This is a genomic window from Curtobacterium sp. VKM Ac-1393, from assembly GCF_015350995.1.
Lineage (GTDB): Bacteria > Actinomycetota > Actinomycetes > Actinomycetales > Microbacteriaceae > Curtobacterium.
This window is the reverse complement of record NZ_JADKRW010000002.1, coordinates 568,587-624,690: the sequence shown is the minus strand read 5'-3', so window position 1 is coordinate 624,690 and position 56,104 is coordinate 568,587. Positions and strand designations below refer to the sequence as shown.

General features: G+C 71.9%; 51 protein-coding genes and 1 tRNA gene (2 of these 52 only partly in view). 19 read left to right on the top strand and 33 right to left on the bottom strand.

Annotated elements, in window-relative coordinates; genetic code table 11:
- Both ITJ59_RS06775 and ITJ59_RS06770 read right to left on the bottom strand, forming a co-directional pair.
- Positions 1-383, bottom strand: partial view of a histidine phosphatase family protein gene (locus ITJ59_RS06775; protein ID WP_194650321.1) — the 5' portion only. Its footprint begins 220 nt before the window's first position; only the first 383 of its 603 coding nucleotides appear in the window; it begins with the start codon at positions 381-383; its stop codon lies beyond the left edge, outside the window.
- Positions 384-391: 8 nt separating this feature from the next.
- Complete coding sequence (locus tag ITJ59_RS06770; protein ID WP_194650320.1) at positions 392-1,726, bottom strand: M16 family metallopeptidase; 1,335 nt, start codon at positions 1,724-1,726, stop codon at positions 392-394.
- 246 nt (positions 1,727-1,972) lie between these two features.
- On the opposite strand from ITJ59_RS06770, the gene ITJ59_RS06765 reads away from it, so the two are divergent.
- Positions 1,973-2,620 (top strand): TetR/AcrR family transcriptional regulator, encoded by a 648-nt coding sequence (locus ITJ59_RS06765; RefSeq protein ID WP_194650319.1) that lies wholly within the window; start codon positions 1,973-1,975, stop codon positions 2,618-2,620.
- 197 nt (positions 2,621-2,817) lie between these two features.
- On the top strand, positions 2,818-3,345 hold the full coding sequence (locus ITJ59_RS06760; protein WP_194650318.1) for a YbhB/YbcL family Raf kinase inhibitor-like protein: 528 nt from the start codon (positions 2,818-2,820) through the stop codon (positions 3,343-3,345).
- A gap of 76 nt (positions 3,346-3,421) precedes the next feature.
- On the opposite strand, the gene ITJ59_RS06755 is transcribed toward ITJ59_RS06760, so the two are convergent.
- Positions 3,422-5,689, bottom strand: coding sequence for a polyribonucleotide nucleotidyltransferase (locus ITJ59_RS06755; RefSeq protein ID WP_194650317.1), 2,268 nt, complete (start codon positions 5,687-5,689; stop codon positions 3,422-3,424).
- Between the two features lie 282 nt (positions 5,690-5,971).
- On the opposite strand from ITJ59_RS06755, the gene ITJ59_RS06750 reads away from it, so the two are divergent.
- Entirely contained in the window at positions 5,972-7,180 is a 1,209-nt protein-coding gene (locus ITJ59_RS06750) for a coiled-coil domain-containing protein (protein WP_194650316.1), read from the top strand.
- Positions 7,181-7,190: 10 nt separating this feature from the next.
- On the opposite strand, the gene ITJ59_RS06745 is transcribed toward ITJ59_RS06750, so the two are convergent.
- From ITJ59_RS06745 to ITJ59_RS06715, 8 genes are all read right to left on the bottom strand, one after another.
- Entirely contained in the window at positions 7,191-7,433 is a 243-nt protein-coding gene (locus tag ITJ59_RS06745) for a ferredoxin (protein ID WP_194650315.1), read from the bottom strand.
- A complete protein-coding gene (locus tag ITJ59_RS06740) occupies positions 7,430-8,695 on the bottom strand; it encodes an NADH-ubiquinone oxidoreductase-F iron-sulfur binding region domain-containing protein (RefSeq protein ID WP_194650314.1) in 1,266 nt (421 codons plus the stop codon). Before ITJ59_RS06740 ends, ITJ59_RS06745 begins: the two co-directional genes overlap by 4 nt.
- Entirely contained in the window at positions 8,692-9,297 is a 606-nt protein-coding gene (locus ITJ59_RS06735; protein WP_194650313.1) for a ferric reductase-like transmembrane domain-containing protein, read from the bottom strand. The genes ITJ59_RS06740 and ITJ59_RS06735 overlap by 4 nt, the downstream gene beginning before the upstream one ends.
- On the bottom strand, positions 9,297-10,274 hold the full coding sequence (locus ITJ59_RS06730) for an FAD:protein FMN transferase (RefSeq protein ID WP_323749427.1): 978 nt from the start codon (positions 10,272-10,274) through the stop codon (positions 9,297-9,299). Before ITJ59_RS06730 ends, ITJ59_RS06735 begins: the two co-directional genes overlap by 1 nt.
- Positions 10,271-10,618, bottom strand: a complete 348-nt coding sequence (locus ITJ59_RS19050; RefSeq protein WP_228511112.1) for a hypothetical protein — start codon at positions 10,616-10,618, stop codon at positions 10,271-10,273. The genes ITJ59_RS06730 and ITJ59_RS19050 overlap by 4 nt, the downstream gene beginning before the upstream one ends.
- A 289-nt stretch (positions 10,619-10,907) precedes the next feature.
- Positions 10,908-11,543, bottom strand: a complete 636-nt coding sequence (locus ITJ59_RS06725; RefSeq protein WP_194650311.1) for a CE1759 family FMN reductase — start codon at positions 11,541-11,543, stop codon at positions 10,908-10,910.
- 139 nt (positions 11,544-11,682) lie between these two features.
- A complete protein-coding gene (rpsO, locus tag ITJ59_RS06720; RefSeq protein ID WP_071257618.1) occupies positions 11,683-11,952 on the bottom strand; it encodes a 30S ribosomal protein S15 in 270 nt (89 codons plus the stop codon).
- 102 nt (positions 11,953-12,054) lie between these two features.
- Positions 12,055-12,501: a VanZ family protein gene (locus ITJ59_RS06715; protein WP_194650310.1), complete on the bottom strand. Its 447-nt coding sequence runs from the start codon at positions 12,499-12,501 to the stop codon at positions 12,055-12,057.
- Positions 12,502-12,644: 143 nt separating this feature from the next.
- Between ITJ59_RS06715 and ITJ59_RS06710 the strand changes: the two genes are divergently transcribed.
- Genes ITJ59_RS06710 through ITJ59_RS06700 form a run of 3 tightly spaced genes read left to right on the top strand, consistent with a single transcriptional unit; the run spans position 12,645 to position 15,143 of the window.
- Entirely contained in the window at positions 12,645-13,706 is a 1,062-nt protein-coding gene (locus tag ITJ59_RS06710; RefSeq protein ID WP_194650309.1) for a glycoside hydrolase family 6 protein, read from the top strand.
- A 41-nt stretch (positions 13,707-13,747) separates the two neighbouring features.
- Positions 13,748-14,827 (top strand): M4 family metallopeptidase, encoded by a 1,080-nt coding sequence (locus tag ITJ59_RS06705; RefSeq protein WP_194650308.1) that lies wholly within the window; start codon positions 13,748-13,750, stop codon positions 14,825-14,827.
- Between the two features lie 37 nt (positions 14,828-14,864).
- Positions 14,865-15,143: a protealysin inhibitor emfourin gene (locus tag ITJ59_RS06700; RefSeq protein WP_194650307.1), complete on the top strand. Its 279-nt coding sequence runs from the start codon at positions 14,865-14,867 to the stop codon at positions 15,141-15,143.
- A 66-nt stretch (positions 15,144-15,209) separates the two neighbouring features.
- On the opposite strand, the gene ITJ59_RS06695 is transcribed toward ITJ59_RS06700, so the two are convergent.
- The 3 genes from ITJ59_RS06695 to ITJ59_RS06685 all read right to left on the bottom strand — a co-directional run bounded on the left by ITJ59_RS06695 (position 15,210) and on the right by ITJ59_RS06685 (position 18,759).
- Positions 15,210-17,453: a HelD family protein gene (locus ITJ59_RS06695; RefSeq protein ID WP_194650306.1), complete on the bottom strand. Its 2,244-nt coding sequence runs from the start codon at positions 17,451-17,453 to the stop codon at positions 15,210-15,212.
- Between the two features lie 98 nt (positions 17,454-17,551).
- Positions 17,552-18,388 carry an aldo/keto reductase gene (locus ITJ59_RS06690; RefSeq protein WP_194650305.1) on the bottom strand — a complete coding sequence of 279 codons (837 nt, stop codon included), beginning with the start codon at positions 18,386-18,388 and terminating at the stop codon, positions 17,552-17,554.
- A complete protein-coding gene (locus ITJ59_RS06685) occupies positions 18,388-18,759 on the bottom strand; it encodes an FKBP-type peptidyl-prolyl cis-trans isomerase (RefSeq protein WP_194650304.1) in 372 nt (123 codons plus the stop codon). The genes ITJ59_RS06690 and ITJ59_RS06685 overlap by 1 nt, the downstream gene beginning before the upstream one ends.
- Positions 18,760-18,828: 69 nt before the next feature.
- Between ITJ59_RS06685 and ITJ59_RS06680 the strand changes: the two genes are divergently transcribed.
- Entirely contained in the window at positions 18,829-20,148 is a 1,320-nt protein-coding gene (locus ITJ59_RS06680) for an MFS transporter (protein ID WP_194650303.1), read from the top strand.
- A 238-nt stretch (positions 20,149-20,386) separates the two neighbouring features.
- On the top strand, positions 20,387-21,472 hold the full coding sequence (locus ITJ59_RS06675) for a YihY/virulence factor BrkB family protein (RefSeq protein WP_194650302.1): 1,086 nt from the start codon (positions 20,387-20,389) through the stop codon (positions 21,470-21,472).
- 48 nt (positions 21,473-21,520) lie between these two features.
- Here the strand turns inward: ITJ59_RS06675 and ITJ59_RS06670 are convergent, their stop codons facing one another.
- The 3 genes from ITJ59_RS06670 to ITJ59_RS06660 form a co-directional block, all read right to left on the bottom strand.
- A complete protein-coding gene (locus ITJ59_RS06670; protein ID WP_194650301.1) occupies positions 21,521-23,011 on the bottom strand; it encodes an aspartate ammonia-lyase in 1,491 nt (496 codons plus the stop codon).
- Between the two features lie 286 nt (positions 23,012-23,297).
- Complete coding sequence (locus ITJ59_RS06665; RefSeq protein WP_194650300.1) at positions 23,298-23,594, bottom strand: hypothetical protein; 297 nt, start codon at positions 23,592-23,594, stop codon at positions 23,298-23,300.
- Between the two features lie 55 nt (positions 23,595-23,649).
- Positions 23,650-24,906 carry an inorganic phosphate transporter gene (locus ITJ59_RS06660; RefSeq protein WP_194650299.1) on the bottom strand — a complete coding sequence of 419 codons (1,257 nt, stop codon included), beginning with the start codon at positions 24,904-24,906 and terminating at the stop codon, positions 23,650-23,652.
- Positions 24,907-25,022: 116 nt separating this feature from the next.
- Here ITJ59_RS06660 and ITJ59_RS06655 point away from each other — a divergent pair, with 116 nt between their 5' ends.
- From ITJ59_RS06655 to ITJ59_RS06645, 3 genes are read left to right on the top strand one after another with little or no spacing between them, the layout of a single operon-like run.
- Positions 25,023-26,711: a cation:proton antiporter gene (locus ITJ59_RS06655; protein ID WP_194650298.1), complete on the top strand. Its 1,689-nt coding sequence runs from the start codon at positions 25,023-25,025 to the stop codon at positions 26,709-26,711.
- Between the two features lie 52 nt (positions 26,712-26,763).
- The gene (locus ITJ59_RS06650; RefSeq protein ID WP_194650297.1) at positions 26,764-28,332 is read left to right on the top strand and encodes an ABC transporter permease; all 1,569 of its coding nucleotides are present in this window, start codon (positions 26,764-26,766) and stop codon (positions 28,330-28,332) included.
- A 28-nt stretch (positions 28,333-28,360) separates the two neighbouring features.
- Entirely contained in the window at positions 28,361-28,648 is a 288-nt protein-coding gene (locus ITJ59_RS06645) for a hypothetical protein (RefSeq protein ID WP_111084562.1), read from the top strand.
- Between the two features lie 22 nt (positions 28,649-28,670).
- On the opposite strand, the gene ITJ59_RS06640 is transcribed toward ITJ59_RS06645, so the two are convergent.
- Positions 28,671-29,186: an 8-oxo-dGTP diphosphatase gene (locus tag ITJ59_RS06640; RefSeq protein WP_194650296.1), complete on the bottom strand. Its 516-nt coding sequence runs from the start codon at positions 29,184-29,186 to the stop codon at positions 28,671-28,673.
- Positions 29,187-29,250: 64 nt separating this feature from the next.
- Between ITJ59_RS06640 and ITJ59_RS06635 the strand changes: the two genes are divergently transcribed.
- Together ITJ59_RS06635 and ITJ59_RS06630 are read left to right on the top strand one after the other, a co-directional pair.
- Positions 29,251-29,601: a tryptophan synthase subunit alpha gene (locus ITJ59_RS06635; protein WP_194650295.1), complete on the top strand. Its 351-nt coding sequence runs from the start codon at positions 29,251-29,253 to the stop codon at positions 29,599-29,601.
- 46 nt (positions 29,602-29,647) lie between these two features.
- Positions 29,648-30,538, top strand: a complete 891-nt coding sequence (locus ITJ59_RS06630) for an aminodeoxychorismate lyase (protein WP_194650294.1) — start codon at positions 29,648-29,650, stop codon at positions 30,536-30,538.
- Between the two features lie 304 nt (positions 30,539-30,842).
- Here ITJ59_RS06630 and ITJ59_RS06625 read toward each other — a convergent pair whose 3' ends face one another.
- On the bottom strand, positions 30,843-32,042 hold the full coding sequence (locus tag ITJ59_RS06625) for an amidohydrolase (protein WP_194650293.1): 1,200 nt from the start codon (positions 32,040-32,042) through the stop codon (positions 30,843-30,845).
- A gap of 74 nt (positions 32,043-32,116) precedes the next feature.
- On the opposite strand from ITJ59_RS06625, the gene ITJ59_RS06620 reads away from it, so the two are divergent.
- Positions 32,117-33,403: a Fic family protein gene (locus ITJ59_RS06620; protein WP_194650292.1), complete on the top strand. Its 1,287-nt coding sequence runs from the start codon at positions 32,117-32,119 to the stop codon at positions 33,401-33,403.
- A 40-nt stretch (positions 33,404-33,443) separates the two neighbouring features.
- Entirely contained in the window at positions 33,444-35,597 is a 2,154-nt protein-coding gene (locus ITJ59_RS06615; RefSeq protein ID WP_194650291.1) for a S9 family peptidase, read from the top strand.
- An 88-nt stretch (positions 35,598-35,685) separates the two neighbouring features.
- Here the strand turns inward: ITJ59_RS06615 and ITJ59_RS06610 are convergent, their stop codons facing one another.
- The 3 genes from ITJ59_RS06610 to ITJ59_RS06600 are packed head-to-tail and all read right to left on the bottom strand — an operon-like array spanning position 35,686 to position 38,350.
- A complete protein-coding gene (locus ITJ59_RS06610; protein WP_194650290.1) occupies positions 35,686-37,215 on the bottom strand; it encodes a CYTH domain-containing protein in 1,530 nt (509 codons plus the stop codon).
- On the bottom strand, positions 37,212-38,024 hold the full coding sequence (locus ITJ59_RS19575; protein ID WP_194650289.1) for a hypothetical protein: 813 nt from the start codon (positions 38,022-38,024) through the stop codon (positions 37,212-37,214). The genes ITJ59_RS06610 and ITJ59_RS19575 overlap by 4 nt, the downstream gene beginning before the upstream one ends.
- On the bottom strand, positions 38,021-38,350 hold the full coding sequence (locus tag ITJ59_RS06600) for a PadR family transcriptional regulator (protein ID WP_194650288.1): 330 nt from the start codon (positions 38,348-38,350) through the stop codon (positions 38,021-38,023). Before ITJ59_RS06600 ends, ITJ59_RS19575 begins: the two co-directional genes overlap by 4 nt.
- A gap of 68 nt (positions 38,351-38,418) precedes the next feature.
- Between ITJ59_RS06600 and ITJ59_RS06595 the strand changes: the two genes are divergently transcribed.
- Entirely contained in the window at positions 38,419-38,691 is a 273-nt protein-coding gene (locus ITJ59_RS06595) for a mycoredoxin (protein ID WP_194650287.1), read from the top strand.
- A 108-nt stretch (positions 38,692-38,799) separates the two neighbouring features.
- Here ITJ59_RS06595 and ITJ59_RS06590 read toward each other — a convergent pair whose 3' ends face one another.
- Positions 38,800-40,926: a DEAD/DEAH box helicase gene (locus tag ITJ59_RS06590; RefSeq protein ID WP_194650286.1), complete on the bottom strand. Its 2,127-nt coding sequence runs from the start codon at positions 40,924-40,926 to the stop codon at positions 38,800-38,802.
- Positions 40,927-41,426: 500 nt separating this feature from the next.
- Entirely contained in the window at positions 41,427-42,671 is a 1,245-nt protein-coding gene (locus ITJ59_RS06585) for a phosphotransferase (RefSeq protein ID WP_194650285.1), read from the bottom strand.
- A gap of 80 nt (positions 42,672-42,751) precedes the next feature.
- Here ITJ59_RS06585 and ITJ59_RS06580 point away from each other — a divergent pair, with 80 nt between their 5' ends.
- Positions 42,752-43,852 (top strand): FUSC family protein, encoded by a 1,101-nt coding sequence (locus ITJ59_RS06580; RefSeq protein WP_194650284.1) that lies wholly within the window; start codon positions 42,752-42,754, stop codon positions 43,850-43,852.
- 22 nt (positions 43,853-43,874) lie between these two features.
- Here ITJ59_RS06580 and ITJ59_RS06575 read toward each other — a convergent pair whose 3' ends face one another.
- Complete coding sequence (locus tag ITJ59_RS06575) at positions 43,875-44,228, bottom strand: hypothetical protein (protein ID WP_194650283.1); 354 nt, start codon at positions 44,226-44,228, stop codon at positions 43,875-43,877.
- A gap of 214 nt (positions 44,229-44,442) precedes the next feature.
- Here ITJ59_RS06575 and ITJ59_RS06570 point away from each other — a divergent pair, with 214 nt between their 5' ends.
- Complete coding sequence (locus ITJ59_RS06570) at positions 44,443-45,120, top strand: response regulator transcription factor (RefSeq protein ID WP_194650282.1); 678 nt, start codon at positions 44,443-44,445, stop codon at positions 45,118-45,120.
- Complete coding sequence (locus tag ITJ59_RS06565; protein ID WP_194650281.1) at positions 45,117-46,628, top strand: sensor histidine kinase; 1,512 nt, start codon at positions 45,117-45,119, stop codon at positions 46,626-46,628. Before ITJ59_RS06570 ends, ITJ59_RS06565 begins: the two co-directional genes overlap by 4 nt.
- Before the next feature lie 69 nt (positions 46,629-46,697).
- Here the strand turns inward: ITJ59_RS06565 and ITJ59_RS06560 are convergent, their stop codons facing one another.
- From ITJ59_RS06560 to ITJ59_RS06525, 8 genes are all read right to left on the bottom strand, one after another.
- Positions 46,698-50,123 carry an error-prone DNA polymerase gene (locus ITJ59_RS06560; protein WP_194650280.1) on the bottom strand — a complete coding sequence of 1,142 codons (3,426 nt, stop codon included), beginning with the start codon at positions 50,121-50,123 and terminating at the stop codon, positions 46,698-46,700.
- A gap of 22 nt (positions 50,124-50,145) precedes the next feature.
- On the bottom strand, positions 50,146-51,774 hold the full coding sequence (locus ITJ59_RS06555; protein WP_194650279.1) for a DNA polymerase Y family protein: 1,629 nt from the start codon (positions 51,772-51,774) through the stop codon (positions 50,146-50,148).
- Positions 51,771-52,622 (bottom strand): hypothetical protein, encoded by an 852-nt coding sequence (locus ITJ59_RS06550; RefSeq protein ID WP_194650278.1) that lies wholly within the window; start codon positions 52,620-52,622, stop codon positions 51,771-51,773. Before ITJ59_RS06550 ends, ITJ59_RS06555 begins: the two co-directional genes overlap by 4 nt.
- 66 nt (positions 52,623-52,688) lie before the next feature.
- Positions 52,689-54,230: an anthranilate synthase component I family protein gene (locus ITJ59_RS06545; protein ID WP_194650277.1), complete on the bottom strand. Its 1,542-nt coding sequence runs from the start codon at positions 54,228-54,230 to the stop codon at positions 52,689-52,691.
- Entirely contained in the window at positions 54,209-55,132 is a 924-nt protein-coding gene (locus tag ITJ59_RS06540) for an aldose 1-epimerase family protein (RefSeq protein WP_194650276.1), read from the bottom strand. The genes ITJ59_RS06545 and ITJ59_RS06540 overlap by 22 nt, the downstream gene beginning before the upstream one ends.
- A gap of 78 nt (positions 55,133-55,210) precedes the next feature.
- Positions 55,211-55,286, bottom strand: a tRNA-Ala gene (locus tag ITJ59_RS06535).
- Between the two features lie 120 nt (positions 55,287-55,406).
- The gene (gene rsfS, locus ITJ59_RS06530) at positions 55,407-55,784 is read right to left on the bottom strand and encodes a ribosome silencing factor (RefSeq protein ID WP_194650275.1); all 378 of its coding nucleotides are present in this window, start codon (positions 55,782-55,784) and stop codon (positions 55,407-55,409) included.
- 131 nt (positions 55,785-55,915) lie between these two features.
- Positions 55,916-56,104, bottom strand: the final stretch of a protein-coding gene (locus tag ITJ59_RS06525; protein ID WP_194650274.1) for a hypothetical protein. It continues 1,257 nt past the right edge of the window; 189 of the gene's 1,446 nt are visible here — the last part of the coding sequence; its start codon lies beyond the right edge, outside the window; it ends in the stop codon at positions 55,916-55,918.

Here is a 56,104-nt window from a genome sequence, read left to right as displayed (position 1 = left end):
CGGTCCTCGCGCGCCGGGGTGAACCACTCGGACACGGCGTCGCCCATCTGGGCCTGGCCGGCGATGATCTCCTCTTCGGTGACCCCGCCGTACCAGCCCTGGTACGCGTGCGGCATGTCCGGGGTCGGACCGGAGGGGACGCAGTCGAAGAGCAGCGTCGACGGCTCGGGCTGGATGGAGGGCAGTCGCTGCGCCAGGAACGCCGCGGTCTCGCTCGGTGCCTGCAACGGGGAGTGGTAGACGCCGTCGAACGGCAGTCCGCCCAGGCGGTCGGCGACGAGCATGGCCTGACGCTTGCCGCGCTCGGACAGTTTGCCGTCGCGGAGGCCGTGCTCGGCGTCCTGGTGTTCGCCGTGCCGGACGAGGTACAGGTAGTGGGACATGTCCGTGCTCAGCTGCCCATCCCGATCGCTGCGCCGAGTTCGTCCTGCTGCACGGCCCCGACCACCGACGTGATCGTCGGGCGGGTCAGCAGGTCGCGGGCGAGTTCGAGCACGCCGTCGGTGGTGACCCGATCCACCCGCTCCAGTGCGGTCGACAGGTCGGTGTACTCGCCGGTGCCGAGCTCGGAGCGGCCGAGGCGGGTCATCCGGGCGTCGGAGTCCTCGAGCGACAGGGTCAGCGCACCCTCGATCTGTCCCTTGGCCCGGCGCAGTTCGTCGTCCGTGATGCCGTGGTCCACCATCCGGCGGAACTCGGCGTCGATGATCTCGATCACCCCGGGGACGTTGTCAGGGGCGCAGCCGGCGTAGACGCCGAAGGCACCGTTGTCGAGGTAGGCCGGCGCGAACGAGGACACCGCGTACGCGAGGCCCCGGCGCTCGCGGACCTCTTGGAACAGACGGGAGCTCATGCCGCCACCGAGCACCGCGTTGAGGACGCTCAGGGACGGCCGACGCTCGTCGCGCAGGTCGAGGCCCTGTGATCCGCGGAGCATGCTGACCTGCTCGGTCGGACGGTGCACCACGGAGAGCTTCGGCTCGATGGGGTCCGCGACGGTCTGCGGCGTGCGCCGGGCGAGCGGCTCGGCGTGCGGGGCGTCGTGGAAGACCGCCGCGACCTCGTCGCAGAACCGGTCGTGGTCGACGGCACCGGCGGCCGTCACGACGATGCCGTTCGGGGCGTAGTGCTCGCGGTAGTGGGCCAGGACCTCGTCGCGCTGCACGGCACGGATGCTGTCCGGGGTACCACCGATGGGGCGGCCGAGCGGGTGGGCGCCGAACGCGGCGGCGAAGAAGGCCTCGCCCGCGACGTCGGCCGGGTCGTCGGCGGCCATCGCGAGCTCTTCGAGGATCACGCCACGCTCGACCGCGAAGGCGTCGTCCTCGAGCACGGAGGCGGTCACCATGTCCCCGATCACCTGCACGGCCATCGGGACGTCGGCGTCACGGACCCGTGCGTAGTAGCAGGTGTACTCCTTGGCCGTCGCGGCGTTGTGCTCGCCGCCGACCGAGTCGAACGCGATGGCGATGTCGAGCGCCGACCGGGTCTCGGTGCCCTTGAAGAGCAGGTGTTCGAGGAAGTGCGTCGACCCGAACTGCCCGTCACGCTCGTCGCGCGAGCCGACGCCGACCCAGAACCCGATGCTCGTCGAAGCGGCACCGGGCACCGCCTCGGTCAGCACGCGGACGCCGGAGGGGAGCACGGTGCGACGGACGAAGGCCCCGCCGGACGTCAGGAACGACGTGTCCGGGGCCCCGAGCGGCAGTGGCACTGGCTGGTTCATCGCAGACGAGCCTACTGACCGCACCGCGCTGGCCGCCCAGTTTCCACAGGCCCGGCGCCTGCCACCCGAAGAGGGGTACAAAATATGTGGACAGACCGACTCGTCTGTCTGTCCTCCTTGTGGTACAGTCGTTCACGTCGGATCGGAAGCCCCCCTATATTTCGATCCGGCGGCTCGGGACATCAGTCCTCGCGGCCACGAGTCCCCCCACTCGGTCGCGGAGCCGATGAACCAAGGAGCCACGCTGTGACGGTCGATTCCCCCCAACCGGCCGTCCAGCGTCTCCTTGGTCCGAGCACGAACCTCGCGTCGCCGGACGGGTCGAGCGTCCCCCCGACTCCCCGCTCCGGCGGCGCGAAGGTCCGCATCCTCGAGACGGCCATGCGCCTGTTCTACGAAGAGGGCATCCACAGCGTCGGCGTCGACCGTCTCATCTCCGAGGCGAGCGTCACGAAGGCGACGTTCTACAAGCACTACGGGTCGAAGGACAACCTGATCCTCGCCTACATCCGGACCCAGCACACGCTCGTGCAGGAACGGACGGAGCAGCTCGTCGCCGACGCCGGCTCCCCGGCCGCAGCGGTCCGCGCCTGGGTCGCCGCCCTGGCCGACGAGGTCAACGACCCCGGCTTCCGCGGCTGCGCGTTCCTGAACGCCGCCGCCGAGTACCACGATCCCCGCGACCCCGTGCGCGAGGTCGTCGCCACCCACCGCGACTGGTACACCGACCGGCTCGCGACCCTGCTGCAGGAGTCTGGTCACCAGCTGCCGGGCGACGGTGCCGACGAGCTCATGCTCGCGCGCGACGGGGCGATGGCCGGTGCCTACGCCGGTGACGCCATCGCGGCGACCGCAGCCCTCGGTCGCGTCGTCGACCGCGTCCTCGCCGGCTGACGCGCGGCTGGTCTGTGCGCCGTGCGCGTGCGCGTGCGCGGGCGCACCGTGCGCGTTCTGGCGCCCCGTGCGAGCTTCCGCGCTCCGTGCGCGCCTACAACGCCGCACCCAGCCCCCAACGCCGCACCGCCCGACGAAACGAGCACCGTGTGTCGGGCTTCGGGCGCCCACCGAGGCCACGGGTGTTGGCTGGAGGCATGGCCAACGACCCCAACTGGAACCTCCCCGAGGTCCCCACGTTCACCCTGACCAGCCCCGACTTCACCGACGGCGGTGCGCTGCCGACCTGGGCGCGCGGCACCGACGCCGGTGGCGAGGACCGCTCCCCCGCACTCGAGTGGTCCGGCGCTCCCGAGGGCACGAAGAGCTTCGTGCTCACCGTGTACGACCCCGACGCCCCGACCGGCTCGGGCTTCTGGCACTGGAGCCTGACCGACATCCCGGCGTCCGCGACGTCACTGCCAACGGGTGCCGGCACGGACGACGCCCTGCTGCCGGCCGAGGCACTCCGCCGGCGCAACGAGTTCGGCACCGACACGTTCCTCGGCGCGGCACCGCCCGCCGGCCACGGCGTGCACCGCTACTTCTTCACGCTGAGCGCCCTCGACGTGCCGCTGCTCGAGGCCCCCGCCGACGCGACCCCCGCGGTCGTCGGCTTCGTGCTCCGCGAGCACCTGCTCGGCCGCGCGCAGCTCGTCGGCACGCAGGAGACCCCCGCCGCCTGACGCCGCCCGCCCCACCGCAACAGCGAACGGCCGCCGCCCCGCGAGGGACGACGGCCGTTCGTGTGCCAGGGGTGGATCAGACGGTGGCGTCCGTCGACTCCTCGCGGGCACCGCTGGAGTCGGTGTCCGACTCCTCGGCGACGACCGGCGCGAGCGACAGCTTGCCGCGGTCGTCCACCTTGGTGACCTCGACCAGGACCTTCTGGCCGACGCCCAGGACGTCCTCGACGTTCTCGACCCGCTTGCCACCGGCGAGCTTGCGCACCTCGGAGACGTGGAGCAGACCGTCACGGCCCGGCAGGAGCGACACGAAGGCGCCGAAGGTGGCGATCTTCACGACGGTGCCGAGGAACTGGTCCCCGATCTCCGGGTTGGTCGGGTTCGCGATCGCGTTGACCTGGGCACGAGCAGCCTCGGCCGACGGTCCGTCGACGGCACCGATGTAGACGGTGCCGTTGTCCTCGATCGAGATGTCGGCTCCGGTCTCGTCCTGGATGCCGTTGATCGTCTTGCCCTTCGGGCCGATCAGCTCGCCGATCTTGTCGACGGGGATCTGCACCGAGATGACACGAGGAGCGGTGTCCGCCATCTCGTCGGGGGCGTCGATCGCCTCGTTCAGCACACCGAGGATGGCCGAGCGGGCCTCCTTGGCCTGCTTGAGCGCGGCGTCGAGGACCGTCGACGGGATGCCGTCGAGCTTGGTGTCGAGCTGGATCGCGGTGACGAACTCCGAGGTACCGGCGACCTTGAAGTCCATGTCGCCGAGGGCGTCTTCCGCACCGAGGATGTCGGTCAGCGCCGCGTAGCGGGTCTGACCGTCGACGGTGTCGGACACCAGGCCCATCGCGATGCCGGCGACCGGGGCCTTGAGGGGCACACCGGCGTTGAGCAGCGAGAGGGTCGAGGCGCAGACGGAACCCATCGAGGTCGAGCCGTTGGAGCTGAGCGCCTCGGAGACCTGACGGATGGCGTACGGGAACTCTTCACGCGACGGCAGCACCGGCACGAGGGCGCGCTCGGCGAGGAAGCCGTGCCCGATCTCGCGACGCTTCGGCGAACCCACGCGGCCGGTCTCACCGGTCGAGTAGGGCGGGAAGTTGTAGTGGTGCAGGTAGCGCTTCTTCGTGACGGGCGACAGCGAGTCGATCTGCTGCTCCATCTTGAGCATGTTCAGCGTGGTGACGCCGAGGATCTGCGTCTCGCCGCGCTGGAAGATCGCCGAACCGTGGACGCGCGGGATCACGGCGACCTCGGCGTCGAGCGGACGGATGTCGGCGAGGCCACGGCCGTCCATGCGGATCTGCTCGGTCAGGATGCGGCCGCGGACGACCTTCTTCGTGACCGACTTGTACGCGGCGCTGACCTGCGAGTTGGCGACCTCGGGCAGCGAGCCCGCGGTGACCTGCTCCGCGATGGCCGACTTGACGCGCGACTTGAGTGCGTCGTCGGCGTCCTGGCGCTCGGTCTTCGCGGCGATCTTGTAGACGTCACCGAGCTCGGAGAGCGCGAGGGCCTCGACAGCGGAGTAGACCTCGGGCGCGTACGGCGGGAAGACCGGGTAGTCCTGGATCTCCTTGGCCGACTGCGCGGCGAGCTTGGCCTGGGCGTCGACGAGGGACTTGAGGAACGGCTTGGCCGCCTCGAGACCCTGCGCGACGATGGCCTCGTCGGGCTTGGTGGCGCCGCCCTGGATGAGGTCCCAGGCGTGCTCGGTGGCCTCAGCCTCGACCATCATGATCGCGACGTCCTCGTTGCCCGCGTCGTCCGTGACGACACGGCCGGCGACGGTGAGGTCGAACACGGCCTCGGCGAGCTGCGATGCCTTCGGGAACGCGACCCACTGGTCGCCGATCAGCGCGAGGCGCACACCGGCGATCGGGCCGGAGAACGGCAGACCGGAGATCTGCGTCGACGCGGACGCGGCGTTGATGGCCAGCGCGTCGTAGAACTCGTCCGGAGCGATGCTCAGGACGGTGATGACGATCTGGACCTCGTTGCGCAGGCCGTCGACGAACGACGGGCGCAGCGGCCGGTCGATGAGACGGCAGACCAGGATGGCCTCGGTCGACGGACGGCCTTCGCGGCGGAAGAACGAACCGGGGATCTTGCCGGCGGCGTACGAGCGCTCCTCGACGTCGACGGTCAGCGGGAAGAAGTCGAAGCCTTCACGCGGGTGCTTGCCGGCACTGGTGGCCGAGAGGAGCATCGTTTCCTCGTCGAGGTACGCGGCGACCGCGCCCTGTGCCTGCTGTGCGAGCCGACCGGTCTCGAACCGGACGGTGCGCTTGCCGTACTTGCCGTTGTCGATGACGGCTTCGGCGAACTTGATCTCGGGACCCTCCAAAAGGGCGCCTCCTTGATGTGTTTCCGGCAGGCCTTGGCGACGGCACTCGATGGTGCGTGCGCGCCGATCGTTCCGGACGCATGTCTGGCCAGCAGTAGAAGCACTCGGGAAACCGTTCCGGCCCGCGAGCCACCACCGATGACCAGCTCCGTGCCCGGCCTGCGCAGTGTTGTGTGTGACGTCCGGGGAATGAGTCCTCGGACACGGTGGACTTTACCAGTCCTCAGGCTGTCGGCGGCGCGGCTCGCTGGACTCGTGGTGAACATCGGTAGCCTGCCGAACATGCGTCTCACCCCTTCGCGGGGCGTGCTCGTCGCGGCCGCCGTGGTCGTCGGCGCGCTCGTCGCCCCGGTCCTCACCGCTGTCCCGGCGACCGCGACGGAGTACCCGACGTGGCAGGACGTCCAGCGGGCGAAGGGCAACGAGCAGTCGAAGCGTGCCGAGGTCTCGAAGGTCCAGGCGGCACTGCAGTCTGCGCAGGACGAGGCCGCCGCGAAGTCGCAGGCAGCGCTGACGGCATCGTCGAAGGCGGACGCCGCCGAGGCGGAGCTGGCGAGCGCCACCCAGGCCGCCACGAGCCTCCAGGCCCAGGCGCAGCAGGCGTCGGAGACGGCCGAGCGCGCGCAGACGCGCGCCGGACAGCTCGCCGCGAACCTGTACCGCGACGGCAGCACGAACCAGATGACCACCCGGATCGCGACGGCGAAGAACCCCGACCAACTGCTCTACCAGCTCGGCGCCCTCGGCCAGCTGTCGTCGACCTGGTCCGGCGTGATGGACGAGGCATCGGTCGCCGCCGGCACGGCGTCGTCACTGCACGAGCAGGCCGAACGGGCCGAACGCGAGCGCGCGACGCGCGCGCAGGCAGCCGAGGAGCGCTCGGCCGCGGCGGAGTCGGCCGAGGCTGTGGCGAACGCCGCGGTCGAGTCGACCGAACAGCACAGCGACCAGCTGTACGCGCAGCTGGCCTCGCTTCGGGACACCACCGCGAAGCAGGCAGCCGGGTACGAGCTCGGGCAGAAGGTCGCGGCACAGAAGGCCGAGCAGCAGCGGAAGCGCGCGGCGGCTGCGGCAGCACAGGCGGCCGCAGCAGCCTCGGCGAGCGCCGACACTGGCGGGAGCACGGGCGCCAGCGGCGGCTCGGGCACGAGCTACCCGAGCACCGGCGGCGTCGTCGTCGACCCGGCAGCGGCGCAGGGCTACGCCAGGAGCGCCCTCGGGTCCTACGGCTGGGGCGACGACCAGTTCTCGTGCCTGGTGTCGCTGTGGACGCAGGAGTCCGGCTGGCGGGCCAACGCGCTGAACGCCTCGAGCGGCGCCTACGGCATCCCGCAGTCGCTGCCGGCCGACAAGATGTCGGCGGCCGGGGCGGATTGGCGGACGAACGCGAACACGCAGATCAACTGGGGGCTCGCCTACATCAAGAGCGCCTACGGGTCGCCCTGTGGTGCATGGGGCCACGAGATGAGCGTCAACCCGCACTGGTACTGAGCGCCCCGATTCACCGCTCGACCAGCCGGAGCGCCTGCAGCGGGCACATCGCCACAGCGTCCGCAGCGGCGGCACGTTCGTCCGGTCGCACCGGCACGTCCCGCGTCCCCCCGCCGTCCCGCGCGATCGGGTAGCCCCACTCGTCCCGCGCCAAGCGTTCGGCGAACAGCTCCGTGCACAGCCCGCGGCCCCGGCAGCGGGTCCAGTCCACGTGCAGCGCCGCGTCGCCGGCAGCCGCCCGGCCACCGGTCATCGTGCACCCCCGACCAGACACCGGCCACCGAGGTGGGCCTGCACGTCGTCGTGGAACACGTCGAGTGCGCTGCGCACCATCCGCGCGACGCCGTCCGGGTGATGACAGGCGCCGCGTCCGTCGACGAGCGCGGCGACCCGGCGCACCTCGGCGGCCAGGTCTGACGGTCCGGCGAGCCGTGCCCCGTGCCGGCCCGCCGCCAGCGCGGCGACCACGTCGGCGATCCGCGGCAGGCCGTTCACGCACGGCCCGCAGCGTCCGGCGGAGGCGCCGGCGAGTGCCGCGGCGAGCCGTGCCGTCACCCCGATCGGACAGGTCCGGTCGTCGAGCACGGCCAGCACGCCGGCTCCGGGCGCCGCACCCCACGGCGCGAGCCCGTCGACGTCGAACGTCGCATCGAGCGCCGCGGCCGGCACCCAGGTGCCGCCCCACCCACCGACCAGGACGGCTCGCGTCCGTCGCGGGTCGGCGGCCGTCAGCCGGGAGGCCTCCAGCAGCTGCCCGAGCGGCGCACCCCCGGCGGTCTCCAGCACCACGGCCCCGGCCGGGTCCGTCACGTCGCTGACCGTCACGAGTCGGGTGCCGGGAGCACTCGCGCTGCCGACGCTGCGCGCCCACACGGCCCCGTACCGTGCGACGAGTGCCGCCTGGGCGAGGGTCTCGACGTTCGACACGAGGGTCGGGCGGCCGCTCGGGCCACGCTCGGCGAGCCGGACGACACGGTCCTCCGGCAGTCCTCGTCCACCGGCGACGGCCGAGGCGAGTGCCGTGGCCTGCCCGGCGACGAACGAGCTGTGCGGCAGGACCCGGACCGCGATGGCGACCGGGTCGGTGCGTTCCGCCAGTGCGCGTCCGACCCGGTCGGCGAGCCGCTCGCTGGTGGCGACGACGGCCTCGGTCGCGCCGATCGCCTGTGCCGCGACGACGATGCCGTCGAGCACCAGGTGCGGTGCTCGCTCGAGCAGGACGGCGTCCTTGCGGCTGGCCGGTTCACCCTCGGCACCGTTCGCGATGACGGTCGGAGCGCCACGGCTGCCGCGCCGGCTCCGTCCCGCCACGGCGTCGAGCTTGCGGGCGAGCGGGAACCCGGCTCCCCCACGGCCGTCGACCCCGGCCAGGGCGATCTCGTCGATGACCCCCGGCCCGACGTGCGGGAGCGGGCCGTGGGTGCGTTCGTGGTCGTCGAGCCCGGGGCCGGCTGCGGCGAGGAGTCGCTGCGTGCCGGTCGGCGGCTGGACGGTGAGCGGGTGGGTCACGGTCATCGGAGGGCCTCCATCGGCTGCGGGTCGATCGGGTGCGGGCCGGCCGGGTGCGGGCGTCCCGTCGGCGGGGAACGGAACTCGGTGACGCGGGCGGTGCAGCGCCAGGCGACGGCACCGACGACCGCGGCGGCGCACACCCCGGCGACGACCAGGAACCAGGCGGACGTACCGTCGGTCCCGGTGCCGATCGCGTGCGCCAGGGCGATCGGCCACATCGCGTACGCCGCCCAGTGCACGGCGCGGAACACCCGCGGCCCGATCACCCGGCGGAGCATGCCCGTGACGACGAGCACCACGAGCAGGTCGACCGCGAGCGTGCCGAGGCCGAGCCAGAACCAGCGGTAGGCACCGACGAACGGCACGATCGTGTCGACGAGCCGGAGTTCGGCCTCGGTGTCCAGCAGGAGCGTCACGACGTGCACGACCACGAGCACGGTGGACGCCAGGGCGACGTCGCGGTGCACGAGCTGCACGGCGAACCGCGGCAGGCCGGGGAGCGGTCGTCCGCCGCGCGTCACGATGCCGAGCAGGACCGTCAGGGTCAGGAGCACGACGGCGGCGACGCCCATCCCGCGGCCGATCACCCAGAGCGCGGTGTCCATCAGGCGGCGTCCGCTCCGCCGAGGTGGTCGGCCCGGTCGAGGTCATCGGCCCGGTCGGCAGCCTGCTCGTCGGGCCAGCCGCCGAGCCGCACCACGGAGCCGTCGGCGGCGACGAGGCGCGCGGCCCGACCGCTCTGCCGGAGCCAATCGACGGCGCCGTGCCCGCGGACCACGGCGGCCGTGGTCATCGTGTTCGCGGTGACGCACGACGGGGCGACGACGGTCACCGACCGCCACACCGGGTCGGCGGGCAGGCCCCACCGCGGGTCGAGGATGTGGTGTCGCGCGGTGCCGTCCTGCTCCCAGCGACGCTTCTGCGTGCTCGAGGTCGCGACGGACCACCCCGAGGCGATGCGGACGTGGTCGACGGGGTCGAACTCCCGGTCCTGCACGCGCACCTGCCAGCCGCCGGCCGGGTCCGGGCCGGCGGTGGCGACGTCCCCGCCGAGGGAGACGAGTGCGCCGACGCCGAGTCGGGCGGTGATGCTCGCGGCCGCCATGTCCGCGGCGGCGGCCTTCGCCGTGGCACCGAGGTCGAGGGTCACGCCCTCGGGGACCCGCAGGAAGGTGCCGGAGAGCAGGATCCGCTGCCATGCCGGGCGGTCGTCGAACGATCGGGCCAGGGTCTCCGGCGACGGCTGCGGCGGGGCGTCCGCGAACGCGGCGTCGTACCCGAGCGACACCATCCGGCGACCGAGCGTCGGGTCGACGTCCCCGTCCGACAGCCGTGCGGCGTCGACGGCCTGGTGCACGAGCGTCGCGAGCAGGGGCGAGACCTCGGTGCCGCGCACCAGGTCATCGGCCCGGGCGAGGAGTTCGGAGTCGTCACGGAAGCGGCTGCACGCCGCGTCGACGGCTGCGGTGACCTCGCGGACGCAGGCCTCGGCGGCGGCGAGGTGGCGGCGGTCCCGGTGGTCGAGGACGACGCGGGCGGTGGTGGTCCAGAGGTCCCACTCGGCGGCGGCGCGCACGGTCACGATCCCGTCGTCGTCGTGTCGGACGAACCACCTGTGGTGCCCTGCGAGACCCCGGTGTCGCTCGACGTGTCGGTCGACGTGTCGCTCGATGTGCCGCTCGACGTGCCACTCGACGACGAGGACGAGGACCCGGAGTCCGTGGTGGCGTCGCTCGACGTCCCGGTACCCGAACCGGAGTCCGTCGAAGTGCTGGTGCTCGTCGACGTGTCGGTCGTCATCGTGCCGGCCTGCTCGTGCCCGAACCACAGCCCGGCACCCGTGACCGCCGCGACCGCGAGCCCGCCCAGGCTCACGAGCGCACTCGTGACCCGTGCGGATCGCCTGCCCTTGCCTCTGGTGTCCATCGGTCCTCCTCGTCGTCATGACGAGGTTCCCGAGCCCACCGATGAGCCAGCCGCCAGCCGGCCGGACTCCACCCCCACGAACCCTGTGGCGCACCTAAGAGCCCGTCCGCAAGACGCCGGCGTGCTCACAAGACGCCGGCGTGCTCACAAGACGCCGGCGTGCTCGCAGGACGCCGGCGTGCTGAGAAGACGCCGGCGTGTTCACCCGACGCCCCCGAGTCAGCGAGACGCCTCCAGATCCGGCGGCGTCTCAGCACGACGACGGCGTCTTCCGGGACGGGACACGGGGTCAGTGGCCGAGGCCACCGAGCAGGCTCGCGAAGTCCGGGGTCGCGGGGAGCGCGTCGGCTTCCTGCGAGGTCCGCCGGGAGGCCCGGGTCGCCCAGGCCAGGTCGGCTCCCGCCCGGCGGATGCGTCCGTCCAGGGCCGCGGCGTCGCCGTCGCTCCCCCAGTCGTCCGTCGCCGCGAAGACACCGGTCGGCACGACCGCAGCGCGGAGGTACGCGAAGACCGGGCGGAGCGCGTGGTCGATCGCGAGCGAGTGCCGCGAGGTCCCCCCGGTCGCACCGAGGAGCACGGGCATGTCGGCGAACGAGTCCTTGTCGAGGACGTCGAGGAACGACTTCGCCAGCCCGCTCACGCCCGCCGTGAAGATCGGCGTGACGAACACGACGGCGTCGGCCTCGACCACGGTGGCCATCGCGGCGGACAGTGCCGGCGCCGCGAACCCGGTGAGCATGGCGTCCGTGATCTCGTGGGCCAGCGGACGCAGGTCGACGTGCACGACGCGGGACGGGCCTCCCGGTCGGCCCGTGGCATCCGGTGCGGCGAGCGCCGCGACCGTGGCGTCACCGAGGCGGTCGGCGAGCAGGCGGGTGGAGCTGGGCTCGGAGAGCCCGGCGGAGACGACGGCGATGGTGGTCATGGTGCTTCCCGACTTTCGATGCGTTTGCATGAACATCGTAGTGAACCCTGCGCGCGACGCAACCATTCCCGGGGGAACGGAGAACGCCCCGGCCCTCTCGAAGAGGACCGGGGCGTTCAGTCAAGCCGTGAGGCGTCGACTAGCGGCGCAGGCCGAGACGCTCGATGAGCGTGCGGTAGCGGGCGATGTCGACGTCGGAGAGGTAACCGAGGAGACGGCGACGCTGACCGACCATGAGCAGCAGACCACGACGCGAGTGGTGGTCGTGCTTGTGCTCCTTGAGGTGCTCGTTCAGGTCGTTGATACGACGCGTCAGAACGGCGACCTGGACCTCGGGGGAACCGGTGTCGCCCGGGTGGGTCGCGTACTCTTCGATGATCTCCTGCTTGACCTTCGCGTCAAGTGCCATGCGTAGATCCCCTTTCAGTCCGTTGCGCGGTGCCCGTGCCTGATGCACGAGCGCTCTTTGTCCGCGGCCGTTCGACGGCAACCGCGCAAGACTACCAGAGTCCTAGGCGGTCCTGGCGCGCAGGCGACGACGACGTGGGGCGGGCAGCAGGCTGCGCACGAGCCCGACGAGCGTCGCGCCGAGCAGGCCGCCGAGGCCGTTCGACAGGACGTCGCGGGGATCGGCCACGCGGTAGGGCAGGTACGTGGCCTGCGCGAACTCGATGCCGGTCGACAGGACGACGGCGACCACGGCGCCGAGGATCCACCAGCGGCGCGGCAACCAGAGCGCGGCGAGCATGCCGACCGGCACGAACATCGCGATGTTGGCGAGGAACTCGGTGCGCTCGTAGGTGAACCAGGTGCCGTGCGGCAGCTGCTGCACCCAGGCGATCGCGTGCAGCACGAACGAGTTCTGCGCCGACGTGAACACCTGCGGCGTCAGCGTCATCCGCCAGATCACCCAGGCGTACGCCGCGGTCACGGCGAGGAGGAGGAGTCGACGGAACATCCCGACAGTCTGCGGCACCGCCCTGCACGCCCGCTGGAGCGCTCCTGGCAGAAGCCGCCGGTCGAGCTGGACGAACACCCCGGCGGCCTGGTCAGGACTCCCCCGCACCTGCCAGCATGGGGGCGAGCAGGGAGGACCGCCGGATGCCGGAGGAGCACCAGGGGACGCGCAGGTCGGCCCGACGCCAGTGGGCGTGGATCGCCGCCGCGGTGGTCGCCGTCGCCGCGGTGGTCACGACGATCGTGGTCGTCGCGCCGCACGGGGGCACCGGGCCGGACGCCGACCCCACGGCGAGCGGACGCGACGTCGTCGCCCGGAAGACGGCGGAGCAGGCGTTCCCCGGTGGGCTCGCGCACCAGCCGGTGGACGAGAACCAACCGGGCCTCCGCGAACGCCAGGCCCGTGCGGCGGGGCACGAGGACACCGCGGCGCAGATCGCCCGGATCGCCGACCAGCCGATCGCCACCTGGCTCACGAACACCTCGCGGTCCGAGACCCGCTCGACCATCCGCGCCGTCGTCCGGAACGCCGAACGCCAGCAGGCCACCCCGGTCTTCGTCCTGTACACCGTGCCGGATCGTGACTGCGGCAGCTACTCGAAGGGCGGCACGACCGACGACGCGTACCTGCCGTGGGTCCGCTCCGCCGTCCGCGCGATGGCCGGGTCCGGGGCGGTCGTGCTCGTCGAGCCGGATGCGATCGCGCAGATCCAGAACTGCGAGCGGATCCGCGACTCCCGGCTCCCCCTGCTCCGCAAGGCGGTGGACGCGCTGACCGGGCACGGGCTGACGGTGTACCTGGACGGCGGCAACGAGAACCGGGTCCCGACGGCGACGATGGCCGACTGGCTGCGGCAGGCCGGGGTGGACGAGGTCCAGGGCTTCTTCACGAACGTGTCGAACTTCTACCGGGTCGACCAGGAGCGTGCCTACGCCGACGAGCTCGCCGACGCAATCGGGGGCGATCCGCACTTCGTCATCGACGTCTCCCGCAACGGCCAGGGGTGGCGCGGCACCTGGTGCAACCCCGAGGGCGCCGGGCTCGGCCAGGCTCCGCACGTGACCGGCGGGTCGAGCCGGCTCGACGCCCTGCTGTGGGTGAAGACCCCGGGGCTCAGCGACGGCACGTGCAACGGCGGGCCGGCCGCCGGACAGTGGTGGGAGTCGTACGCGCTCGCGCTGGTCGAGAACCGCAAGCGCGACTGAGCCGGTGCCGGTGTGTCGGTATCCGGTGGTTGCATGAGCCCATGACCCCGACCGACAGCCGGCGCTCCGTCGTCCCGCCCTACCTGCTCCACGCCGTGGCCCAGGCGGCCGAGTTCCCCCGGGCGGCATCGGCGGCCCGCACCGCACTGGCGTCGCTCGAGGCCGTGCAGGCCCCGAAGCACCGGCACCTGGTCGCGCCGCGCAGCCTCAGCAGCACCGGCACCGGCACCGGCACCGGCACCGGCACCGTCGACCGATCGCCGCAGCGCACGATCGCCGATGCACGCGGCACGACGACGCTGCCCGGCGCCGTGGTCCGTCGCGAAGGAGACGCGGACACCGGTGACGCGGCCGTCGACGAGGCGTACGCGGGCCTCGGTGCGACCCACGCGTTCTGGCTCGACGTGTTCGGCCGGGTGTCGATCGACGGCGCCGGGCTCCCCCTCGACGCCACCGTCCACTTCGGGCAGGACTACGACAACGCCTACTGGGACGGCAGCCGGATGGTGTTCGGCGACGGCGACGACGAGGTCTTCCGGCGCTTCACGATCGCGCTCGACGTCATCGGGCACGAACTGGCGCACGGCGTCACGCAGTACACCGCCGACCTGACGTACCAGGGGCAGTCCGGGGCGCTCAACGAGTCGATCAGCGACGTCTTCGGCTCGCTCGTCGCCCAGTACGCCGCCGGGCAGACCGCCGACCAGGCGAGCTGGCTCATCGGCGAGGGCCTCTTCACCGATGCGGTGCACGGCGACGCCCTGCGCTCGATGCGGGCCCCGGGCACCGCCTACGACGACCCGGTGCTCGGCAAGGACCCGCAGCCGGCGACCATGGCCGACTTCGTGGTGACGACCGACGACGCCGGCGGGGTGCACACCAACTCCGGCATCCCGAACCACGCGTTCTTCCTGGCGGCGACGAGCATCGGCGGGCACGCCTGGCAGGGCGCCGGTGCCGTGTGGTGGGACGCCCTGACCTCGGACGCCGTCACCGCGTCGATCGACTTCGCGGGGTTCGCCGCCGTGACGATCACGGCCGCTGGGTCCCGGTTCGGCGCCGGTTCCGCAGAGCACACCGCGGTGCAGGACGCCTGGCGGACGGTGGGCGTCCTGGGCTGAGCCGGTGGTCCGCCGCGCACCGGCGTACGGTCGGGGCATGCACATCGACGTCCGCCGCACCGGAGGCTTCGCCGGCACCACGCGGCGCTGGCGGGTCGACACCGACACGACCGACGACCCCACCGCGTGGTCCGAAGTGGTCGACGCGCTGCCCCGGTCCCCCGCGGCGGCGGTGCACGCCGGACCGCCGGTCCCCGACGACTTCACGTGGACGATCACCGTCGAGCGCACGACCGTGACGATCCCGGGCCGCCGCCTCGACGGTGCGTGGGCCGACCTGGTCGCGCGCGTCCGCTCTGCAGGCGACCCGTCCTGAGACGGCGGGGGTGTGGCGGGCCCGCCACGGGCCTCCCGGCCGCCACCGAGTGGCGCGGCCCGCGCCTCAGGCGACGTCGATGACCGTCAGGCGGCGCGTCGGACGGGTCATCGCGACGTAGACCGCAGCGGCCGCTCGTGCCGCGTCGGCACCGACCCGGTCGGGGTCGACGAGCAGCACGCCGTCGAACTCGAGGCCCTTGGCGTCCGCCCCGGTCAGCACCGTGAGCGATCCGGCGTGCGGCGAGGTGAGCCCGCGCACGTCGGCCTCGGTGCGGGCGAGGCGCTGCCGGACGGCGTCCACCTCGGACTCGGGGACGATCACGCCGATGGTGCCGGCACCGATCCGCGACCGTTCGGCGTCGGCGACGGACACGACCGTGTCGAGCAGGTCGGCACGGGCGACACGGACGCGCTCGACGGGGTCGCCGTCGCGCACGGCCTCGTTCCGGGTGACGGTCAGGCCGGCACGGTCGGCGAACACCCCGGCGGCCTCGACGATCGACCGCGGGGTGCGGTAGTTCACGGTGAGCTGCGCGATGCGGTGGTCGAGGGGCACGAGGGGCGCACGGCCCCGACGCCGGCGGGCCAGCGCACCGAGCACGTCGTCCCAGGTACGGGCGGCTCCCGGCGAGGAGCCCTGGGCCATGTCGCCCACGATCGTGAAGGACCGCAGCGGGTTGCGGCGGGCGAGCACCCGCCACTGCATCGGCGAGAGCTCCTGCGCCTCGTCGACCACGATGTGTCCGTAGGTCCACTCGCGGTCGTCGGCGGCTCGCTCGGCCGTCGAGCGGGGGTCCCCGCCCTCGGCGAACGAACCGGCGACCTGTTCGGCGGTGACGATCCCCTCGACGCCCATGTTCTCGATGGCCTGACGGGCGTTCTCGATGTCACGGTTCCGGCTGGCCTTCGCCGCGCGCTTGGCGGCACCGCCGGTCGGGTCGAACGGGCCGAGCAGTTCGGCGGCCTCGTCGAGCAGGGGGACGTCCTCGACCGTCCAGGCAGCCCCGCGGGCACGCTGCAGCAGTGCGCGGCGCTCCGGGGTCCAGTCCGGGGTCAGCGAGGCGAGCCAGTTCGGGCGGGCGTACAGGTCCTCGAGGAACTTCTCCGGCGGCAGCGGCAACCAAGCGGTGTTGAGCAGTACCCGGGCGTCGTACGAGCTCCGGATGTCCTCGCGCAGGACCTTCTCGTCGGCCTCGTCCACCGTCGTGCCGCGCTCGCGGAGCTGTTCGGCGAGCAAGCGGGTCATCGAGTCGAGGGCGATCTTGTTGAACGTGACGCGCGCGGCGTTGTGGGGCTTGCCGCGGTCCTGCGCTCGCTTCATGGCGTCAGCCACGAGCTGCGGCGTCACGACGAGCCGCTCGCCCTCGACGTCGAGGACGACCGACTCGGTCGGCACCACCTGCCGCGACCGGACGGCGCGACGCAGCAGCGACGCCGTCTGCGCCGAGCCCTTCACGGCGGCGACGTCGCGCTGGTCGTGCGTCGTCGCGTGCACACCCGGGTACAGCGAGCCGAGCGAGGCCATCACGACCCCGGTCTCGCCGAGCGACGGCAGCACCTGCTCGATGTAGGTCAGGAACGCCGACGACGGACCGACCATGAGGACCCCGGAGCCGCGCAGCCGCTCGCGATACGAGTACAGCAGGTACGCGGCACGGTGCAGCGCCACGGCGGTCTTGCCGGTGCCGGGGCCGCCCTGCACGATGAGGACACCCTCGAGGGGTGAGCGGATGATCCGGTCCTGCTCGCCCTGGATGGTCGCGACGATGTCGGTCATCCGGCCGGTGCGCTCGGCGGTCACCGCGGCCAGCAGTGCCCCCTCGCCCTGCAGGTGGGTGCGGTCGTCGTCGTACAGCGACGCGTCGAAGACCTCGTCCTCGACACCGACGACCCGCCGGCCCTCGAGCGACAGGTGACGACGTGACCGCATGCCCATCGGGTGCGCCGCGGTGGCCTGGTAGAACGCGCTGGCTCCCGGCACACGCCAGTCGAGCAGCAGCGGTCGGTGGTCGGCGTCGCGGAGCCCCACGCGGCCGATGTAGCGGAAGGTGTCCTCGGCGGTGTCGGGCTCGGAGACCTCGAGCCGGCCGAAGACCAGCCGGTCCCCGACGCGCTCGAGCGTCGCCACGGTGTCCTCGTAGAGCCGGGCGTACGCGTCACGCTCGCTGCGGCTCTGGTGGTTCCCGCCGACCGTCTGACGACGGGTCTCGGCGAGACGCTGCTCGGCCTCGGCGGTCAACTCGTCCAGACGGCGGAAGAGCCCGTCGACGTAGCCGCGCTCGCGGTCGATCTCGGTCGGTTCTGACACACACAACCCTTCGGGAAGAGGGGAATCCAGTGTACTGCCCGCTGGAGCCCCGCCGTTCCCGAAGGGTCGTGCTGCGCGGCACGTCGCCGCGCCGTGCGTCACATCTCTTCGTGCGTGTCCGGGTCCGCGTCCCAGAGCCGGCCGCGCTCGAGGCCGGAGATCGCCTGCACCTCGGCGTCGGTGAGCTCGAAGCCGAACACGTCGAGGTTCTCGCGCTGCCGCGTGGCGTCGGCCGACTTCGGCACCGGCACCGCGCCGAGCTGGACGTGCCACCGCAGCACGACCTGGCCCGGGGTCACACCGTGGGCAGCTGCGGCGTCGGTGATCGGCTGCTCGGTGAGGAGCTCCGACCGGACCGCGAGCGGGCTCCAGCTCTCGGTCACGATGCCGAGCTCCTGGTGCACCTTCCGCAGTTCTGCCTGGGGGAAGTACGGGTGCAGCTCGACCTGGTTCACGGCCGGGGCGACACCGGTCGCGTCGATGATGCGGCGCAGGTGCTCCGGGGTGAAGTTCGAGACGCCGATCGAACGGACCTTGCCGCTGTCGCGGAGGTCGACGAACGCCTTCCAGGTGTCGACGAACTTGTCCACCGACGGGTTCGGCCAGTGGATCAGGTACAGGTCGACGTGGTCGAGTCCGAGGTTGCCCAGGGTCTCGTCGATCGAGCGGTGCGCCTCGTCGTAGCCGTGGTGCCGGCCGGGGAGCTTCGAGGTGACGACGAGGTCCTCGCGGGCCACGTCGGACTCGCGGACGGCTCGGCCGACCGCGTCCTCGTTGCCGTAGTTCAGCGCCGTGTCCAGCAGCCGGTAGCCGCTGCTGATCGCGGTGCCGACGGCGGCCGCGCCCTCGTCGCCGTTCAGGCCGTAGGTGCCGAGGCCGAGTTCCGGGAACCGGTGGCCGTCGTTGAGTTCGATGGTCGGCGCGCCGACCTGCATCAGCGCACTCCGAGCAGGTCGATCACGAAGATCAGGGTCTTGCCGGACAGGAAGTGGCCGCCGCCGGCGGGGCCGTAGGCGAGCTCCGGCGGGACGACGAGCTTGCGGCGACCGCCGACCTCCATGCCGGGGATGCCCTCCTGCCAGCCGCGCACGAGCGCCGCGAGCGGGAAGTCGATGGGCTCGCCGCGGTTCCACGAGCTGTCGAACTCCTCGCCGGTCTCGTACTCGACGCCGGCGTAGTGGACCTTGACGGTCGACCCGGCGCTCGCGACGTCGCCGTCACCCTCGACGATGTCGGTGATGACGAGTTCGGTGGGGGCGGGGCCCTCGGGAGCGTCGAACTCGGGCTTGCTGTTGAGGTCAGTCATGCGTTCCAGTCAACCAGAGCGCGGCAACGGCAGGCGCACCGGCCACCCAGGCCGCAGAATGGTTCCACCGTGACACGACCCACTCCCGCACCGCCGCGCCGCCGCCTGCTCGCCGACCTCACCCCGCTCCGCCGCTCCCCCGCGTTCGCACGCCTCTGGGCGGGCACGGCGATCGCCGGCATCGGCACCCAGATGACCAACGTGGCGGTCGGGCTCGAGGTGTACGAGATCACGCACTCGACCTTCGCCGTGGCCCTGGTCGGCGTCATCGCGCTGCTGCCGATGATCGTCGCCGGCCTGTACGGCGGGATGCTCGCGGACGCCTTCGACCGGCGCCTGGTCGCACTCGTCTCGTCGATCATCGCCTGGGTCGCGGTCGCCCTGATCGCGACCCATGCCTGGCTCGGACTGCACAGCGTCCTGCTGCTCTACGTCCTGGCCACCGTGAACGCCGTCGCCGCGACCGTCAGCAACGCCTCGCGCTCGGCGATCGTGCCCCGGCTGGTCGGCACCGACATGCTCCCCGCGGCGAGCGCCCTGGGCGGCATCGCGTCCGGGTTCCAGGTCACCGTCGGCCCGGCGGTCGCCGGTGTGCTCATCGCGACCGTCGGGTTCGCGCCGACGTACACGATCGACGTCGTCCTGTTCACGTTCGCGTTCCTCGGGGTCTTCACGCTGCCGCGGATGGCCGCCGACCACGGAGCGCTCCGGCCCGGGCTCGGCTCGCTCGTCGAAGGCGCCCGGTTCCTGCGGAAGTCGAAGAACATCACGATGACGTTCGTGCTCGACATCGTCGCGATGACGTTCGGCCAGCCCCGCGTGCTGTTCCCCGCGATCGGCGCCCTGGTGATCGGTGGCGGATCGATCACGGTCGGCACGCTGACGGCGGCGTACGCGATCGGTGCGCTGCTGTCGAGCGTGTTCTCCGGTCCGCTCGGGCACGTCCGCCGGCAGGGCGAGGCGGTCGGCTGGGCCATCACCGCGTACGGCGGCGCGATCGCGGCGTTCGGCGTGGTGATCGCGCTGGCGCACGTGCTCGGTGGTCGTGCGGGCGAGTCGTTCTCGGTCGGGATCCTGCCGGCGCTCGGCCTCGCAGCGCTGTTCCTCGCCGCGGCCGGAGGCGCCGACAACGTCAGCTCGGTGTTCCGGAACACCATCCTGCAGGCGGCGTCGCCGGACGGTATGCGCGGCCGGCTGCAGGGCATCTTCATCGTCGTGGTGACCGGCGGCCCACGGCTCGGTGACCTGTACGCGGGCCTGGTGGTCGCGGCCGGCATCGCGTACCCGCCGATCATCGGCGGCGTGCTCATCGTGGCGCTCGTTGCGCTGCTGCTCCGCCTGGTCCCCTCCTTCCGCCGCTACGACGCCCTGCACCCGCACGCCAACTGACCGACGAGCGGCCGCCGGCCCTCCCGCCAAAGCGACAGATGCGCGCGAACCTTCCGCAGACGTCTGTCGCTTTCGCGAGACGGACGGCGGACCGGAGCGGGCTTGTGTCGCTCTGACGGGGTCGACGCGACCAAGCGGCGGACGGGAGGCGCCGGGCGGGCCCGCCACGGGCCTCCCGTCCGCACCGCAGCACGACCACAGCACGGCGCGACGTCACGTGTCGGGTACCGTACAACGCATGCCGGACAGCGCATCGCGCGATCTCCAGCGGACGGGAGTCCGCGCCGTCGTCCGGCGCACCTACCACTCGGTGATCCGGCACCGCGTCGTCGACGCGGCCGCGTCGCTGACGTTCTTCGCGCTGCTGACGGTGTTCCCGACCGCGTTGACCGTGGTGTCCGCACTGTCGATCGTCGACCGCGAGGGCGACAGCCTTTCGGACATCATCGGCGTGCTCGGGTTCATCCTGCGGCCGGAGACGGCGGAGCACCTCGAGACCCCGCTGCGCCAACTGCTGACCCTCGACAACCCCTGGCTCGGGTTCGCGATCGGCGTCGTGCTGACGCTCTGGTCGCTGTCCGGGTACGCGACGGCCTTCGGGCGGGCGATGAACACCTCGTACGAGGTCGAGGAGGGCCGGCGGATCTGGAAGTTCCGCAGCATGATGCTCCTCGTCACCCTGCTCGTGATGGCGGGCGGCGCGATCGCGATCGTCATCCTGCTCGGCACCCCGACGATCTCGGCGGCGATCGTCGCCTCGTTCGGCTGGGCCCCGTGGATCGACGACGTCTGGAACATCGTGAAGTGGCCCGTGCTCGCGGCCGACCTCGTGGTGATGGTCGCCGTGCTGTACTACGCGACCCCGAACGTGAAGACGCCGCAGCTGCGGTGGGTGTCCGCCGGTGCAGCGTTCGCCATCGTGACCTGGGCGATCGCGACCCTCGGCTTCGCGATCTACGTCGAGACGATCGGCGGCGGCAACCGCGCGTACGGGTGGCTCGGTGGCGGGATCCTGCTGCTCGTCTACCTGTACATCTCGAACTTCGTGCTCGTCGTCGGCGGTGAGCTCGACTCCGAGGTGATCCGGATGCGGCAGCTGCTGGCCGGCATCGAGGCCGACGAGTCGATCCGACTGCCGCTGCGCGACGTCACGCGCAACTTCACGCTGGCACGGTGGCGGGACGCCGACATCGCCGCGGCGCGGAACGTCCGGCACGCCGCCGCGCAGGTCGCCGCCGACGAGGACGCCGAGCCGAGCCCGGCGCAGGAACACCTGCGGGACGTTGCCCAGCAGGTGCGCGTCGGTGAAGCGCCGATGCCCTGACGGGCTTGCGCTGCTTGCGCGTCGTGCGCGTCGTGCGCTGCTTGCGCGTCAGCGCTCGCGTGCCGCTCGGTCCAGCATCTCCTCGGTGACCACAGGGATCGCACCGGTCGCGAGCTCGATGCCGGACAACCGCGCCGGGCTCAGCACGCGCTGCACCTGGTCCTCGTCCATCAGACCGGCCGCGACGACGAGCGTCGAGATCGGCGTCGACGTGGTCAGTGCCGTGTGTGCGATCGACGCCGCCGCCGCATAACCGATGTACGGGGTCAGGGCTGTGACCACGCCGACGTTCGTGTCGACCTGCGCCGCGAGCTTCGCCTCGTTCGCCTCGATGCCCGTCACGCAGTGTTCGCGCAACGTCGCACAGCCCCGTGCCATCCACTGCAGCGACTGCAGGATCGAGTGCGCGATGATCGGCTCGAAGGCGTTGAGCTGGAGCTGACCGCCCTCGGCCGCCATCGTCACCGTGGTGTCCGCCCCGACGACTGCGAACGCGATCTGGTTCACGACCTCGGGGATCACCGGGTTCACCTTGCCGGGCATGATCGACGACCCGGCCTGACGGGCCGGCAGGGTGATCTCACCGAGCCCAGCCTGCGGCCCGGACGCGAGGAGCCGCAGGTCGTTGCAGATCTTCGACAGCTTCGCGGCACTGCGCTTCACCGTGCCGGACAGGGTCATGAAGGCGCCGGCGTCGCTCGTCGCCTCGATCAGGTCGGGTGCCGTGACGACGTCGATGCCACTGGCCTCCTGCAGCTGGCGGCGGACCTCGTCGCGGTACAGCGGGTCCGCGGTGATCCCGGTGCCTATCGCCGTCGCGCCGAGGTTCATCTCGGCCAACAGCGGCAGGACCTTGCGGAGCAGGTCGGCGTCCTCCTGGATCGTGTGCGAGAACCCGGTGAACTCCTGCCCGAGCGTCATCGGCACGGCGTCCTGCAGCTGCGTCCGACCGACCTTCAACACGTCGGCGAAGGCACGCCCCCGCTCGGCGAACGCGGCGGAGAGCTGTTCGAGCTGCTCGATGAGCCGTCGGGCGGAGAAGATCATCGCGATCTTGATGCTCGTCGGGTACGTGTCGTTCGTCGACTGGCTGCGGTTCACGTGGTCGATCGGGTGCAGGTAGGCGTAGTCGCCGCGCTCCCGCCCGAGCATCTCGAGCGCACGGTTCGCCAGGACCTCGTTCGTGTTCATGTTCGTGCTCGTGCCGGCGCCGCCCTGCACGATGTCGACGACGAACTGCTCGCGGAGCGCCCCGTCGCGCACCTCTTGCGCGGCACGGTCGATGGCGTCGGCACGCTCGTCGTCGAGCACCCCGATCGCACGGTTCGCCCGTGCAGCGGCCTGCTTCACGGTGGCGAGGGCCTCGATCAAGTCCGGGTACACCGAGATCGGGACGCTCGTGATCGGGAAGTTCTCCAGCGCCCGCAGGGTGTTGATCCCCCAGTAGGCGTCGCGTGGGACCTCCCGCGACCCCAGCGAGTCGCTCTCGGTACGGGTCTGCGCCCCAGATGGGGCCTGTGCTGCTTCGTTGCCGGTCACACGTCGAGGCTAACCCAGTCCGTCCGGCCGGTCCGGAGCCGCGCGCGGGCTGTCGTGGGCTGGGCTCTGTCCGCGAACGGGCGAAAACGCGCCCTCCGTCCGCCACGCACCCCGGCATTTCGCCCACTCACCACGGGGCGGACGGGAGGCTCGGTGCCAGGCCGCCACGCGCCTCCCGGTCCACGCACGCGAACGGGCGAATACGCGCCCTGCGTCCGCCACGCACCCCGGCATTTCGCCCGCTCGCCACAGCCGAGGCGAGGACGCGCGCGCCGCGCGCCGCGCGTCAGTGGAACTGCGGGACGATGAGGTAGATGCCGTACAGCACGACGGCCGCGCAGATGACGTAGCAAAGGATCGCGAGCGCACGGAACCCGCGCACCGCGGTCGTCGCGCCAGCGGGGTTCGGGAACCCGGCGGTCGCCGGGCCGATCGTTCCGTCTTCCTTCACGGTGAACTTGCCCGCGCGGGTGTCCGCGGCGCTCCAGAAGCGGAGGCCGACCGAGTACACCGCGACGACGAAGCACGACGAGACCACGGCGACGAGCGCCACGGTGAGGAATGCGAACCAGTCGATGCCCATCAGCGATCTCCCACCGTGCGGAATGCGAAACGGCGTCCGTCAAGCGCGATGCCCATCAGCGACGGCCTCCCTTGCGTGCGGCCATGCGGCGCAGCGTGCGTTCGCGGCTCAGCTCCGCGCGACGATCGGCGACGGCGTCGGCACGCTTCTTCCGCTGCAGGTCACGCAGCTCCTTGCGGGTGTACACAGCGTTCGCGGCGACGTCGACCTCGATCGCGGAGGCAGCCTCGTGCGGCTTCCGGAGCGACCAGAGGTACAGGCCGAGGATCACCGCGGCACCGACGATCGCGTCGATGACGAGTCCGATGACGCCGAGACGGGCGATGCCCGAGGCGACGGCCCCCACCGCGGCGGCAGCCGGCAGCGTGATGAACCACGCGATGACGATCTTGCCGGCGGTGGACCACTGGATCTTCGAACCGCGGCGACCGAGCCCGGCACCGATGATCGAGCCGGAGGACACCTGGGTGGTGGAGAGCGCGAAGCCGAGGTGGCTGGACGCCAGGATCGTCGCGGCGGTCGAGGCCTCGGCCGCGAAGCCCTGCGTTGCACGGATCTCGGTGATGCCGGACCCGAGGGTGCGGATGATGCGCCAGCCGCCGGTGTAGGTGCCGAGCGCGATCGCCAGGGCGCAGGCCACGACGACCCAGAACTGCACGCCCTGGTTCGTCGACTGTGCGCCCGAGGCGATCAGGGTGAGCGTGATGACGCCCATCGTCTTCTGCGCGTCGTTCGTGCCGTGGGCGAGCGACACCATCGACGAGGTGAAGATCTGCCCGACCCGGAAGCCCCCGCGCTCGTTCGGGAACACCGGACGCTTCGTGATCCGGTACGCGATGCGGGTCGACAGGAACGACACGAGCGACGCGATCACCGGGGACGCGAAGGCCGGGATGATGACCACCGTCAGCAGCGCGACGTAGTTCACGGACTGGAACCCGGCGCCGACGATCGCCGCGCCGATGAGCCCGCCGAACAGCGCGTGCGACGACGACGAGGGCAGCCCCCGGAGCCACGTGATCATGTTCCACACGACCGCTCCGATGAGCCCCGCGAAGATCATCTCCGGTGAGATCGCGACGCCGCCGGGGCCCTCGTTGATGAGGCCGTGCGAGATCGAGGTCGCCACCGCGGTGCTGAGGAACGCACCGACGAGGTTGAGCACCGCGGCGACCGTCACCGCGACCTTGGGCTTCATGGCCCCGGTCGCGATCGGAGTCGCCATCGCGTTGGCGGTGTCGTGAAAACCGTTTGTGAAGTCGAAGAAGAGGGCCAACGCGATGACCAGGACGACTATGAGTGTGATGTCCACCGCGGGCCAGTGTTCCCCATCGACGGCCTCCGGAGCAAACCTGATCGGCAACCTGCTGTTCACCGGAGCTTCAGACTCGTTCAGATTGGAACCATGCCGATGCGAGAATGAGTCCCATGGACACCGTCGAGCTCCTCATCCTGTTGGTCGGATCGCTCGCGGTGACCGGGTTCGCACGGGCGAAGGGGCTGCCCGCTCCGCTGCTCGTCACGGCCGTCGCCCTCGCGGCCTCGTTCCTGCCGGGGCTCCCCGCGATGGAGATCGACTCCGAGGTGATCCTGACGGTGATCCTGCCGCCGCTGCTCTACTCGGCGGCGCTCGACGTGTCGTGGCAGAGCTTCCGGACGTCGATCAAGCAGATCCGACGGCTCGGCATCTTCCTGGTCATCGTGACGGCACTCGTGGTCGGCGCGGTCGCCTACTTCCTGATCCCCGACATGACCCTGCCTGCGGCGATCCTGCTCGGCGCGATCGTGGCACCGCCGGACGCCGTGTCGGCTGCGGCGATCGGCCGCAAGCTCGGACTCCCCCGCCGGGTGATGACGGTGCTGTCGGGCGAGAGCCTGATCAACGACGCGGCCTCGCTGACCCTGGTCCGCGTGTTCACGCTCATCATCGCGGGGACGTCGCTGACCGTCTGGCAGGACCTGGGGATCTTCGGTTTGGCAATCGGCGTCGGCCTGGCGGTCGGCATCGTGCTCGGTGTCGTCGTGCACTGGATCCGGATGCGTCTCAACGACCCCGTCGTCGAGACGATCATGAGCATCCTGCTGCCGTTCGTCGCGTACATCCTGGCGGAGCACCTCTCTGGCTCCGGCGTGATCGCGGTCGTCACGGCCGGCCTGTACATCGGCTACAACTCGCCGAAGGAGGGCTACGCCACCCGCCTGCAGGAGCGCCCGCTCTGGACGAGCATCGACGTCATCCTCGAGGGCTTCGTCTTCGCCCTGATCGGCCTGCAGCTCAACACCGTCGTGCAGGACCTGGTCGAGAGCGAGCGGAGTCTCGGCCAGACCCTCACCGCGGCAGCGGTCGTGCTCGCGGTCGTGATCCTCGTGCGACCGCTCTTCATCTTCGAGTCGTACGTGCGCAACCGGTTCAACGGCCGGTGGTTCCGACCGCTGCGCATCAAGCTCTCGCGCGGCCACCCGTCCCTGCGGTGGATGCGCGGCACGGCCGAGCCGAAGCTCAACTGGCGCGAGCTCACCGTCATCTCGTGGACCGGCATGCGCGGCGTGGTCACCCTCGCCGCCGCGGTGTCCGTCGTCGCGAGCCCGACCCAGATCCCCGCACAGGACACGATCTTCATCATCGCGTTCTTCGTCACCGTCGGCACCCTGCTGCTGCAGGGCCTGACGCTGCCCTTCGTCATCCGTGCGCTCAAGGTGCAGGACCCGGCCGAGGGCGAAGAGGACGTCCGCAGCGAGATGCGCCTGAACCAGCGCACGACCGAGGCGGCGATCGAGCTGCTCGAGAAGCGCCGCCCCGACTGGTCGAGGCAGTACGGGGCCGAGGCGGTCGACTCCGTCGTGCCCCGCTTGAAGGCCCGGCTCGAGCGGCAGGTCGAGACCTTCCGGCAGGACGCCCTCGAAGAAGAGGACGAGGAGCGCAACGCCCCGATGCGGCTGCGTGGCCAGCAGATCCAGGACATCCGTCGCGAGCTGCTCGACCGTCGCCGCGAGATCGTGCTCGAGGAGCGCGAGAAGGGCAACCTCGACGAAGAGGTCATGCGCCGCGTGCTCGTGACCCTCGACGCCGAAGAACTCGCGATGGACTCGGCGCAGGCCTCACGCAGCCGCTCCTGAGGGGCACGGGCGTATCCTGGCGCTCCGACCGAGAACAGGAGCACCAGGCCGAGTGAGCACGCCGCGGAACGACGTCCCGAAGCACGACGACACCCCGGACCGTCCCGGAGCGTCCCGGCCGACGTCGGCCCCGAAGCCGCGCAGCACCAGGCCGTCGGCCCGTGGCACGAAGCCCCGCCGCGGTGCCAAGGTCGCCGGGTCGAGTCGGCCCGCACCGCGTCGCCAGGCGCCCGTCCCCGAGCCGCAGCAGCACGGTGCATACCGCCGCTGGTACTCGACGCTGCACCCGTCGCTCCAGCTGATCGGGCTGCAGCTCTGGATGCCGCTGTTCTTCATCGTCGGCTTCTGCCTCTGCTACGTCTTCGCGTTCCACGCTCCACACCCGCACGACGTCCCGATCGCCCTGATCGGCAGCGACCCGACGCTCGTCGCGGCGGTGCAGAAGGCGTTGCCGGGCGAGTTCGTGTTCCACACCTACGACTCCCTGACCGCGGCGAAGCGCGACGTCCTCGCCGGGTCGATGGCTGTGGCGTACGACCCCGCCACGAACGAGTTCTTCAAGGCGAGCGCCCACCAGTTCCAGGTCGCGAACCTGGTGCCGGCGACGCTGACCGCGGTGCTGACCGGCATCGGCGTCGCGAGTCCGAAGGTCACGGAGCTCGCCGCGCTGCCCGCGTGGGACGAGTACGGCACCGTCCCGATGTACGTGATGCTCGCGTGGTGCATCGGCGGCTACATGGTCGCGATGTTCATCGGGATCATGGGCGGCCCGCTCCGGCACCGCACCCGCATGACGGTGATCGTCGTCGGCGGTCTCGTCATCTCCCTCATCACGAACACGCTCGCCGGACCGGTCGTCGGTGCGATCCACGGGCACTGGATCCAGCTCGTGCTCATCGCGTGGGGCTGGATCGTCGCGATCGGCCTCGCCGTCAACGGGCTGAGCTACTTCGTCGGCCGGTTCATCGCCGCGCCCGCGATGATCTGCTTCGTCTTCCTGTCGATGCCGTCGTCGGGTGGTGCGTACCCGAAGTGGTTCATGCCGGAGCCGTTCGCGTGGCTCAACAACGTCGTGGTCGGATCGAGCATGGTCGACATGATCAAGCACCAGATCTACGGCGTCGGCCCCGGACCGGCTCGTGGGCTCATCACGATGGGCTGCTACGCCGCGGCCGGCCTCGTCCTCATGTACTTCGGCAAGCAGTGGTGGGAGCGCCGACGCATCCGCGCCATCGTCACGGGGCGGACCACGATGTTCCAGGACGCCAACACCGCGAACCGTGAGTTCCTCGGCAAGCAGCGCGACGCCGAGCTCGAACGCCACGGCCTCGAGTCCACCGAGACCGGCACCCTGAGCGTGCTGAGCGACGACGACTGGGAGGACGCCCGCGCCGGCGGCGACGTCTTCACCGGCGGACGCGACGGCCTCGAGACCGAGACCACCCCCACCGGCCGCATCGCCGTGGTGCGCACCGAGAACCGCACGGGAGGCGCGGGGCCCGGACCGCGCACACGTCCCGTCCCACGCACCGAGGGCTCCAGGGCCCCGGTCCGGTCCGACAGGTCGGCTCGCGTCGACGCCACGGACGAGCACCCGCACGGCCGGCACGCGGACCGGTGAAGTGTCGGCGGCGGGTATCCTGGGCGGCATGAACCCCCGCATCACCTGGCACCGCGTCCTCGTCACCGTCGTCGTCGTGCTCCTCGTGCTGACGGTCGGCTTCTACGTCGCGAGCATCGTGCTCGCACCCGCCGACGGCCGGAACACCGCCGGGCTCTTCGTGGGCTGGGCGATGTTCGCCATGGTCGGCGCGATCGTGTTCGGGATCATCGACTTCTTCGTCCGGCCCCTCGGTGGTCGCAGCGGGGACGCCGAGGTCATCGCCGCCGCCGAAGAGGCGCGCACCGGCAGCACCCGCACGCAGCAGACCCGCTGACCCGCTGACCCGCTGACCGGCTCTACGCGGGTGTCGCGACGCCCGTCCCGGTGAAGCCGGCGACGGTGGCGTCGTCCTCTGCGAAGGTGAACCGGGCCCGCACGCTGCCCCCGTCGAGCACCCCCGGCAGCCAGTACCTCGCGTCGTCCCACATGGCGTCGAAGGGCACGTCGGCGACCGGGATCCACCGGGGTTCGAGTTCGTCCGACCCCGACGGGCTGCCCTGCCAGCGGCGGCAGACGAAGACGTCCGAGACCTGGGACCAGGACGGCCGGTACGGAAACCGGTAGTCCAACGTGCCACGGGCCTCCAGGTCGGCCGTCTCGAGACGCAGGCCGACCTCTTCACGCACCTCGCGCACGGCGGTCGCGACCGCCGTCTCGCCGGGCTCGCGCTTGCCGCCGGGGCCGACCAGGCGGCCGGTGCCGAGGCCGCGACGCTTCTCACCGAGCAGGACCTCCGGCCCGGTCTCACCGTCGCGCAGCAGGTAGACGACGACCACTCGGGGGTGCTGGGACTTGCTCTCGCGCGGGGTCACCCGTCCAGTGTGGCCGAAGTTGTGTCGTACGCTTTTCCCATGGCAGGCGTGCTGCGGGGGCACCATGGCTGAGCCCCGCAGGACCGGGCGCAGCCTCGAAGTGCTGCGCGCCGAGGCGGCCGAGGAGATCTCGATGCTCGTCGAACACCGGAGCCGTCAGGGCGAGGACCCGTGGGAGTTCATGCCGACGCTCCCCACGGTGGACGAGCAGGTCGTGCTGATCCTGCGGGCCGACGCGGTGGACCTCGACGCGGCCATCGGCAAGCGGAACGCCCAGTGGTCGATGCACCCGGCGTCCGGCCAGGGCACCGCGCTCGGCGAGGAGTACCACCGACTGCGACGGATCGCGCTGCAGCACCCGGAGCTGACCTCCGCGGTCTGGAAGCTCATGGGCGCCCTGCCCGACGCGAGCTGACGTCCGCGCACGGGGTGCGTGGACGCGTGTGCGGTTGGATGGATGCATGACCGAAACCGTGCTCGCGATCCTCAACCAGCCCTCCCGCGACGCCGCGCCGCACGACCCCGCCGCCGATGCCTTCACGTTCGCTGCGCCGCTCGAGGAACACCTCCAGGTGCAGGACCTCGGCATCATCCGCGGCGACGGCGTCTTCGAGACGATCACGGTGGTCGACGGACACCCGCAGGCCGTCGAACCGCACCTGGCGCGCTTCGTGCGGTCAGCCGCGATGCTCGACCTGCCGGAGCCCGATGTCGACGCGTGGCGCCGTGCCGTCGAGGCTGTCTGCGCCGAGCTCGACCCGGTGCGTGAGGCCTTCGTCAAGACCGTGCTGACCCGCGGCGTCGAGGGCAGCGACCGGCCGACGGGGTGGGCCTACGCCGCACCGTCCGGGGACTCCACCGCGGCGCGCACCGAGGGCATCTCCGTCGTGGTCCTCGACCGCGGGTACCGGCACGACGTCGAGCGGACCTCGCCGTGGCTGCTGCAGGGCGCGAAGACGCTGTCGTACGCGGTCAACATGGCAGCGCTGCGCGAGGCCGTCCGCCGTGGCGCCGACGACGCCCTGTTCGTGTCCAGCGACGGCTACGTGCTCGAGGGCACGCGCGCGAACCTCGTCATGAAGGTCGGCGACCGGCTCGTCACGCCCCGCACCGACATCGGGATCCTCGCCGGCACGACCCAGGCGGACGTCTTCCGGTTCGCCGAGCAGGAGGGCATCGAGACCGCCTACGAGCTCGTCACCCTCGCCGACCTGCAGGCCGCGGACGCGCTCTGGCTCGTGTCGAGCGTGCGGCAGGCAGCGCCGATCCGGTCGGTGAACGGTGCGACCCGGGCGATCGACGCGGACCTGACGGAGCGCATCAACGAGTTCCTGCTGGCGCGCGAGGGCTGATCCCGCCGCGTCCGCTGGGCCGACTGGTCGACTCCGCAAGACGCCGTCGTGTCGGTTCGACGCCGCCGAATTCGGCGGCGTCTCGCGGACGTGAGGGCGTGCGGCGGAGACGCCGGCGTCTTGTGGCCGGCCACGCGGCGGACGGGAGGCCCGTGGCGGCGTCGCCCCGTGCCTCCCGTCCGTCGTCGACTGCGCCCACTGCGGACGCAAGACGCCGTCGTGTTTGCAAAGCGCCGCCGGACTCGGCGGCGTCTCGCCCGTTCGGCGGCGTCTGACGGAGACACCGGCGTCTGGGGGCGGGGAGCTACCAGCGCGGGGTGGTGACGCCGACGCCGTCCGCCCACTCGAAGACCTGCCGGCCGTCGATCCAGACGCGCGTCGCGCGACTGGTGGCGTCGAGTGGGTCGCCGTCCCAGAGCACGAGGTCGGCGTCGTAGCCCTCGGCGAGCCGTCCGACGCGGTCGCCGAAGCCCAGGAACCCGGCCGGGTTGACCGTCAGCGCTTCGAGCGCGGTCTGGGCGGGCAGGCCCTCCTTCACCGCGGCGGTGGCCTGGTCGACGAGCATGCCGATCGGCACGACCGGTGCGTCCGTGGTGATCGCGACCCGGACGCCGGCGGCGGCGATGGTCGCGAGGTTCGGGATGCCGCGGTCACGGAGCTCGACCTTCGAGCGGCTGGTGAACAGCGGGCCGTAGATGACCGGGATGTCCTTCTCGGCCAACAGGCTCGCGATCTTGTGCGCCTCGGTGCCGTGGTTCACGACGAGTCGGTAGCCGAACTCCTCGGACAGCCGGATCGCGGTGGCGATGTCGTCGTGGCGGTGGGTGTGCTGATCCCAGACGAGCTCGCCGTCGAGGACGCGGACCAGGGCCTCCTTCGTCAGGTCGCGCGCGAACGGCTCCCCCTTCGAGGCGGCGGCGTCGCGGGCGGCACGGTAGTTCTGGGCCTCGACGAAGGCGTCACGGATGATCTTCGCGACGCCGAGGCGCGTCGACGGCGTCTGGCCCTTGCCGCCGTACACGCGCTTGGGGTTCTCACCGAGCGCGCTCTTGATGCTCACCGCGTCGGAGATGAGCTGTTCGTCGACGGTGCGCCCGCCCCAGGTCTTGATGGCGACGGTCTGGCCGCCGATCGGGTTGCCGGACCCGGGCTTCACGACGATGCTCGTGATGCCCCCGGCGAGCGCGTCGCGGAAGCCCTCGTCGTCGATGTCGATCGCGTCGATCGCGCGGACCCCGGCCATGTTCGGGCCGGTCATCTCGTTCGTGTCGTTGCCGGCCTCGCCGTTCGCCTCCTCGTGGATGCCGACGTGGCCGTGCGACTCGACGAACCCGGGCACGAGCCACGCACCGGCAGCGTCCACGACGGTCATCCCCGGGGGCGGTGTAACGTCCGGGCCGATCGCGGTGATGCGGCCGTCCTCGACGACGACCGCACCGCCGTCGAAGGCCGGAGCGGAGACGGGGACGACGTGGGCACCGGTGATCGCGAAGGAGTTGCTCATGCCACCAACGCTACGCGGGCCGGCGAAATACGGATTCTTGGCGTCGGGTGTCCGGGGGTGCTTACGCTCGCGGGATGGTGCATCGGAGCGAGACCCCGCCCACCCACGACGGCGGGTCCGTCGACGTCGGCTGGCCCGTCGACGTCGACTGGCCCGCCGACGTCGACTGGCCCGTCCACGACGTCGTGGAACGTCCGTGGCGGAGCAACCACCGGGGGTCCCGCGACGACCGCATGACGACGTCCGTGCGGGTGTCGCTACCGCCACGGATCGCCCGCGCCCGGTGGGTGCCCGGCGACGCCACCGAGGCGCTCCTCGATCGCGCCGCGGCAGCGCTCCGGTCGCTCGACGTCCACCACGGTTCACGGCTCGCGCCGCTCGGCTCGGTGATCGGCCGGACCGAGGCGGTCGCGTCCTCACGGATCGAGGACGAGTCCGCGTCGATCGACGACTGCGCCCGTGCGCTGGTCGGCATCCGTGCGAAGTCGAGTGCGACCGCGGTGGTCCGCGCGGCCGGCGCGGTCGAGGGCCTGGTCACCGCCGCGGACACCGGCACCATCACCGAGGCCGCACTGCTCACGGCGCACCGACGACTCATGTGCGACGACCCGATCGACGGGCGGTACGCCGGCCGGTACCGCGACGTGCAGAACTGGATCGGTGGCGGTGACACCCCGCGGCTGGCGACCTACGTCCCGCCGCCGCCGGAACTCGTCGCACCGCTGATGGCCGACCTGTTCGCCTTCCTGCACCGCACCGACCTGCACCCGATCGCCCAGGCCGCGATCGGTCACGCCCAGTTCGAGTCCATCCACCCGTTCACCGACGGCAACGGCCGCATCGGGCGTGCCCTGATCAGTGCCGTCCTGCGTCGCCGGGCTGTCACGACGACGGTGACCGCGCCGATCGCCACCGCGCTCGCAGCGGATCGGGACCGGTACTTCCGGTGCCTCGAGCGGTACCGCGACGGAGTCGTGGACGCCCTCGTGGCGGACGTCGCCATCGCGATCGGCACGGTGTGTGACGAAGCGACCGTGACCGCCCTGCTGCTCGACGAACACGCGGCCGACCGGGCAGCGGGGCCCTGCGCAGTCGGCCCGCACGCCGTCGTCGGCCGGGCGCTCTCCGACGATCCGGTCCTGACCGAGGACCACCTGCACGAGATGGTCCCGGCCGGGGCCGCCGATGCCGTGGCCTCGGACCTCGTCCGAGCGGGGGTACTGCGTCCGGTCACCGAGCGTCGACGCGACCGGGCCTGGGTGGCACCGGCGGTCGCGGCCGAGCTCGAGGCCTTCGAGCAGCGCGTGCAGGCCGCAGCGGTCGGCCGGACGCAGTCGGACCTGCTCCGCGCGGCGGCGTGACGCCCGGCTCGCCCCGGTGCCGTGCGCATAGGGTGGGACGGTGAGCACCGAGCACTCCCAGGCCACCCCGCCCACCGCCGCCAAGCGGCCCGTCACGCGGACCCACCACGGCATCGACTTCGTCGACGACTACGAGTGGCTGCGTGACAAGGAGTCGCCGGACACGCTGGCGTACCTCGAGGCCGAGAACGTCCACACCGACGCCGCGACCGAACACCTGGCCGCGCTCCGTGACCGCGTCTTCACCGAGGTCAAGAACCGCGTGCAGGAGACCGACCTGTCCGTGCCGGTGCGCATGGGCGACTGGTGGTACTTCACCCGGACGGCCGAGGGCAGCCAGTACGGCGTGCACTGCCGCGCGCCGATCAGCGGACCCGACGACTGGACGCCGCCCGCCGTCACCGAGGGCGAGGCCACACTCCCCGGCGAGCAGGTCGTCCTCGACGGCAACGCACTGGCCGACGGCCACGAGTTCTTCTCGCTCGGTTCCTACGACATCAGCGACGACGGCACCCGTCTCGTGTACGGCATCGACGTCGAGGGCGACGAGCGCTACACCCTGCACGTGCGCGACCTGGCGACCGGTACGGACCTCGGCGACGCGATCCCGAACACCGGTGCGGGCGCCACCTTCGACCCGGCCGGCCGCTACGTCTTCTACCCCACCGTCGACGAGTCGTGGCGCCCGGACAAGATCTGGCGGCACGCGGTCGGCACCGCCGCTGCCGACGACGTCCTGGTCTTCGAGGAGCCCGACGACCGCTACTGGGTCGGCGTCGGCGTGACCCGGTCGTCGCAGTACATCGTCATCGAGCTCGGGTCGAAGATCACCTCAGAGGCGCTGGTGCTCGACGCAGCCGACCCGACCGGAGAGTTCCAGGTCGTGTGGCCGCGGCGCGATGGAGTCGAGTACGAGATCGAGCACGCCATCGTCGGCGGCAGCGACCGGTTCCTGGTCCTGCACAACGACGGCGCCGAGAACTTCGAGCTCGTCGACGTCCCCGCTGACGACCCCACGTCCGAGCGCGACCGTCGGGTCGTCGTGGCGCACCACACCGAGCGCCGCATCGAGTCCGTCGACGCCTTCGCCGGGCACATCGCGCTCGAGTACCGCTCCGAGGCACTCCCCCGCATCGCGATCATCCCGATCGAAGGCGATGGGTACGGCGACGCGCACGAAGTCCCGTTCGACGAGGCGCTGTTCTCCGCCGGACTCGGCGGCAACCCCGAGTGGGACCAGCCGACGCTCCGCATCGGGTTCACCTCGTTCGTCACCCCGTCCGAGGTCAGCGACCTCGACCTGGCGACCGGCGAGGTGACCGTCCTGAAGCGCCAGCCGGTGCTCGGTGGCTACGACCCCGCCGACTACGCGCAGGAGCGCGACTGGGCCACCGCTGCCGACGGCACCCGGGTGCCGATCTCGCTCGTCTGGCGCCGTGACGCCGTCGACGCGGACAGGCCGTCGCCGCTCCACCTGTACGGCTACGGCTCGTACGAGCACTCCATCGACCCGGGCTTCAGCGTCATGCGCCTGTCGATGCTCGACCGTGGCGTCGTCTTCGCGGTCGCCCACGTGCGCGGCGGCGGTGAGATGGGCCGACACTGGTACGAGAACGGCAAGACCCTGACGAAGAAGAACACCTTCACCGACTTCGTCGCGGTCGCCGACCACCTGATCGAGTCCGGCCGCACCAGCGCCGACCGGCTCGTGGCCGAGGGCGGCAGCGCCGGCGGCCTGCTCATGGGCGCCGTGGCGAACATCGCGCCGGACCGGTTCGCCGGGATCGTCGCAGCGGTGCCCTTCGTCGACGCGCTCACGAGCATCCTCGACCCCGACCTGCCCCTGACGGTCATCGAGTGGGACGAATGGGGCGACCCGCTGCACGACGCCGAGGTCTACCGCTACATGAGCGAGTACACCCCCTACGAGAACGTCCGCGACGACGTGCAGTACCCCCGCATCCTGGCCGTGACCTCGCTCAACGACACCCGCGTGCTCTACGTCGAGCCGGCGAAGTGGACGGCGAAGCTGCGGGAGGTCGGGGCGCCGGTGCTGTTGAAGACCGAGATGTCCGCGGGCCACGGTGGCGTGAGCGGTCGGTACGCCTCGTGGAAGGAGCGGGCGTTCGAGCTCGCCTGGCTGCTCGACGTCCTGGGGCTGGCCGACGAGGCGCCCGAGTCGTCCGAGGTCTGAGCACTGAGCACTGAGTGAGCAGAAGAAGGCGGGTCGCCCACGGGCACCCGCCTTCTTCTGCACACTCGAGGCGCGGCGCCGATGCGCCTCACACCCGGTTGAGCGCGTGCACCGCCTCGTCGTAGGACTCTTCGGCCAGGCGCACGCGGTCTCCCGCGAGCACGCCGTACCCGAACGTCCCCTCGCCACCACGCTCGGCGATCGCGGCGTTGGTGCGCAGCGCATCGAGGGCGTGCAGGGAGCGGATCCGCTCGGTCAACACGTCGGCCGCGCTGCCGATCCGCTTCCACAGCGCGTGCGGGAACGCGTCGTCGCCGAGCACGTCCATCGCCATCCTCGCCCGCATCGTGCCCTGCCACGCAGCCTCGGTGGTGGCACGGTCGGCGGCCTCGCGCTCGGCGGCGGTGTCCGAGGTGTCGTCGGCGACCGCGGCCCGGACGAGTTCGCGGATGTGCGGCTTCACGACGGCGCTGACATCCTGCGCGACCTTCTTCGGCGAGCGCAGCGACCACTCGGTCGGGGTCGGCCGCTCGACTGCGTCATCGAGGGCGTCCAGCAGTTCGAGGAACGGTTCGCCGTGCACGAACGTGACGACGTCGCGCACGGACTGGTCGCGGCGTTCGCGGGTCGAAGCGAGGATGCGCTCGCGGGTGAGCGAGTCGACCAGGTCGTCCTGCGCCGGGGTGGACGCCCGCGGCAGCCGGTCGATCAGGTACTCGTTCAGGGCGGCGCGCGCGGTGACGGCAGCCAGGCCGTCGGCTGCTTCGGCGGCGCGGTCGACGGCGTCGCCTGCGGGGAACGCCGGACGGTACGCACCGAGGATCGAGGCGATCTCGAGCGCGGTCTCAGCCGTCTGCCGGAGGTCGGCCGCATCGCCGGAGCGCAGACGTGCCTCCTGACCGAGCAGCGCTGCGCGCAGCTTCCGCAGCCGCTTCGCCAGGACGCGTGCGGTCGTGCCCTTGGCCGGCTTCTCCTCGGTCTGGAGGCGCGGTGCCGGTGCTCCTGCCAGCCCACGTGCCAGCTTGGATGCGACGGCGGCGGGGCCGGCCCCGACGGCCGCGAAGCGCCCGTCGAGGGCTGCGAAGAGTTCGTGGGCGACCTGCGGGTCGACGCCCGCGACGGCCTCGACCTCGACCTCGCGCCAGGTACGCGGTGTCTCCGGCGCCTCGTCGTCGAGGCGCTGCGCGGAGACCTGGTCGTCGGCGAGCTCGGCCACCTGGTCACCGTCCTCGTCGAGCAGGCGGGTGACGGTGCGGGTGGTCGTGATCCGGACGACGGGGCGCAGACCACGGCCGCGGCGCTCGGTGAAGAGTGCTGCGAGGACCTCGTCGGGCACGGTGTCGGCGTCGTCGGTCAGGGCGAAGTGCTGCTCGTGGCGGACGGTGTCGGACTCGGCACGCTTGATGTGCCACCCGGCGTCCGATCCCCCGGTGCGTCGGCGCACCGTGACCCGCGCGGCCACCAGGTCGTACCGCTCGGTGTCCCAGTACGTCGCATCGAGCGAGAACGGCTCCTGGTGCTCGGTCCGGAGGATGCCACCGGCACCGACGAGGTCGGGCAGGGCACCGCCCTCTGGCAGGTCGTAGGTGCGCTCGATCTCGAGGTGGGTGTCGCTCACACGGTCTTGTCTACCAGGGCTTCGCCGTGCGCCTCGACCACTGCGGGCGCATCTGTGGAGAACCGAGACGCCACCGCTCCGGCGAGGACGATCGCCAGGTGCGGCAGGGCGACGAGGAACGGGCTCCACCGCACCGGGACGAGCGGGTAGAGCACGCCGGCCCACTGCAGGCAGAAGACCGCCACCGGGAGGATCAGGAGCGTCCAGGTCCACCGCGCAGTCCGCGCCGCGACCAGCCACCCGGCCAGGGCGAGGACGACCGGGACGAGGGCGATCGGCAGAGCCGTGGGCGGTGTGATGATCGGCTGCAGTGCACCGCCGACGGCCGCCGCGACGATCATGCTGGCGCCGAGGCGACGGCGGCGCACACTCGTCCGGAGCGCGAGCGCCGCCAGGGCGATGGCCGCACCCGGCACGAAGAACACCAGACACCACGCCCCGGTGACGCCGAGGACGCGGTCGGAGGCGCTCTCGTAACCGTAGTTCGGCTGCAGGATCAACCAGGCGCCGTCCGCGAGCAAGGACACGACCGCGAGGGCGACCAGCACCGGCACGGTCCGGATGGTGTGCGGTGCAGAACGGATGGGTGTCGGCAGTGCGGTCATGGTGTCCCCCCAGGTGGATCGGTGGCCGGCGCGTCGGTGGAAGAGCGCCGTGGTCAGTGCGCCGAACGCGAGTGCGGTCGGCGAGAGGTCGAGCTCCGGTGCGTCCCGGACGTCGGCGAGCCACTGCTCGCGGCGAGCTGCCCGGTGCGCTGCGGGTGAGACGGCGACGGCCGCGCCGACGAGCACGCGGTCGAGCGCGATCACGAGGTCACCGGCCGGTGGGTCGGACGGGCCGGTCGACCGGACGGGGCAGCACCGGCGGGTCGGCCGGCGACCAGGGTGCGTGCAGCCTCGGCCCCGTCGCCGGTGAACTCGTAGAGGCGACGACGCGGCCCGGGCCGATCGGTCTCGTCGTCCCACGACGAGGTGATCCACCCCTGCCGCTCGAGTCGCTCGAGGATCGGGTAGACGGTGCCGGCCTGACGCCCGGTGGCCTTGATGACGAGCAGCCCCCACGCCGGGCCGTCGGCGGTCAGCAGCGCGTCGAGCACGTCGAGCGTCGGGGCGGTGACGCGTCGGATCGGTTCCATGCGGCTTAACCTAGCTATATCGGATAAGCACGTCAAGGGCGTCCAGAAAGCGGGGTTAGCCTGACCGTATGAGCGACACGATCACCCGCGAGCAGTTCACCCCCGAAGCCGGCGGCGTCACGATGTTCACGACCACCTGGTGCGGCTACTGCGCCCGCCTGAAGAACCAGATGACGAAGGCCGGCGTGCCCTTCATCGAGGTCGACATCGAGCAGACCCCGGGCACGGCTGAGCTCGTCGCCGAGGTCAACGGCGGCAACCAGACCGTTCCGACGCTGGTGTTCCCAGACGGCAGCACGGCGACGAACCCCTCGCTGGCCGAGGTGCAGTCCCGCATCTGAGCCGCGGCGCCCTGACGCGAACCTCGCACAACCAAAGTCCGTCCGAACCACGTGATCGCGTGGTTCGGACGGACTTTGGTTGTGCGAGACGGATGCGCGACGCGCTCGCTAGCCCCCGAGCGCCTCGGTCAGCAGCGCAGCCATGGCGTCGAGCTGGATGTCCCCGGAGTCGACCAGTTCCTCGTCCGAGCCGTCGAGCGCGCGGGCGGCCAGGGACGCCTTCGAGTCGATGAGCTCGGCGATCTTGGTGTCGATCGTCTGCGCGGCGATGATGCGCCACGCGGTGACGGGCTCTTCCTGGCCGATGCGGTGCACGCGGTCGATCGCCTGGGTCTGCTCGGCGCTCGTCCACGACAGCTCGGCGAGCACGACGTTGGACGCCACCTGCAGGTTCAGGCCCACGCCGGCCGCGGTGAGCGAGCAGACGATCACCGCGACGTCGGGGTCGTTGACGAACGAGTCGATCTGCGCCGTACGCTGCGTGGCCGTCTGGTCGCCCCGGATCGTGGCGGTGCGCAGGCCTCGGCGAGCGAAGACCTCTTCGGCCTGGTCCATCACGTCGAGGTGCTTGGCGAAGAAGACCACCTTGCCGACGTTCGAGGCGAGCTGCGCGCCGTAGTCCGCCGCGAGCTGGGCCTTGGCGCGGCCGATGCGGCGGACCATCGAGAACACGTTCTCGCCGGTCGACGAGGAGTCCTGGTCCTCGAGTTCCCAGCGCGCGACCTGCCGCACGAGCTTGTGGTCGATGCCGACGACCGGGTCCTGCCCGGTGCGGGCGTCGAGCGCCTGGTGGTACCGACGGACGAGCTTCGCGGTGAGCTCGCGCTCGGCGTCGCGGATGGAGCGGCCCTCGTCGCCGTCGAGCTCGACGGGGATGTCGGCGATCCGGCGGGCCGGGATGTCCGCGGCGACGTCGACCTTGCGGCGTCGGACGATGCCCTGGTCGATCACGGCACGACGGGCCTCGACGAAGAAGCCCGGGTCGGCCGGGGTCAGCCCGATCTCCTCGAGCTCGTTCATGAGCTTCGCGCGGGGCTTCTTGTCGTCGATCCAGCCGAGGTACTCCCAGATGGTCCGGAAGTCCTCGACCGAGTTGATCAGCGGGGTGCCCGTCAGCGCCATGAGCAGCGGTGCCGCGGTGCGCTGCCGGATGCGGTCGGCGATCTGCAGCACGAAGCGGGCGCGCTGCGAGTCCTTGTTCTTGATGAAGTGCGCCTCGTCGACGACCATGCCCTTGAAGCCGAAGCTCCCGAGCCAGCCGGCGTGCCGGTCGAGGATCTCGTAGTTCACGATGATGATGTCGGCGAACCCGTCGAGGTCGTTGCCGTCGCCGTGGATGACCGTGGCGCGGTGGTTCGGCACCCAGCGCTCGGCCTCGCGCGCCCAGTTCGTCTTGACGACGTTCGGCACGACCACGAGCAGCGGGAACGCGTTCGCGGCGTCGGCGGCGAGCAGCGACTGTGCCGTCTTGCCGAGGCCCGGCTCGTCGGCGAGCAGGAACGTGCGGTGCCCCTGCGATGCGGCGGCGACCAGTTCGGCCTGGTGCTTCATGAGCGTGGTGCCCGAGCGGGAGTGCAGCGTCGCGGGCTCGGGCAGCGGCATCGTCGCCGCTCCCCCGCCTGCGCCGTACTCGAACGACTTGAACAGCGGGCCGAAGAGCTCCCAGTTCGCCAGGCGACGCGGGTGCGCGACGGGCTGGTCCGCGAGGGCGAAGTCCGGCGGCAGGAACGGGTTCGCGAGCTGGCGCTGCACGACCGCCTGCGGGGTGACCGCGCGCACCGGGGTCTCGGCGACCGGGGCAGGCTCGGTCGCGATGACGAGGTCCTCCGGCTGCAGTTCCATGCCACCGGCGATCATCATGTCGCGCTTGACGGCGCGGGTCGCCTCGGAGACCTGCACCTCTTCGGCCAGCAGCTGGATCACACTCGTGTCGCGCGCTGCGGTCTTCGCCAGGATCGTCGCGACGCCGTCGAGCCGCTTGAGCTGCTCGGCGCGCTGCGAGTCGGTGAGCTCCGTGTCGCCCTTCACCCGTGCGCGTTCTTCGCGCATGAGCAGTGCGACGGCCTGGAACTTCGTCCGGTTCGTCGCCTTGAGCGGTCCGCGCTGCGCCGCCGCCTCGACCTCGCGCACCGCGCGGGCGAGGACGGGGATCACGCCGTCGTTGTCCAGCGGCCTCGTCCGACGTGACGCGGTCCGCGTCCCGCCGGCTGCTCGCCGGGTGCCTGATCGAGCCAACGCTCCTCCTGTTCCGCCCACGCATCGGGGCGAGCCGCCCGTGGGGCGGAAGTCCTGCACCGGTGCCTGAAACGGCTCCGGCTCGGCTGCGGGCCACCGTGGCCCACCGCATCGCCGGTCCCCGCTTCGGGACGTCCGGTGGAGTCCCGCGGACCGTTCCACCACGAGCGCCTGCTCGGCGCCGGGTGCGACGGTCCGCGCCGGGATCCGGCGTCGTCACACGCACGTGACGCCCCCGCGGGACGGTCACGGCCCGGTTCCCGCGTCGATCAAGTGATCGACGGCTGCGTCCGGAATCGACGCGGCACGCGGGAACGCGGTGCGTGCGCGCTCAGTTTAGTCCCTGACCACCGACAGAGGCGAGTCTGCGTCGCCCGCGCGCGTCGCGTGCCCTGGACCGTCGTGTGTGACGGACGGGAGGCGCGGTGCGGGCCCGCCCCGCGCCTCCCGTCCGACGCCCGTCGCGTCCACCCCGCGAACGCGACGGAGCATCGGAGCCGTCAGACGCGGGGTGCGGACCGCGGGCGGACCAGGCCGGCCGACGGGAGGACCGGTGCGGCCTCGGCCAGGGCAGCGCGCGTGGCGGCGAGGAGCTGCTCCGCGGTCTGGATGCCGTTGGCGGAACCGGTGGTCGCCTGGCCACCGGCGTGGGCCAGCAACTGCGCGCCGATCGCCGGCCCGATGCGGTCGGACTCCCGTGGGTTGCGGGCGACCCAGTCGCGGGCGATCGCGTCGGCGAGGCGCTCGGCGGCCGCTCCACGGTCGGCGTCGCCGCGCGATCGGTGCCACAGACCCGTCACGACCAGGTGGGCGACGACCGCACCGATGTCGCGCACCGGGAAGCCCCAGCCGGCGGTGTCGATGTCCAGGAGTCCGGAGATGCGCCAGGGTTCGTCCTCGTCGACGAACACCTGCTCGAGGTGCAGGTCCCCGTGCACGACCTGCTTCGTCGCACTCGTCCAACCGATCGACCGGCGGCCGATGGCGTCGTACAGACGGTCGATCTCCGCGGCGTCCTGCGGCAGCGCGGTGATGAGGGTGCGGCGGTGCCAGTCGGCGTGGTCCATCGCGTCGGCACGGGCCTGCTGGGTCATCGGCACGGTGGCGACCCGCCCGCTCAGGGCCGCGAGCGACGCCACGAACCGCGGGTCGTCGGCGATGTCGAGGATGCGGCTGCCCGCCGGCACACCGCGGATGCGTTCGAGCACCAGGAGCCCGTCGCCCCGGCTGGACAACACGCGGGGTACCGGCAGCCCGGCGGTCACGAACTGCTCGTGCGACTGCACGATCGGCGCGACCCGGTGCGGGCGGACGACCTTGAGGAACAGGGTGCGCTCGGGGGCGTCCACCCGCACGACCGCGCGCTTGCCGGGCCGGTAGGCGGCGACCGTGAGCACGGGGTCGGTGACGGGCATGCCGAGTGTGGTCAGGAGTTCGGCGACGGCGTCGCGGTAGGTCACCTGCGGCAGCACCGGCAGGCCGGGGTCGTTCGGGTAGGCCCACACCGAGACCGGCTCGCCCGTCGCCGGGTCGGTGACGATCGCACTGTTCTGGTCGTGCGTGCCACCCGTGTCGACGTAGGTCAGGACCGTGGCGCGCTGGCCGTTCCGGTCCACCGTGTCGACCTCGTAGCCGTACAGGTAGCCGTTGCCCGAGGGCTCGACGGAGTGCGCCCGCGCGGCCACCACGGAGGCCCCGGAGCCGGCGAAGGCCTGCGGGATGACGCGCTCATGGTTGGGCCACACGACATCAGTCAACCGTGTCCCGGCGTTTTCGTCGCGTTCGTGCACGGCTCGGCGTGCGGGCGGTGGCTAGCGTGGTCGGCGTGAACCCGGTCGCGCGTCTCCGCAGCTCCAGTCGCACGCCGTTCCTGCAGGTCGTGAAGACCGCGGTCGCGGTCGTGGCGGCGGTGCTGCTGTGCCGGCTGCTCATCCAGGGACCGTTCCCGACCTTCGCCGCGATCGCCGCGCTGCTCGTCGTGCAGCCGAGCATCAACCAGTCGTTCGTCAAGGGCCTCGAGCGGAGCGCCGGCGTCGTGCTCGGCGTCGTGCTGGCCACCGGCTTCCACCTGCTGCTCGGCGACTCGGTGTGGGTCGTGCTGCTCGTCGTCGTGCTCGCGATCCTCATCGCGTGGGCGCTCCGGCTGACCCCGACCTCGGCGACCCAGGTCAGCATCAGCGGGATGCTCGTGCTCACCGCGGGGGTCGTCACGCCGAACTACTCGGCCGATCGGATCCTCGAGACGGTGATCGGTGCCGTCGTCGCCCTCGTGGTCAACGCCCTGATCATCCCGCCGGTGCTGCTCGAACCCGCACACCTGGCCGTCGCCCGGCTCGCCCGCGACACCGCCGTCGCGTTCGAACGCGTCGCGATCGGCCTGACCGAGGGATGGGACCGCGATCGGTGGCAGGACGCCCTCGTCCGGGCACGCGCCCTCCGGCAGCAGCACGCGAAGACCGAGGCATCGCTCACCGCCGCCCGGGAATCCCTGACCATGAACCCGCGGAGCGGCCGGCACCGTACGGTCCTGGACCGCGACGTCGTCATCACCGAGCACCTGCGCGTCCTGGTGACGCGCGTCACCGGCATGACGCGTGCGATCCGCGACAACACCGCTCCCGACCTGCGGGCCGACCCCGTCGTCGGCGGCATCGCGACCGAGGTCGCCCGGATCGGCGCGGACGTGCGGGCGCTGAGCGCGCGGGTCGAGTCGACGCGGCTCGACCCGTCGTTCGCTACCGGGTTCGGCTCCGGTTCGGGTTCCGGCGCTGACGCTGGCGCTCCGGCTGCGGCGACGTTCGACGAACCGGCGCTGACGGCGCCCATGCGGATCGTGCGGCCGAACTCGCGGCACTGGGTGCTCATCGGCGCCCTGCTCGAGGACATCCGCCGCGTTCGCGAGGAACTGCTCGGCGAGGACGACTGACGCAGCGCAGTGCATCAGTGCGTCAGCAGGTGGCTCGTGCTGCTTCCGCCGCCGTGTGGACGACGTCGTCCCAGATCACGGCGGCAGGCACGGCCGGATCGGTGCGCGGGACGCCGGCGTCGGCGAACCGGCTGATCTCCGCGACCACCGCTGCGGTGCCGACCTCGCGCGCGGCACGGCTCGCTTCGTCGGGGACGGCCGTCCGCAGCTCGGCGACCACGCGGTCGCGGCGGACGTCCTCGAGCTGGCCGAGCGCGCCGATGCCCTTCCAGGCGGCGTCGAGCTCCGTGCGGAGACGGACGATGGCCGGGTGGTCGACGGTCGAGTGGTCGACGGTCAGGCGTTCGACGGCCGAGTGGTCGGTCGAGTCGTTCATGGTGCCCCCTGGTGCAGCGGTCGGCACTTCGGGTAAGCGCTGTCCGCAGCGCGAGCCTACCAACGACGCTAGAAGTCCTCATGTCCCTAGAACGCGGGACAGACCGTTCTGCCCGTCGATGTGGCCCGCTCCTGTGACGAGATTCAGTGAGATCGGCCCGGGTACCGGCCCTCGACGCGGGTTCGATGCCACGATGGGTCCGAGGAGGTCCACTATGCGGCTGTTGGTGGTCGAGGACGACGACGAGATGCGTGCCCTGATGGAGCGCGGTCTCGCTGCCGAGGGGTACCGCGTGACGGCGGTCGAGAACGGGGTCGAGGCGCTCATCGCCCTCGGCGAGCAGGCATTCGACCTCGCGGTGGTGGACGTGATGATGCCCGGCATGTCCGGCTTCGAGCTCGCGCGCCGGATCCGTGAGCGCGAGGACCCCGTGCGGATCCTGCTCGTCACCGCACGGGACGGCGTGGACGACCGCGTGTTCGGCCTCGACGCCGGTGCGGACGACTACCTCACGAAGCCGTTCGCGTTCGCCGAGCTCACCGCTCGCCTCCGCGCCCTCGGTCGTCGTGAGTCCGCAGGCGCTCCCCGGACGATCGAGGTCGGCGACGTCTCCATCGATTCCGAGGCCCGCCGCATCTCGATCAAGGGCCAGCGCGTCGCCGTCAGCCCGACCGAGTTCGCACTGCTCCGACTGCTGGCGCGCTCCGCCGGCAGCGTGGTCGACCGACCGAAGATCCTCGAAGAGGTCTGGGACGGCTCGCAGCACGTCGACCCGAACGTCGTCGAGCAGTACATCTCGTACCTCCGCAAGAAGCTCACCGCGCACGAGGCGACCGTCGCGATCGCCACCGTCCGGGGCCGCGGGTACCGCCTGGATCTGATCGGGGCGTGACCGGGGCCTCCGCTCGCCCGGAGCCGGACCGCGCGCGACGTGGTCCGGTCCGCCCCCTGCGCCTGCTGTCCCTCCGAGCGCGGATCACGATCGGCTCGACGGCCATCGCCGCGGTCGTCATCGTGCTGCTCGTGCTCGTGATGCGCTTCCAGGTCGTGAGCGTCGTGGCGAGTGCGACCCGGACGCTGCTCGACGCCGACGCAGACCCGTACGTCGCCACGCTCGAGGTCGACAGCGACCCCGACCTGTCCCCACCGGGCAACGCGCAGCTCGTCGCCGTGGTCTCGCCTTCTGGCGACATCGTGCTGTCGACGATGCCGACCCGCGTCGAGCGCGCCCTCGGCAGCCTGACGTCGACCGCCGCCGGCACCTCGGTGATCCGGGTGTCGGGGTCCGAGTACCGGGTCGTCGTCGAACACCCGGTGAACCAGGCGGGTCGCTGGACCGTGGTCGCTGCCCGGAACGCGCAGGCCGAGGCGATCGTGGTCGACGACCTGACCTCGACCCTGTCGCTCACCGGTGTCGCGATCCTGCTCGCGTTCGGCATCGCGTCCTGGGTCCTGGCGACCGCGGCGCTCCGACCCGTGAACCGGATGCGCCGCGAGGCCGAACGGCTGTCCGTCGCCCCCGAGCGTGCAGAACTGCCGGTCGGTCCCGCGCAGGACGAACTGGCATCCCTCGCCACGACCCTCAACGCGTTCCTCGCCCGCACGCGGCAGGCCACCGAGCGGGAGCGGCAGATGGTGTCCGACGCCAGCCACGAGCTGCGCACCCCGCTCGCGATCCTCACCACGCAACTCGACCTGGCGTCGCTCGACGGTGACGACGCCGCCGCACTGGCTGCCCACATCGAGCGCGCCAAGCACAGCGTCGCCCGGCTCTCGCGCCTGGCGAACGACCTGCTCGCGCTCTCGCGGATCGAGGAGTCCGAGCGGCGGGAACAGGACGGCGACCAGCGCCCGGAGACCGGTTGGTCCGACCTCGGCGACGAGGTCATGGCCGCCGTCGACCGGGTCCGGCTCATCGCGTCGGCCAAGGACGTCACCGTCGACTTCGACCTCGAGGCCCCGGTGGCCGTCGGCGGTTCCGGACCGGGCATCGGTGGTGGGACCGTGGAGCCCCGGTACCGGCTCGACACCGGCGGCATGGCCCAGCTGGTCACGAACATCGCGGGCAACGCGGTGTCGGCGCTCCCCCGTGGCGGCGGCATCTTCGTCTCGTGGCGCAGCGCCGGTGGCGAGGGCGTCCTGCAGGTCACCGACGACGGGCCCGGCGTACCCGAGTCGTTCATCCCGGTCGCGTTCGACCGGTTCACCCGACCGGACGAAGCCCGCAAGTCGCGGCCGAACCCCGATCCGGCAACGGGTGCGATCGCCCTGCCGGGTGGGTCCGGCCTCGGGCTCGCCATCGTGCGTGCGGTGGCCGAGCGTGCCGGCGGGACGGCGTCGCTGCGGAACGTGCGCTCCGGCGGGCTCGAGGTCACGGTGCGGCTGCCCGAGGTCCGGTAGCCGCACGCCTGCACCCGCGCGTGCACCCGCGTCTGCGCTGTGTTGGCTCCCGACTGTGCTGGCTCCCGCTCACTGGAAGTCCCGCGACCGCGTACGGACGGACAGCGACAGGTGCTCGATCCGGTCCGCCACCAGGTTGACCACCCCGTCGGGCGACCGCTCGAGGATCCCCCGGACGATCACCGCCGGGGATTCCCGTGCCACCCGGCGGTACCGCCCCCAGACCCCGACGCTGCAGATCACGTTGACCAGCCCGGTCTCGTCCTCGACGTTCAGGAACGTGATCCCCGACGCCGTCGCCGGACGCTGCCGGTGCGTGACGATCCCACCGATCTCGACCCGCCGCCCGGTCTCGGCGGTCGCGGTGTCCTGCACGCTGAGGACCCGACGAGCGGCGAGCCGGTCGCGCACGTGCCGCACGGGGTGGTCGTCGGTCGTCAGTCCCGTCGACCACATGTCGGCGATCAGGACGTCACCGCTCGTCATCTGCCCGAACAGCGGTGGCTGCACGACGACCTGCGTGTCCGGCAGCTGGTCGGCACGCTCCGCTGCAGCCTGTGCCGCCGACCACATCGCACCGCGGCGGTCGATGGCGAACGGGGCGAAGGCGTCGGCCGCGGCGAGCGCCTCGAGCTGCGCCGTCGTCAGTCCCACCCGGCGGGCCAGGTCGGACATGTCGGTGAACGGACCGTTCGCGTCGCGCTCGGCGACGATCTTCTCGGCGCTCTTCCGGCTGAGCGAGGCGACCTCGGCGAGCCCGAGCCGGACCGCGAAGGCGCCGTCGCGGCGGTGTCGGGCGGTGTCGTCCGGCAGTGCCTTGTCGAAGGGCAGCACCGGTGGCTGCTCGGTGAGCAGGCAGGCGTCGTCACCGCACGGTGGCACCACTGCGTCGTCGCCGAGCGGCTCGAGCGTCGCGTCGACGCCCGACCGCAGGATGTCCGGCCGGAGCACCTGGACGCCGTGCCGCCGGGCGTCGGCGACCAGGGTCTGCGGCGAGTAGAACCCCATGGGCTGCGCCCGGAGCAGCGCGGCCAGGAACGCCCCCGGGTAGTGCAGCCGCATCCAGGCGCTTGCGTAGACGATGAGGGCGAAGCTGATCGAGTGGCTCTCCGCGAAGCCGAAGTTCGCGAACGCCTGGATCTTCGCGTAGATCGCGTCGGCGTCCTCGCCTTGGATGCCGTTGTCCGACATGCCCGCGTAGAGCTTGTCGCGGAGCCGGTCGATCTTCTCGTGCCCGCGTTTCGACCCCATCGCCCGCCGCAGCAGGTCGGCGTCGTCGCCGGAGCAGTTGCCGACCGCGATCGCCATCTGCATGAGCTGCTCCTGGAACAGCGGGACCCCGAGGGTCCGTTCGAGCACCGGCTCGAGCGACGGGTGGATGTAGGTGATCGGCTCTTCGCCGGTCCGCCGGCGGATGTACGGGTGCACGGCACCGCCCTGGATCGGACCGGGGCGGACGAGGGCGACCTCGATCACCAGGTCGTAGAACCGACGTGGGAGCAGCCGGGGCAGCGTGCCCATCTGCGCACGGGACTCCACCTGGAACACCCCGATCGTGTCCGCTCGGCAGAGCTGGTCGTAGACGCCCTGCTCCTCCTTCGGCATGGAGTGCATCTCCCAGCGTTCCCCGCAGTGCTCCGCCGCCAGGTCGAACGAGTACTGCAGCGCTGCGAGCATGCCGAGGCCGAGCATGTCGAACTTCACGAGCCCCATGAAGGCGCAGTCGTCCTTGTCCCACTGCAGCACCGTGCGGCCGTCCATCCGGGCGTGCTCGATCGGGACGACCTCGCCCACCGGGCGGTCGGTGAGCACCATGCCGCCCGAGTGGATGCCGAGGTGGCGCGGGAACCCCAGGACGTCGCTCGCCAGCCCGACGACCGCCGGCGGGATGTCGTGGTCCTGGCTCTCGGTCACCGAGCCCCACCGTTCGACCTGCTTCGACCAGGCGTCCTGCTGCCCCGGGCTGTGGCCGAGGGCCTTCGCCATGTCACGCACGGCACCCTTCGGCCGGTAGGTGATGACGTTCGCGACCTGGGCGGCGTTGTACCGGCCGTACTTCTCGTAGACGTACTGGATCACCTCTTCGCGGCGGTCCGAGTCGAAGTCGACGTCGATGTCGGGCTCCTCGTCGCGCATCGCCGACAGGAACCGCTCGAACGGCAGGCCGTAGCGGATCGAGTCCACCGCGGTGATCTCGAGCAGGTAGCAGACCGCCGAGTTCGCGGCGGAACCCCGCCCCTGGCACAGGATCCCCCGGCCGCGGGCGTACTGCACCATGTCCCGCACGATCAGGAAGTAGCCGGGGAAGTTCTTGTCCTCGATCACCGCGAGTTCGCGTTCGATGCGCTCGCGCTTCTGCGGGTCCACTCCGTCGGCACCGCCGGGGTAGAGCCGCCGGGCGCCCGTCCAGGTGAGCTCCCGCAACCAGGACATCGCGGTGTGCCCGTCGGGGACGTCGAGGTCCGGGAGCCCGGGCGTGACCGTGCGCAGCCGGAACCCGAGCTCGTCGGCGAGCGTGACGGTGTTCTCGATGGCGCCCGGGTAGCGACCGAACCGTCGGGTCATCTCGACCCCGGAGCGCAGGTGCGCGGTGTCGGCGGCCGGCAGCCACCCGTCGATCTCGTCGAGGCTGCGCCGGGCGCGGACCGCGGCCAGGGCCGTCGCCACCGGGAACCGGTCCGGGGTCGCGTAGTGGACGTTGCCGGTCGCGACCAGGGGCAGCGCGTACCGCTCGGCGAGGGTCGACAGGGCGTCGTTCCGGGCGCTGTCGAGCGGGTCACCGTGGTCGAGGAGTTCCACGACGACGTTGCCGCTGCCGAAACGGTCGAGCAGCACGCGCAGGGCGGTCTCCGCCGCGGACTCTCCGCCGTGCTCGAGCGCCTGTCGGACGGTGCCCTTCCGGCACCCGGTGAGCACGCGCCAGTGCCCGTCGGCCCGGCCCGCGAGGTCGTCGAGGTCGTAGCGCGGGCTGCCCTTCTCGGAACCGGCGGCGAGGTGCGCGCTCGTCACCGCCCCCGCGAGCCGGTGGTAGCCGTCCTGCCCGTCGGCGAGCAGGAGCAGGTGCGACCCCTCGGGATCGGGCACACCGTTCTGCGGTTCGGTCAGACCGAGGGAGAGCTCGGTGCCGTAGACGGTGCCGACCTGCGGGTACGCCTCGGCCACCTCGGCCATCCGGGCGGCACCGTAGAAGCCGTCGTGGTCGGTGAGGGCGAGCGCGTGCAGACGCAACCGTGCGGCTTCCTCGAACAGCTGCTCGGGCTGGCTCGCACCGTCGAGGAAGCTGAAGGCCGAGTGCGCGTGCAGTTCGGCGTACGGCACCACCGGAACGCCGTCGTCCGCGGACGACGGCCGGTCGGTGGGGACGTACGGCTCGCGCTTCCGCGACCACGCCGGGCTGTCCCCGCCGTCACCCTCGTTCCCCGACCCGGGGCTCCGCTTGTCCGACAGGGCGCGTTCGAACTGCGACCACGGGACGGGTGGGTTGCTGTAGCCCATCAGGTCCTGCTTCCGGATCGGTTCACGTGGCGATCGCCTCCGCCCACCAGCGGTGGTCGGCCAGCACGAGGTACCAGGCACGCCCCTCGGCGTCGACGAGCTGCAGGCGGTGCAGTCGTCGGCCACCGGACTCCCACCAGCGCACGACGAGCGGCCACGGTCCGGCCCAGGCCGTGACGGGTGCGAACCCGCCGCCCCGATCGCCCTCGGCTCGGAACAGTTCGGGGACACCGGACAGCGCACCGCGGTCGTCGACGTCGACACTCTCGCCGTCGCCGGAGACCACGTCGACCGGCCGGGGGCGCTCGAGGACGGTGGCGGGCGGTGGGCCGGGCAGCTTGCCCGGCCACGGTCGGTCGCGCACGGCGGCCAGGGCACGCTCACCACCGGGTGGGGCGTCGCCCCAGGGCACGAGCACCACCCGCTCGGACAGGGTCCGGCCACCACCGACGCGCGGGCTCACCACCCCGTCGTGCCCAACCATGCCCTGGATCCGCGCGAGACCGTGGTGCACGCGTTCGTCCGGCCCGGACCCCCACAGTCCGCGCTCGTGGTTCGCCATGTCGTCGACGGCGACCGGTTCGAGCACGACCGAGGTGACGGGGGCCTCGAGCCCGGTCGGGTCGACCCCGCCGGCGAGCTGCCAGCGCACCCGGTCGACGACGTCGGCGGCGTCGAACCAGCGCGGGTGCGCCCAGGTGCGCTCGAGCAGGATGTCCCGCTCGTCGACGATCCCCACCCGGATGGTCGTCGCGACCAGACCGGCGGCTCGGAGCCGGGCGGCGAAGTCGTCGGCGGAGCGCCGGAACGCGAACGCGATCTGGTCAGCCCGGTCGAGCGGGGGCTCGAACGCGGCCTCGATCCGGAGCTCGGGCGGGATCGCGCGCGCCGAGATCTCCCGCGGGTCCCGCCCACCAGCCAACCGGTGCAGGAACGCACCGGGAACCCCGAACCGGTCGCGGACCTGCTCGTCGCTGAGCGCCGCGAACGCCCCCAGCGTGGTGATCCCGAGCCGGTCGAGCACGGTCGCGAGCTCGGGGTCGCCGAGCACGCCCAGGGGCAGCGCGGCGAGGAAGTCCGACGACCCGGCGACCGGCACGATCCGCACCCGTTCACCGGGACGCACCGGCCGGGCCCGTGCTGCCTGCTCCGCCGCGAACGGTGTGTCCGCCACTCCTGCCCGCACCGCCGGCGCGCCGTGGTCGGCCGCGATCCCCGCCAGGGTCGCCGCGGCCGCCCGCTCGCCGCCGTAGTACCGCGCCGGACCGCGGGCACGCAGGGCGAGGGTGCCGGGACGGAGCACCTCGACCCCGGGGACGGCCGCCTCGACCGCGCGGATGACGGGTTCGAACGCACGGTGGTCGAGGGCGTCGTCGTAGGGCTGCACGACGAGGTCCGGACAGCGCGCCTGTGCCTCGCGCACGCGCAGCCCGCGGACGACGCCGTGCTGCCGGGCGGACCCGGAGCTGGCGAACACCAGCCCCTTCGCGACCAGGGCGATGGGCTGCTCCGGTGGCACACCGGCCGCGCGGGCAGCCGCGATCACCGGCCAGTCCGGGCACCAGAGCACGACGGTGCGGGTCGGCGGCGGCTCGGGCAGCGCACCACCGCGGGCGAGCGCGTCGGCGCGCACACGCCCCGGGGCGATCACGACGCCACCGCCACGGGCCGCAGGACCCGGGTGTCGCCCGACCCGACCGTCGGCACCGGGGTGGCTGCCCGGACCGAGCCGTCGGCCGCAGGCAGGAGCAGCTCAGTGCTCGTGGGACGCATAGCGCCCGCGCGGCCGGTCGCCGTCACGGTGGCACGACGCTCGGTCAGGTGCCCGTGCCCCTGCCCGATCCCGCTCCACACCGACGACGTGATCCGCAACGTGACGTCGGCACCCGGCCAGGAGCCGAGTGCGACGAGGGCGCCGCCGCGTTGCCGGAGCCGGGCCGACAGCCGTGCAATGTCGCCCGGCACGATGCGTCCGAGGGGTCGGGTGAGCACGATCTGGGCGACGTCGGCCATCGCCGCGGTCACCGCGAGCCACTGGTCGCCCGGGTCGGGGACGAGCACGAGCCGCTCGAGGTCGATCCCCGCAGCGGCGGCGGCCTCGATCCCGAACGACGGCACACCGACGACCGCGCACCACGCACCGGATGCCGAGGCCGCCTGTAGCATGGTGATCGCGAGCAGCACCGACTCGGGGACTGCGTAGGTCCCACCGACGCGGATCGCACCGCCGGGCAGCAGGGGTTCGAGCGCGGAGGCGGTCGGCAGCCCCGCGGTGTCGACACGCGTGGACTCCATGTCGGTGACCCGCGACCGCAGGGACGTGATGCGGTCGAGCGCCGCTCGGGCGTCGCCGAGGTGGTCTGCGCCACCCCCACGCGCAGCACCGACACCCCCGCGGGCTGCACCGGCACCCCCGCGCGCCGCACCGCTCCGCCCGACCCGATCCGGGCCGGGCGACCGGAGTGTCGCCGCCGTCTGCATGCCCTCATATTCGAACATGTGTTCGATGATGTCAATCACGTCCGACATCTGTGGACAACCGAGTCGAACTCCTGTTCGATCAGGTCACCAGTGCGCCGCTGCCCCCACGCTCCCCAACACCGACCGCGTCTTCGTCACGACCTCGTCCGCCTCGTCCGCCGCCACCGACGACCACGTCACCGCTCCCCCGGCCCCGAGGGTCCGCGACCGGACCCGGCCCGAGGCGTCCACCACCGTCACCAGTGTCCGGATCACCACCGACAGGTCGACCGCCCCGCTCGCCGAGAAGTACCCGATCACGCCCGAGTACACCCCGCGCGGCGCCCCCTCGAGCCGGTCGGCGATCACCATCGCGCTGATCTTCGGTGCCCCGGTCATCGACCCAGGAGGGAACGCCGCCAGCACCACGTCCGCCCGTGACGTCCCCGTCGGCAGCACGGCACCGATCGTGGAGACCATCTGGTGCACGCTCGCGTACGTCTCGACCTCGCACAGCCGCTCGACGTGCACCGACCCCGGGATCGCCGTCCGCAGCAGGTCGTTCCGCAGCAGGTCGACGATCATCACGTTCTCGGCACGGTCCTTGGCACTCACCGCGAGGTCGTCCCGCACGGCCGCGTCGGCGGCAGCGTCGGCGAGTCGCCGCCGCGTGCCCTTGATCGGCTCCGCCAGCACGCTCCCGTCCGCGTCGATCCGCAGGAACCGCTCCGGCGACCGGCTCGCCACGCGCAGCGGGCCGAGCCGCAGGTACGCACCGAACGGGACGGGGTCCGACGCCCGCATCCGCAAGTAGTCGGACAGGTGCGGGTCATCCAGTTGCGGATCCGCACCGGGGTCGGCCCGGGCCTCCCGGTCCGCACGGGGCACGGAGAACGAGGTGGTGAGGCAGACCTGGAACGCGTTGCCCTCGCGGATCTCGGCGCGGCACGCGTCGACCGCGCGTTCGTAGTCCGCGCGCGACTCGCGTCCGGTCGCCGCTGACCCCCCGGCCGGGAGGCCCTTGGCCGCGTCCGCCACGTCGGCCCGCGACGGCGCCCCGGTCACCGTCTCGAGCCACACCCGGTTCTGCGCGCTGGCCGCCGGTTCCGAGTCGGCAACGAGCGTCAGCGCCCAGACGCCGCCGGTGTGGTCGACGACCACGGCGCGGTCCACGAACCGCAGGTCGGCATCGGCGTGACCGTCGGCGGTCCGGTCCGGGCCGCCGGATTCGCGACCGAGCTCGTACCCGAGGAACCCGATCCAGCCGAGCGCGAAGCCACAGCCGGCGATCGGCTCGGGCAGCTGCGGCGTTCGGTTCAGCAGCTCCGCCAGCACGGCGAAGGCCGGACGGTCGTCAGTGGACGACGGACCGAACCACCGGGTGGCGGGCGTGGCGACGTCGACGGACGCCCGCCGGTCCTGGTGGCGGAACCGTGCCCGGAACGGGCCGTCCGTCCACGCCAGGACCGACCACCGAGCGCGTGGTCGTGCGGTGTCCGGCGCGCCGTCCGGCAACGCGGAGTCGAGCCAGACCAGGTCGCCGCCGGTCCGTGCGGCCATCGTGCCGAGGTCGGGGACCGGATCGAGCCGGCGGACCTCGATGCGGGCGCCGGCCGACGGACCGGTCAGATCGCCGAGATCGTCCATGCGGCGGCGTGCGAGGCACCCGGGGCGAGCACTACGAGACCGCGGTCGACACCGTCGTTGAAGGCGTCGGGGGCGCACGTCATCGGCTCGACCGCCAGCCCGGCGCGGTGGTACTCGGGGACCACGTGGTCGGCCGTGTGCACCTGCACCCACGGGCACTCCGGACCGAAGGTCGCGCGGACACCGCGGCCGTCCGCCGCGGTCAGGGTGATGGTGGCGACCCCGTCGGCGTCGCGGTCGAAGCCGGTGAAGGCGTGGTCGATGAACCGGTCGCCGATGCGTGTGGCGGTGCGCAGGTCGAACTCGTCGTGCACGGGCACCAGGTCGGTCGGGATCAGCCGGTCGGGCGTGACCTCGAGCACCTCGGCCGCGGGCAGGGTGAGCGTCCAGTCGTCCACCGTGCCGGCGCCGGCGACCAGGTACGGGTGCGGGCCGGTCCCCCACGGGGCGTCGTCCGCGCTGGAGTTCGTGCCGGTGATCGTCGTGTGCAGGCCGGCGTCGTCCAGCCGGTACTCGACCATGACCTCGACACGGTACGGGTAGCCCGCCTGGGCCTGCACGGTGGTGGCGAGCACCACGCGGTCGGGCTCCTGGGCCTGGACGCCGAAGTCGGTCCAGGCGACGAGTCCGTGCAGGGCGTGGTGGCGCGCGGGCTCGGTGAGCGCGAGTTCGTGGTCGACGCCGCCGAAGGTGTACTTGCCGTCGACGACCCGGTTCGGCCACGGGGCGAGCACGGCACCGCGGAACGCCGGACGGACCTCGTCGGCGTCGAACGGCACGACGAGGTCGCGGCCCTCGTGACGGAGCGTCCGCAGCGTCGCACCGACCGTGGCGATGTCTGCCGTGTACCCGGCAGCGGAGATCGTCAGCGGGGTCCCGGACAGCGGCGCGTCGTTGCTCATGCGCTCAGCGTATCGGGCGCGTGCAGCCACCCGCACCACGAGAAAACCCCCGCCGTTCCGGGGAACGACGGGGGTTGTTGGTGGATCTGAGGGGACTCGAACCCCTGACCCCCTGCATGCCATGCAGGTGCGCTACCAGCTGCGCCACAGACCCATTTCGTGTTGCTGCAACACTTGTTCTTGTACCAACCGGTTCCCCGGAGGCACCATAGAAGCGTACACCATGCGAACGCCGGGCAACGAAATCGAAGCCGTCACCCGGGCGCGTCGCTGATCAGGCGGCGGTGTGGTCCACCGGGAGCTCGAGCGAGATGGTCGGGCAGTCGGCCCAGAGTCGCTCGAGCGAGTAGTACTGACGGTCCTCGTCGTGGAAGACGTGGACGATGACGTCGCCGAAGTCGATGAGGACCCAGCGGCCCTCGCTCCGGCCTTCACGACGGAGGGTCTTGGCGCCGAGCTCGAGGAGGCGTTCCTCGACGGCATCGGCGATGGACTGCACGTTGCGCTCGTTCCGACCGGTTGCGAGCAGGAACACGTCCGTGAGCTGCAACGGCCCGGTCACATCGAGCGCGACGAGGTCCTCGGCCTGCTTGGCATCCGCCGCGAGAGCGGCGGCCTGCACGAGTTCCAGTGCGCGAGTGGAGGCGGTCACGGATTCCTTCCGGTCGTCGACCCGGCAGGGAGCCGGATCGCTTGGTGGGTCACGATCATAAGCCACCGCGCCGACAGCGGCCAGGCCGGGGTGGCGGGGTGGTGCAGGACGGACGTCGGGGACGGCAGCGGTCAGCCGCCCATGTGGGTGGTGAGGAGGGCGGTGATGATGACACCTGCCGCTGCCAGTCCGACCGCACCCACCGTGACACCGAGGATGAGCGGTGTCCGCGACTCCTTCGGCTTGGCGGCGGCGAGGACGACCTGGCGGGTCGAGGTGTGACTGGACACCGCGCGGCTGGCACGGACCGGGCTGGCGTC

Excerpts from the sequence above, each read along its gene's own strand:
- ITJ59_RS06675 (WP_194650302.1), top strand. The coding sequence starts at position 20,387 with ATGCCGGACAGCGCATCGCGCGATCTCCAGCGGACGGGAGTCCGCGCC.
- ITJ59_RS06665 (WP_194650300.1), bottom strand. The coding sequence starts at position 23,594 with ATGGGCATCGACTGGTTCGCATTCCTCACCGTGGCGCTCGTCGCCGTG.
- ITJ59_RS06700 (WP_194650307.1), top strand. The coding sequence starts at position 14,865 with ATGCACATCGACGTCCGCCGCACCGGAGGCTTCGCCGGCACCACGCGG.
- ITJ59_RS06645 (WP_111084562.1), top strand. The coding sequence starts at position 28,361 with ATGAACCCCCGCATCACCTGGCACCGCGTCCTCGTCACCGTCGTCGTC.
- ITJ59_RS06575 (WP_194650283.1), bottom strand. The coding sequence starts at position 44,228 with ATGAACGACTCGACCGACCACTCGGCCGTCGAACGCCTGACCGTCGAC.
- ITJ59_RS06570 (WP_194650282.1), top strand. The coding sequence starts at position 44,443 with ATGCGGCTGTTGGTGGTCGAGGACGACGACGAGATGCGTGCCCTGATG.
- ITJ59_RS06595 (WP_194650287.1), top strand. The coding sequence starts at position 38,419 with ATGAGCGACACGATCACCCGCGAGCAGTTCACCCCCGAAGCCGGCGGC.
- ITJ59_RS06770 (WP_194650320.1), bottom strand. The coding sequence starts at position 1,726 with ATGAACCAGCCAGTGCCACTGCCGCTCGGGGCCCCGGACACGTCGTTC.
- ITJ59_RS06685 (WP_194650304.1), bottom strand. The coding sequence starts at position 18,759 with ATGACTGACCTCAACAGCAAGCCCGAGTTCGACGCTCCCGAGGGCCCC.
- ITJ59_RS06625 (WP_194650293.1), bottom strand. The coding sequence starts at position 32,042 with ATGAGCAACTCCTTCGCGATCACCGGTGCCCACGTCGTCCCCGTCTCC.
- ITJ59_RS06705 (WP_194650308.1), top strand. The coding sequence starts at position 13,748 with ATGACCCCGACCGACAGCCGGCGCTCCGTCGTCCCGCCCTACCTGCTC.
- ITJ59_RS06550 (WP_194650278.1), bottom strand. The coding sequence starts at position 52,622 with ATGTTCGAATATGAGGGCATGCAGACGGCGGCGACACTCCGGTCGCCC.
- ITJ59_RS19050 (WP_228511112.1), bottom strand. The coding sequence starts at position 10,618 with ATGGACACCAGAGGCAAGGGCAGGCGATCCGCACGGGTCACGAGTGCG.
- ITJ59_RS06545 (WP_194650277.1), bottom strand. The coding sequence starts at position 54,230 with ATGGACGATCTCGGCGATCTGACCGGTCCGTCGGCCGGCGCCCGCATC.
- ITJ59_RS06725 (WP_194650311.1), bottom strand. The coding sequence starts at position 11,543 with ATGACCACCATCGCCGTCGTCTCCGCCGGGCTCTCCGAGCCCAGCTCC.
- ITJ59_RS06540 (WP_194650276.1), bottom strand. The coding sequence starts at position 55,132 with ATGAGCAACGACGCGCCGCTGTCCGGGACCCCGCTGACGATCTCCGCT.
- ITJ59_RS06715 (WP_194650310.1), bottom strand. The coding sequence starts at position 12,501 with ATGTTCCGTCGACTCCTCCTCCTCGCCGTGACCGCGGCGTACGCCTGG.
- ITJ59_RS06560 (WP_194650280.1), bottom strand. The coding sequence starts at position 50,123 with ATGGGCTACAGCAACCCACCCGTCCCGTGGTCGCAGTTCGAACGCGCC.
- ITJ59_RS06745 (WP_194650315.1), bottom strand. The coding sequence starts at position 7,433 with ATGACCGGTGGCCGGGCGGCTGCCGGCGACGCGGCGCTGCACGTGGAC.
- ITJ59_RS06620 (WP_194650292.1), top strand. The coding sequence starts at position 32,117 with ATGGTGCATCGGAGCGAGACCCCGCCCACCCACGACGGCGGGTCCGTC.
- ITJ59_RS06690 (WP_194650305.1), bottom strand. The coding sequence starts at position 18,388 with ATGCAGGTCGGCGCGCCGACCATCGAACTCAACGACGGCCACCGGTTC.
- ITJ59_RS06630 (WP_194650294.1), top strand. The coding sequence starts at position 29,648 with ATGACCGAAACCGTGCTCGCGATCCTCAACCAGCCCTCCCGCGACGCC.
- ITJ59_RS06750 (WP_194650316.1), top strand. The coding sequence starts at position 5,972 with ATGCGTCTCACCCCTTCGCGGGGCGTGCTCGTCGCGGCCGCCGTGGTC.
- ITJ59_RS06710 (WP_194650309.1), top strand. The coding sequence starts at position 12,645 with ATGCCGGAGGAGCACCAGGGGACGCGCAGGTCGGCCCGACGCCAGTGG.
- ITJ59_RS06655 (WP_194650298.1), top strand. The coding sequence starts at position 25,023 with ATGGACACCGTCGAGCTCCTCATCCTGTTGGTCGGATCGCTCGCGGTG.
- ITJ59_RS06735 (WP_194650313.1), bottom strand. The coding sequence starts at position 9,297 with ATGGACACCGCGCTCTGGGTGATCGGCCGCGGGATGGGCGTCGCCGCC.
- ITJ59_RS06635 (WP_194650295.1), top strand. The coding sequence starts at position 29,251 with ATGGCTGAGCCCCGCAGGACCGGGCGCAGCCTCGAAGTGCTGCGCGCC.
- ITJ59_RS06740 (WP_194650314.1), bottom strand. The coding sequence starts at position 8,695 with ATGACCGTGACCCACCCGCTCACCGTCCAGCCGCCGACCGGCACGCAG.
- ITJ59_RS06600 (WP_194650288.1), bottom strand. The coding sequence starts at position 38,350 with ATGGAACCGATCCGACGCGTCACCGCCCCGACGCTCGACGTGCTCGAC.
- rpsO (WP_071257618.1), bottom strand. The coding sequence starts at position 11,952 with ATGGCACTTGACGCGAAGGTCAAGCAGGAGATCATCGAAGAGTACGCG.
- ITJ59_RS06760 (WP_194650318.1), top strand. The coding sequence starts at position 2,818 with ATGGCCAACGACCCCAACTGGAACCTCCCCGAGGTCCCCACGTTCACC.